Source organism: Microcoleus sp. B3-A4 (genome assembly GCF_036705385.1).
Lineage (GTDB): Bacteria > Cyanobacteriota > Cyanobacteriia > Cyanobacteriales > Microcoleaceae > Microcoleus.
Window position 1 is genome coordinate 1 of the sequence record NZ_JAUBUI010000004.1, and the last position, 57,671, is coordinate 57,671.

At 46.2% G+C, this 57,671-nt stretch carries 45 protein-coding genes and 1 pseudogene (1 of these 46 running past the window's edge); 24 read left to right on the plus strand and 22 right to left on the minus strand.

From position 1 onward, the window contains the following. Window positions 1–319: 319 nt before the first annotated feature. Window positions 320–458: pseudogene (locus QUB33_RS03235) on the plus strand (IS5/IS1182 family transposase); the annotation flags it as partial. Window positions 459–471: 13 nt separating this feature from the next. Here QUB33_RS03235 and QUB33_RS03240 read toward each other — a convergent pair. Continuing rightward, window positions 472–1,923 (minus strand): hypothetical protein, encoded by a 1,452-nt coding sequence (locus QUB33_RS03240; protein WP_333347163.1) that lies wholly within the window; start codon window positions 1,921–1,923, stop codon window positions 472–474. 609 nt (window positions 1,924–2,532) lie between these two features. On the opposite strand from QUB33_RS03240, the gene QUB33_RS03245 reads away from it, so the two are divergent. Both QUB33_RS03245 and QUB33_RS03250 read left to right on the plus strand, forming a co-directional pair. Continuing rightward, complete coding sequence (locus tag QUB33_RS03245; protein WP_333347166.1) at window positions 2,533–4,032, plus strand: GUN4 domain-containing protein; 1,500 nt, start codon at window positions 2,533–2,535, stop codon at window positions 4,030–4,032. Window positions 4,033–4,250: 218 nt separating this feature from the next. Then, entirely contained in the window at window positions 4,251–4,514 is a 264-nt protein-coding gene (locus tag QUB33_RS03250) for a hypothetical protein (RefSeq protein ID WP_333217442.1), read from the plus strand. A gap of 127 nt (window positions 4,515–4,641) precedes the next feature. Here the strand turns inward: QUB33_RS03250 and QUB33_RS03255 are convergent, their stop codons facing one another. Then, entirely contained in the window at window positions 4,642–5,169 is a 528-nt protein-coding gene (locus QUB33_RS03255) for a P-loop NTPase family protein (RefSeq protein WP_190738801.1), read from the minus strand. Window positions 5,170–5,525: 356 nt separating this feature from the next. Here QUB33_RS03255 and QUB33_RS03260 point away from each other — a divergent pair, with 356 nt between their 5' ends. Beyond that, window positions 5,526–6,092: a nucleoside monophosphate kinase gene (locus tag QUB33_RS03260; protein WP_333347169.1), complete on the plus strand. Its 567-nt coding sequence runs from the start codon at window positions 5,526–5,528 to the stop codon at window positions 6,090–6,092. Window positions 6,093–6,216: 124 nt separating this feature from the next. Further along, window positions 6,217–6,936 carry a ribonuclease PH gene (rph, locus tag QUB33_RS03265; RefSeq protein ID WP_333347174.1) on the plus strand — a complete coding sequence of 240 codons (720 nt, stop codon included), beginning with the start codon at window positions 6,217–6,219 and terminating at the stop codon, window positions 6,934–6,936. A gap of 314 nt (window positions 6,937–7,250) precedes the next feature. Here rph and QUB33_RS03270 read toward each other — a convergent pair whose 3' ends face one another. Next, window positions 7,251–12,269, minus strand: a complete 5,019-nt coding sequence (locus tag QUB33_RS03270) for a CHAT domain-containing protein (protein ID WP_333347177.1) — start codon at window positions 12,267–12,269, stop codon at window positions 7,251–7,253. An 81-nt stretch (window positions 12,270–12,350) separates the two neighbouring features. Here QUB33_RS03270 and rnhA point away from each other — a divergent pair, with 81 nt between their 5' ends. The 5 genes from rnhA to blaOXA all read left to right on the plus strand — a co-directional run bounded on the left by rnhA (window position 12,351) and on the right by blaOXA (window position 16,491). Then, on the plus strand, window positions 12,351–13,256 hold the full coding sequence (gene rnhA / locus QUB33_RS03275; RefSeq protein ID WP_190738793.1) for a ribonuclease HI: 906 nt from the start codon (window positions 12,351–12,353) through the stop codon (window positions 13,254–13,256). 247 nt (window positions 13,257–13,503) lie between these two features. After that, a complete protein-coding gene (locus tag QUB33_RS03280) occupies window positions 13,504–14,292 on the plus strand; it encodes a HipA family kinase (protein WP_333347180.1) in 789 nt (262 codons plus the stop codon). Next, window positions 14,270–14,734 (plus strand): DUF3037 domain-containing protein, encoded by a 465-nt coding sequence (locus tag QUB33_RS03285; RefSeq protein WP_333347183.1) that lies wholly within the window; start codon window positions 14,270–14,272, stop codon window positions 14,732–14,734. The genes QUB33_RS03280 and QUB33_RS03285 overlap by 23 nt, the downstream gene beginning before the upstream one ends. 325 nt (window positions 14,735–15,059) lie before the next feature. Then, window positions 15,060–15,473: an MAPEG family protein gene (locus QUB33_RS03290; RefSeq protein ID WP_333347186.1), complete on the plus strand. Its 414-nt coding sequence runs from the start codon at window positions 15,060–15,062 to the stop codon at window positions 15,471–15,473. Window positions 15,474–15,618: 145 nt separating this feature from the next. Beyond that, window positions 15,619–16,491, plus strand: coding sequence for a class D beta-lactamase (blaOXA, locus tag QUB33_RS03295; protein WP_333347189.1), 873 nt, complete (start codon window positions 15,619–15,621; stop codon window positions 16,489–16,491). Window positions 16,492–16,658: 167 nt separating this feature from the next. On the opposite strand, the gene QUB33_RS03300 is transcribed toward blaOXA, so the two are convergent. Next, window positions 16,659–17,204, minus strand: coding sequence for a phosphatase domain-containing putative toxin (locus tag QUB33_RS03300; RefSeq protein WP_333347192.1), 546 nt, complete (start codon window positions 17,202–17,204; stop codon window positions 16,659–16,661). 57 nt (window positions 17,205–17,261) lie between these two features. On the opposite strand from QUB33_RS03300, the gene QUB33_RS03305 reads away from it, so the two are divergent. Then, window positions 17,262–17,900, plus strand: coding sequence for a pentapeptide repeat-containing protein (locus tag QUB33_RS03305; protein ID WP_333347195.1), 639 nt, complete (start codon window positions 17,262–17,264; stop codon window positions 17,898–17,900). Window positions 17,901–18,016: 116 nt separating this feature from the next. Here the strand turns inward: QUB33_RS03305 and QUB33_RS03310 are convergent, their stop codons facing one another. Then, entirely contained in the window at window positions 18,017–21,667 is a 3,651-nt protein-coding gene (locus QUB33_RS03310) for a WD40 domain-containing protein (protein ID WP_333347198.1), read from the minus strand. A gap of 231 nt (window positions 21,668–21,898) precedes the next feature. On the opposite strand from QUB33_RS03310, the gene QUB33_RS03315 reads away from it, so the two are divergent. Further along, window positions 21,899–22,171 carry a hypothetical protein gene (locus QUB33_RS03315; RefSeq protein ID WP_333347202.1) on the plus strand — a complete coding sequence of 91 codons (273 nt, stop codon included), beginning with the start codon at window positions 21,899–21,901 and terminating at the stop codon, window positions 22,169–22,171. Window positions 22,172–22,241: 70 nt separating this feature from the next. Continuing rightward, the gene (locus tag QUB33_RS03320; protein ID WP_333347205.1) at window positions 22,242–23,084 is read left to right on the plus strand and encodes an ADYC domain-containing protein; all 843 of its coding nucleotides are present in this window, start codon (window positions 22,242–22,244) and stop codon (window positions 23,082–23,084) included. A 97-nt stretch (window positions 23,085–23,181) separates the two neighbouring features. On the opposite strand, the gene cruG is transcribed toward QUB33_RS03320, so the two are convergent. The 6 genes from cruG to QUB33_RS03350 form a co-directional block, all read right to left on the minus strand. Continuing rightward, window positions 23,182–24,393, minus strand: coding sequence for a 2'-O-glycosyltransferase CruG (gene cruG / locus QUB33_RS03325; protein WP_333347208.1), 1,212 nt, complete (start codon window positions 24,391–24,393; stop codon window positions 23,182–23,184). A gap of 260 nt (window positions 24,394–24,653) precedes the next feature. After that, entirely contained in the window at window positions 24,654–25,595 is a 942-nt protein-coding gene (gene cruF / locus QUB33_RS03330; RefSeq protein ID WP_333347211.1) for a gamma-carotene 1'-hydroxylase CruF, read from the minus strand. Window positions 25,596–25,814: 219 nt separating this feature from the next. After that, window positions 25,815–28,430 (minus strand): CHAT domain-containing protein, encoded by a 2,616-nt coding sequence (locus tag QUB33_RS03335; RefSeq protein WP_333347214.1) that lies wholly within the window; start codon window positions 28,428–28,430, stop codon window positions 25,815–25,817. A gap of 119 nt (window positions 28,431–28,549) precedes the next feature. After that, a complete protein-coding gene (locus QUB33_RS03340) occupies window positions 28,550–31,456 on the minus strand; it encodes a two-partner secretion domain-containing protein (protein ID WP_333347217.1) in 2,907 nt (968 codons plus the stop codon). 65 nt (window positions 31,457–31,521) lie between these two features. Further along, the gene (locus QUB33_RS03345) at window positions 31,522–34,413 is read right to left on the minus strand and encodes an S-layer family protein (RefSeq protein ID WP_333347220.1); all 2,892 of its coding nucleotides are present in this window, start codon (window positions 34,411–34,413) and stop codon (window positions 31,522–31,524) included. Window positions 34,414–34,478: 65 nt separating this feature from the next. Beyond that, window positions 34,479–37,382, minus strand: coding sequence for a two-partner secretion domain-containing protein (locus tag QUB33_RS03350; protein WP_333347223.1), 2,904 nt, complete (start codon window positions 37,380–37,382; stop codon window positions 34,479–34,481). Window positions 37,383–37,748: 366 nt separating this feature from the next. Here QUB33_RS03350 and QUB33_RS03355 point away from each other — a divergent pair, with 366 nt between their 5' ends. Beyond that, entirely contained in the window at window positions 37,749–38,321 is a 573-nt protein-coding gene (locus QUB33_RS03355) for a hypothetical protein (protein ID WP_333347226.1), read from the plus strand. Window positions 38,322–38,568: 247 nt separating this feature from the next. Further along, on the plus strand, window positions 38,569–39,309 hold the full coding sequence (locus QUB33_RS03360; RefSeq protein ID WP_333347229.1) for an ATP-dependent Clp protease proteolytic subunit: 741 nt from the start codon (window positions 38,569–38,571) through the stop codon (window positions 39,307–39,309). A gap of 6 nt (window positions 39,310–39,315) precedes the next feature. Here QUB33_RS03360 and QUB33_RS29620 read toward each other — a convergent pair whose 3' ends face one another. The 3 genes from QUB33_RS29620 to QUB33_RS03370 form a co-directional block, all read right to left on the minus strand. Next, a complete protein-coding gene (locus QUB33_RS29620; RefSeq protein ID WP_445299500.1) occupies window positions 39,316–39,567 on the minus strand; it encodes a WD40 repeat domain-containing protein in 252 nt (83 codons plus the stop codon). Continuing rightward, window positions 39,568–41,733 carry a ShlB/FhaC/HecB family hemolysin secretion/activation protein gene (locus QUB33_RS03365; RefSeq protein WP_333347232.1) on the minus strand — a complete coding sequence of 722 codons (2,166 nt, stop codon included), beginning with the start codon at window positions 41,731–41,733 and terminating at the stop codon, window positions 39,568–39,570. It abuts the gene before it with no gap. Window positions 41,734–42,461: 728 nt separating this feature from the next. Continuing rightward, window positions 42,462–43,469: a protochlorophyllide reductase gene (locus QUB33_RS03370; RefSeq protein ID WP_333061150.1), complete on the minus strand. Its 1,008-nt coding sequence runs from the start codon at window positions 43,467–43,469 to the stop codon at window positions 42,462–42,464. Window positions 43,470–43,550: 81 nt separating this feature from the next. On the opposite strand from QUB33_RS03370, the gene QUB33_RS03375 reads away from it, so the two are divergent. Continuing rightward, window positions 43,551–43,703, plus strand: a complete 153-nt coding sequence (locus tag QUB33_RS03375) for a hypothetical protein (protein WP_333347235.1) — start codon at window positions 43,551–43,553, stop codon at window positions 43,701–43,703. A 157-nt stretch (window positions 43,704–43,860) separates the two neighbouring features. Here QUB33_RS03375 and QUB33_RS03380 read toward each other — a convergent pair whose 3' ends face one another. Together QUB33_RS03380 and QUB33_RS29625 are read right to left on the minus strand one after the other, a co-directional pair. After that, the gene (locus tag QUB33_RS03380; RefSeq protein ID WP_333347238.1) at window positions 43,861–44,979 is read right to left on the minus strand and encodes an alkene reductase; all 1,119 of its coding nucleotides are present in this window, start codon (window positions 44,977–44,979) and stop codon (window positions 43,861–43,863) included. A gap of 122 nt (window positions 44,980–45,101) precedes the next feature. After that, window positions 45,102–45,362 carry a transposase gene (locus QUB33_RS29625; protein ID WP_445299501.1) on the minus strand — a complete coding sequence of 87 codons (261 nt, stop codon included), beginning with the start codon at window positions 45,360–45,362 and terminating at the stop codon, window positions 45,102–45,104. 152 nt (window positions 45,363–45,514) lie between these two features. Here QUB33_RS29625 and QUB33_RS03385 point away from each other — a divergent pair, with 152 nt between their 5' ends. Beyond that, window positions 45,515–45,736 (plus strand): hypothetical protein, encoded by a 222-nt coding sequence (locus tag QUB33_RS03385; protein ID WP_333347241.1) that lies wholly within the window; start codon window positions 45,515–45,517, stop codon window positions 45,734–45,736. Then, a complete protein-coding gene (locus QUB33_RS03390; protein ID WP_333347244.1) occupies window positions 45,723–45,956 on the plus strand; it encodes a hypothetical protein in 234 nt (77 codons plus the stop codon). The genes QUB33_RS03385 and QUB33_RS03390 overlap by 14 nt, the downstream gene beginning before the upstream one ends. Before the next feature lie 175 nt (window positions 45,957–46,131). On the opposite strand, the gene QUB33_RS03395 is transcribed toward QUB33_RS03390, so the two are convergent. Then, window positions 46,132–46,347, minus strand: coding sequence for a hypothetical protein (locus QUB33_RS03395; protein WP_172188518.1), 216 nt, complete (start codon window positions 46,345–46,347; stop codon window positions 46,132–46,134). 264 nt (window positions 46,348–46,611) lie between these two features. Here QUB33_RS03395 and grxC point away from each other — a divergent pair, with 264 nt between their 5' ends. Further along, window positions 46,612–46,926, plus strand: a complete 315-nt coding sequence (grxC, locus tag QUB33_RS03400) for a glutaredoxin 3 (protein ID WP_015178938.1) — start codon at window positions 46,612–46,614, stop codon at window positions 46,924–46,926. A gap of 44 nt (window positions 46,927–46,970) precedes the next feature. On the opposite strand, the gene menD is transcribed toward grxC, so the two are convergent. Next, window positions 46,971–48,887: a 2-succinyl-5-enolpyruvyl-6-hydroxy-3-cyclohexene-1-carboxylic-acid synthase gene (gene menD / locus QUB33_RS03405; protein ID WP_333347249.1), complete on the minus strand. Its 1,917-nt coding sequence runs from the start codon at window positions 48,885–48,887 to the stop codon at window positions 46,971–46,973. Window positions 48,888–48,960: 73 nt separating this feature from the next. Here menD and QUB33_RS03410 point away from each other — a divergent pair, with 73 nt between their 5' ends. Further along, window positions 48,961–49,260, plus strand: coding sequence for an antibiotic biosynthesis monooxygenase (locus QUB33_RS03410; RefSeq protein WP_333347251.1), 300 nt, complete (start codon window positions 48,961–48,963; stop codon window positions 49,258–49,260). A 52-nt stretch (window positions 49,261–49,312) separates the two neighbouring features. Here the strand turns inward: QUB33_RS03410 and QUB33_RS03415 are convergent, their stop codons facing one another. Beyond that, entirely contained in the window at window positions 49,313–50,746 is a 1,434-nt protein-coding gene (locus QUB33_RS03415) for an isochorismate synthase (protein WP_333347254.1), read from the minus strand. A gap of 427 nt (window positions 50,747–51,173) precedes the next feature. Here QUB33_RS03415 and menA point away from each other — a divergent pair, with 427 nt between their 5' ends. From menA to QUB33_RS03435, 4 genes are all read left to right on the plus strand, one after another. Next, window positions 51,174–52,070 (plus strand): 2-carboxy-1,4-naphthoquinone phytyltransferase, encoded by an 897-nt coding sequence (gene menA, locus QUB33_RS03420; protein WP_333347257.1) that lies wholly within the window; start codon window positions 51,174–51,176, stop codon window positions 52,068–52,070. 133 nt (window positions 52,071–52,203) lie between these two features. After that, a complete protein-coding gene (gene menH, locus QUB33_RS03425; protein ID WP_333347261.1) occupies window positions 52,204–53,004 on the plus strand; it encodes a 2-succinyl-6-hydroxy-2,4-cyclohexadiene-1-carboxylate synthase in 801 nt (266 codons plus the stop codon). Window positions 53,005–53,015: 11 nt separating this feature from the next. Further along, on the plus strand, window positions 53,016–54,131 hold the full coding sequence (locus QUB33_RS03430) for an o-succinylbenzoate synthase (protein WP_333347264.1): 1,116 nt from the start codon (window positions 53,016–53,018) through the stop codon (window positions 54,129–54,131). Between the two features lie 90 nt (window positions 54,132–54,221). Further along, entirely contained in the window at window positions 54,222–55,640 is a 1,419-nt protein-coding gene (locus QUB33_RS03435; protein ID WP_333347267.1) for a 2-succinylbenzoate--CoA ligase, read from the plus strand. Between the two features lie 101 nt (window positions 55,641–55,741). On the opposite strand, the gene QUB33_RS03440 is transcribed toward QUB33_RS03435, so the two are convergent. The 3 genes from QUB33_RS03440 to QUB33_RS03450 form a co-directional block, all read right to left on the minus strand. Then, window positions 55,742–56,713, minus strand: a complete 972-nt coding sequence (locus tag QUB33_RS03440) for a putative 2-dehydropantoate 2-reductase (protein WP_333347270.1) — start codon at window positions 56,711–56,713, stop codon at window positions 55,742–55,744. A 76-nt stretch (window positions 56,714–56,789) separates the two neighbouring features. Then, a complete protein-coding gene (locus QUB33_RS03445; protein WP_333347525.1) occupies window positions 56,790–57,215 on the minus strand; it encodes a thioesterase family protein in 426 nt (141 codons plus the stop codon). 152 nt (window positions 57,216–57,367) lie between these two features. Continuing rightward, window positions 57,368–57,671, minus strand: partial view of a tellurite resistance TerB family protein gene (locus tag QUB33_RS03450; RefSeq protein ID WP_190739853.1) — the 3' portion only. 143 nt of this gene lie beyond the right edge of the window; the window shows 304 of its 447 coding nt (coding positions 144–447); its start codon lies off the right edge, out of view; it ends in the stop codon at window positions 57,368–57,370.

The window sequence follows — 57,671 nt, forward strand, 5'->3', positions numbered from 1 at the left end:
AATGGTTATTAAATGGGATAGAAAAGTCAAAAATAAAGGCAATGCTATTTTATCCGATTTAGCTGCGTAGCAGCTTATGACACAGAAGAGGGTTAGGGCTATTCTTTTAATTCTGGGAAATTACCTAAGCTTAATCGTGAATTTGGTATTAGAGGTAAACACATGGCTGGCAAGGATTTAAAGCTTTTTCAAATCCTAGAGGCTAGGGTTTGTCATCAGTTAATGTAAAGGAAGGTAAAGGAGAAATACAGCCGACTAGAAGGATTCGATCGGCACGACAAGCCGCCGTTATCCCCTACGGGATTAACAGTGGGAAAGGATCAAAGATTTGTTGCGCGGATGTGAAGGTTATGTGGGTGGGACAGTCTGCCTAAAATTGGTTTTTTGTAGAAGCGGTTTTGTACCGCTTCCCGGGCATCCCGTGGCGAGACTTGTCCGAACGGTTTGGAGACTTCCGAGTGATGACACGCCCTAACGCGGGGCTATCCGTTGCAGTTCTTTGGCTTGTTCTAAAATTTTCTCGAAGTCTTCTTCGCTCAACCGCTGAATGTAGTTGATTTTGAACTCTTCTAGGAAGTCGCACAACAGCAGTTGTATTTCTTGCCAGGTTTGCTGCTGTTGCAGTTCGGTTCCTAAAGCTTGCCCGAAATGTTGGACTAGCTGGCTTGAGAGTTTCATGCCTATGGGGTCTTCGGTGGCGATTTTGAAGGCTTCGTAGGCATCTTGGGGGCCGAGGGTGACTAATTTTGAGAGTTCTGCAACTAATTGCTGTGCTAGCTGTTCGGGCAGATTTCCGAGGCCGGGTACTTGCTTCCATCCTTGATAGAGGGGGGATTGTTTGAGGAAGCTTTCAATATTGTACCGGAGGAGGGCTTCTAGGTCTGGCTGGAGTTGGGGAAGGACTTTGTAGACGGTTATTTGCACTAGATGGGTGGCGATCGCTTCTATTTCATTGATATTGTTGATGTCTACATAGCGCTGTTTTTGGGATTTAAAGAGTTGACGAGTTAGTTCGCCTGTGGTAATTGATTGTTGCATCTGGTTGATGAGTTGAATTACTACAACTTCGGTCAATTCTTGGGCGAAGTTGGCGACGAAACCTCGGCTGATTTGGGCGCGTATGGGTTGGAGATCCGGCATTTTGGCTTGGTGGATGCGAATTGTGACGGGTAATACTCGCAACAGGCGCCAGAATGGGAGAAGCATGAAGATGTCGTACCATCGCCAGAGCATGGCTGCTCGCCAAGTGACGCTGCGGTGGCGGCGGGTGATCCAGTAGGTACGGGCTAGAAATTCGATCGCGAATATGGCAATAAATGGCAGGTCGATTAGCCAGAAGTTATCGGTGAATTCGCCGTTTTCTCCGATCTCGCGGTAATAGTTGGTGGCGATTAATGGCTTGATTTTGGAGTCAAACCACTTGATTTCTTTTTGCCAGCCTTGTTTGTTTAAATAGTTTTGGCTCCAGAATGTTTGGAATGATTGTTTAGCGGAGTCTTGCGGATTCGGGGCGCGATCGCGCATCCGGTCTTTTATTTTTTCTAGGGTGCCACTTTTTGATGCTACTCGAAAGGGATCTTCGTCGATCATTTTCGCGCTCAGATTGTTTATTTCCTGCAATTTTGCTGCTACTTGGGGAGAGGGCAACCCTGTTTGCACTACTTGAGTTTTTAATTCTTCTAAGGTTTCCAGATATTGCTGGGTGTCTCGGTGGGGTTTAATACCTTTAAATGGGTCGTATACTTGAGTAAGAGCTGGCAGTTGCCGGAAGTAGAAATCTCGACCGGGGACGTAAGTTATGTCAAATAATACTAGGCTTAAATTTCCTAGGGCGACCAGTGCCATGAACCGCTCGAACCAGGGTACTTTTGGTGATTTTTTGTGGGAGTTTGGAGTGGGAGAGGGCTGTAGTTTTGGTGTCACTGGCGATTCCTAATTAAGTAGACCGATCGAATTAGATGTAACTGGTAATAGCTGAAAAAAGGAAACAGGGAAAACTGGCTAAGTGTCTGGTCTGGCTCGGCTTGCGATCGAGGAAGCTAGTATTGATTTTAACGTGCGTTTGTTGGGGATTTTTGGATTGTTAATTACGCCTGGTTAAGTTAAAAATTATACGGGTAAAATATTAAAGTCGCTCTAACTTGACGGAAGCTGTGGCTCCCGTTAGTGTGCTTCTCTCTGGCAATAAAATTATATCTCAGGCGGAATCCTCAGTTTTTTTGGCGTTGCAGAGCTCACGGGGCTGGTAATAAATTACTATTTCTGTTTGATCTAGGGGCTATTTGACCGCTAAATCAAATGTATTGGACGGCTCGGAGTCTAAGGTTAGATGTGGACTTCGAGTTTGAGGTCAAACCCTTAAGAGAGTTATACTTGCTCAGGGGTAGTCTGGCGAGAGCGCCCCTTCCGATCGCGAGGGTGGCGGCCGCCTCCGTAAGGTTCGAGGTTTCGCCTCTACAAAAACCAGCTCGCGATCGGACTCTTGAATAATATAAAACCCTGAGTATAATTTTATTCGCATTTTTTTAATATATGACATACTGCCTTAATCTCGATTGCCCAAGAGACAAGCGTCAGAACCCACCAGGCACAAAGTATTGTCTTAATTGTGGTTCTAAGCTGCTGCTAAAAGACCTTTATGCAGCAACTGAACCGCTGCGCGATGGGGGATTTGGCAGGACTTTCCGAGCTGTTAATCATGGAAAATTTGAGGAATTGTGCGTGATTAAACAGTTGTCACCTCCTCAAGAGTTTCAGCGGAAGCCCGGTCATTTTAAAAAATATGTTCGGCTGTTTGAACAAGAGGCAAGGCGGTTATACGAACTGAAGCACCCGCAAATTCCTCAGTTAATTTCTTATTTTGAGGAAGATGGGCGGTTGTATTTAGTGCAAGAGTTTATTGATGGCTATAATTTAAAGGATGAGCTAGAAAAGTACGGTGCTTATAGCGAAATTAAAACTTGCGAACTGCTGTTAGATTTGTTGCCTTTATTGAAGTTTGTTCACGACAGAAATGTAATTCACCGCGATATTAAACCTGAGAATGTGATCCGCCGATCTCGCGATCGTAAGTTAGTGCTGATAGATTTTGGGGTTTCTAAACAGGTAGTAGCTGCTGCTCCGACCAAAACAGGAACTAAGTTGGGAACTCCCGGCTACGCGGCTCTAGAACAGCGTCACGGTAGGGCTGTTCCTGCTAGCGACCTTTATAGTTTGGGGGTGACTTGCATTCGCTTGCTGACTTCTGTTATGCCTTATCTGGATATCTACGGGGACATTCACGATGACCTTTACGATCCGCTTGAAGGTCGCTGGCTTTGGAGGGAGGCTTTGCCAAAAGGAACACAAATTAGCGAGGATTTAGGTCAGGTTTTGGATAAGTTGATTCAGGAATATGTTAAAGATCGCTACAAATCGGCTGTCGAAGTTTTGGATGCTTTAAAACCTCCGGTTGTTGTTGTCCCTGTGCTGGAAAAGTCACAGCAGGCAACTGTCCTTAGTCCTTCTGTGCCGACTCAACCGGTGACTGATTCTCCGCTAGTTGCTGTGAATTTAGAGTCCGAAAAAGGTATTGATTATTCTCACTTGGCCAGGCTGCTGGCTGCTAAAAATTGGCGGGGTGCTGATGAAGAAACTTCTGTGAAAATGCTGGAGGTGATGCAGCAAGTTTCACGGGGTTATTTGAGCGAGGAAGATATTAGGAAGTTTCCAGCTAAGGATTTGGAGACTATCGATCAACTTTGGGTGCGGCACAGTCACCGCAGATTTGGTTTTTCTGTGCAAAAGGGTTTGTGGGTAAAGTCGGGGGGAAAGGCTGGTGTTTATGATGCTACAGTTTGGGAGAAGTTTGGCGATCGAGTAGGCTGGCGGGTTAACAGCCAGTGGGTATACTATTCGGAGCTGAATTTTACTTCTAAGGCAAAGCCTGGACATTTGCCGGGGGGGACTGTTTTTGGGTGGGAAGGCGGGGTTTTGTGCGGTGTTTTGGGTTTGGGTGGGATCTGGTTTCTGCTGTCGCGGCGGGATTTGTAGAAGGAAGGTAGAAGGTAGAAGGCAGAATTTATTAGTCAGGCTGCACCCCAAGCGAAGTCGAAGTGTTAGTCATGAAAGAGTTTTGAGTTGAGAATTAAAGAGTTAACAAGTGTTGAGTTTAATCATCTGTTATGTAGAAAATAGCTCTAAAAAAAGCGAAAAATAAGATATAATCCCAAACCCTTTTTTTTGTGCTATGTTCTTAGAGAAGGGCAAGTTTGCAAAGTCAAAAGCCAGTCCTCGGCGGTGGCCAACCATGGGGACTGGCTTTTGCTCCAATTTACCAAGGAGATTTATCTAGTATGTTGCAAGAAAAACGTCTCAAGCCGTGGACTATAGTTCGATCGCTTCCAAATGTGGAAAAGGTGGTTGTGGGTGAGTTTCGCAGTTGGTCTGATGCAGACGGTCACTTGAAAATTCTCAAGCGGATGGTACCGGCGGATCGATTGAGTGTTGTGTTCGATCCGGTAGTTCAAGCGTAACGTCGCTGGTAAATTGATCAGCGTGCGATCGCTCTTTGAGCTAAGCGATCGCCTATTTTTTTACATATTTTTTTTTACATAAAAAATGCGACCGCTAAAAAGGATCTCGCAAATTGAATCATTGTCCTTAACTGCGGCGAATTTCAGTAATTTGGTCGGCTACATCCAAAATTCTTTGCGGCATGGATGGCCCGGTAAAAATCATATCCAAATGATGCGGCTTGTTGTCAATCAATGCCACCACTTCGGCTTCGGGAATCAAGCCCAAATTAACCGCTAAACTCAATTCATCGAGAATAACTAAGGAATAACGACCTTCGCGCACTGCATTTTGAACATACTGCCACAATTGTTGGAGCGATCGCGTTTCCAGCTCATCTAAATCGGCATTCTCAATGCAGCGTGACAAATCGCAGCGCACCCAATCTAAATTTTGCCCCAGCCGCACTGGATGCTGATGCCCTTGATTAATTCCCCCTTTGAGGAACTGCACCGCTAGCACGGGAGCTCCCTGTCCTGCAATTCGGAGGGCCTGAGCCATGACACTGGTAAAAAAGCAGCGGTGCGGGCCTGTAAAAACTTGCACCAGCCCTTGAACTGTGTAGGGCAAGCTGTGGTTTAAATTGAGTTTAGGGGTTTGTAACTGAGCAACCATAGGGCAATATTTAATCAGCAACTAAGTCTTGAGTGCAGCTCCGACCTTGGCGCGGCTGAAGCCTGCTTGACAATATATAGTGTACGGGGCCGAGTGCACATCGGATCGAACACTAGATATACAAGTTGTCAAAAGCTCGCGACAGTGGCATTCGCAGTCGTTTGTTCGATTTTTGAACTCAATTAGCACTTACACAGAAACGGGCTTTTTTACCAAAATACGGCGTGGAGCTTGACATTTATACAGTTATAGGGTGAAAAACCAAGGTGATGAGAGTCTGGCGGCGTCCAGGGCTTTTAAGAAAAGGTACACACATCGCGTAAAATTTGAATGTCGCGGCACTAGGAGCAGAGACTGTGAGAGTGGTGATTCTGGGAGGGCCAGGAGCGGGAAAGGGAACTCAGGCTGAATTACTTTGCAGCAATTTGAGCCTTCCTTTGCTGGCGGTGGGAGACATTCTACGGGAGGCGATCGCAGAAGACACAGATTTAGGCAAGCGGGCGGTGTCTTATGTCGAAAGAGGGGAATTAGTTCCCGACGCAACTATGATTCAATTCTTTCGCCGCCGACTGCTGCTGTGGGATGTCTTTAATGGCTGGGTATTGGAGGGCTATCCGCGAACTGCTTTTCAAGCTGAGGAGTTGGATTTTTTATTAGAGGAGTTGGCGCAGGAGCTAGATTGGGCAGTTTGGCTGAAAGTGCCGATCGAGGTTTTGCTGAGCAGGTCGATCGAGCGAGATCGATCGGATGACCACCCTGAAATTTTACAGCGTCGCCTCGATTTGTTCCACGAACGCACTATTCCTCTTTTAGAGTATTACGAACACCGCAACAAATTGTTAACTATTGATGGCGATCGATCTCCACAACAAGTCCAGCAGGATATTCTCACATTGATCGAGGCTAAAGGTCAATACTCATAGCATTTTAGATTTTTCATTTTAGGTTGAATGACTGCTTATTTAAAAAATCAAAAAAGACCGGAAGATTAATATCCTATTTTCAATCTTTTATATCCAATTACCCATTACCAATCACCTAAATATTATGTCTTTCCAGCGTCCAGACGGCAGACAACCAAATCAAATTCGTCCGATTAGTTTCGATCGACAGTTTACCAAATTTGCTAGCGGTTCCGTACTCGCGAAAAGTGGCGATACTCAGGTACTTTGCAGCGTTACAATCAAGCCGGGAGTGCCTAGATTTCTGGAGAATACCGGACAAGGTTGGCTGACAGCGGAATACCGAATGTTACCTGGTTCTACGCCGCAGCGACAAGAGCGGGAATTTATGAAATTATCGGGACGGACTCAAGAGATTCAGCGGTTGATTGGGCGCAGTTTGCGATCGTGCTTGGATATGCAACTCTTGGGAGAACGCACCATACTTGTGGATGCGGATGTTTTGCAAGCGGACGCGGGGACTCGGACAACTTCCATTACTGGCGGGTTTGTGGCTGTGGCTGACGCTTTGAACAAGTTGGTACAAAAAGGTGATTTAGTGCGATCGCCCATTATTCGTCAAGTGGCGGCCGTGTCTGTCGGACTTTTGGAAGGCGAGCCATTTTTAGATTTGAATTATGTTGAAGATGTGGCGGCTGAAATTGATTGTAATGTGGTAATGAATGGAGATTTGAACATCATCGAAGTTCAGGGAACTGCGGAAGAAGGAAGTTTCAGCCGGAGTCAGTTAAATCAAATTTTGGATTTGGCAGAAACGGGAATTCAAGAATTGTTGGAGGCTCAGCGGCAAGCTTTAGTTCAGTAAGACTTACGCATGGGAGTCAAGAAACCGGGTTTTTACGATCATACTTGGTTTCAGTCAGCAGATTTGGTAAAAACGGGTTTGACGTTAAGTTGACACAAATTGGCACTGCCGTGTCCTCTATATAATACAGCGTATTCCAGGTTGATGAAGTGTAGGGACAAAGGCTTTCGCCGTGTCCCTATCAAGCGATCGTGTGGTGGCGGACTCGGCATAAAAAATAGTAAAAAAGGCGATCGCACTCGGAACTTGCTTGCTTGCGGGCGATCGACTTTTCGCGAAAAATCATTGATATCCAACCAATAACAAATCACCCATCACCAAGGACTCCCAATCATCACAAAAGCCGACCAATAATAAGGATGCGACAACTTTAAATCCGCAAACCCTTGCAGCGAACTAGGCAACTCCACCCCCTCACCCCGACTCAAACCCCGCAATCGACCACCCTCCAAACGCACATCTCCCCGCAACATCGCAATTTGCGCTTGTCGCAGCGCCGCCCCCTTAATTCGCGCTGTCTTCAACTGCTGGTAAAACTCACTCATCAATCCCAAAGTACCTTCATCACTCACGTACCACAAACTTCCCAAAGCCGTTTGCACCCCCGCTTGCAGCGCCAAACCCCCAAAACCCAACTCCGCCTGTGCATCTCCCACCGCAGTCCGACAAGCACTTAAAACTAACAGATTGACCTGCGGATCATTCAATCTCAAATCCCGCAATTGATCCAGTCGCAGCCGACTATTCCAAAACTGAATAAAAGAATTATTCGGTACTCCAGGTCGAAATTCGCCGTGAGTAGCTAAGTGAATAACCCCAAAAGGTCGGCTTTGATGCTGTCGCTTCAAATTATCCACAGTGAAATCCTCATTCAGAAAACTAACTCCCGGCCACTCTCTGGAAATAGCGGCTATTTCCGTAGGAACTGCAGGCAAAGGATTCAACTCTGAAAATTCTGAGGCACCCATTGCTAAAACTTGAGAATTTCTGATATCGACGTAGCGACTATCTGTTAAATTCATGCTGGGCATGAGGCTGAGACTGTACTTTTCCACCAAAAATTGCTGTCCGTCATGCAAAGCAGCAAAGGGCATACCTCTCAAACCTCGATCGACCACAAAGGAAATAGTATCGGTTTCGCACTTTTTCAAACTGTCCTCTAAAGGCGCAATCATCCACTTATAAAGCTGTTGGGAAGATGGTAGATAACTCGTAGTAGTTCGCACTCCCGGTTTGGTAATCTCACCCCTGAACTCATTTACAACTTTCAGCAGTTCTGCCCGGTTCGCAGCCGGCACACTTTTGTGAACCACTTCACCGCAAGAATTTATTAGCATTAAATTTAATTCTTCGGGCTGTGAGAACAGATAAATTAAGCTGGGTTTCGTGCCCGTTGCTGCGCCCACCGATGCTAGCTTTTTTTGGATTTCCTCTGGGGATACCAACTCGTCACTGATGTTGATGCCGAAATATTCTCGGAATTCTTGGCTGAAAGATTTGTCCAGCAGAGACAAAGCTTCCGATATTTTCCCAGCCTCCAAATTCCTGCCGATGTCGCCGCGAAATGCTGACTGAATAACTGAATCTCTGATATTTGAATTGATAAAATTTCTCAGTCCTCTGGGAGATTGCATTCTTTCGGCCGGCATCCTGTCTCCAGGTTTTCCTATATCTCGGGATATTCTGTTTTGGTTCTGCCGCTGTTGGCGACTAAAGGGTTGGTTGGAATCCGGGAAAAGCAATCGCCCTCTATCAAATGGCAATCTATCCCTTGGTGATATGGGGGGCGAATTGGGGTTATTGGGATTATTTGGATTATTTGGATTATTGGGAGTGTCGGGATTATTCGGGTTATTTGGAGTGTCGGGATTATTTGGATTATTTGGATTGTCGGGATTATTTGGGTTATTTGGATTGTCGGGATTATTTGGATTATTTGGATTGTCGGGATTATTTGGATTGTCGGGATTATTTGGATTGTCGGGATTATTTGGATTGTCGGGATTATTTGGATTATTTGGATTGTCGGGATTATTTGGATTATTTGGATTGTCGGGATTAGTTGGTTGATTTGTAGTGACGATCGCACTATTGCCTTGAGTGTAAGAATTGATGAAAGATCGGCCCTGAGTAATCGTACCCACAGGATTACTGGCGATCGCCCCAGCAGTACCGTTAGTCGTCGCATCTCCCACCGCAAAAGGCGTCGGCGGATTGACAGTGCCGCCGCCGTGGCGGATCGTAACTGTACCCGGTTGAATGCTACCAAGAGTCGAGACGCTAAGAGGAGTGCCGTTTTGGTCAAAAGTACCCGTCACTCGAACTAAACCCGGAGTTGTGATCTCAACATTACCGCCCGGAGCATTGATCGATGCAACACTGATATCATTTTGAGCGTTAAGATTTACTGTAGAAGTGCGATCGGCACTAACAACAGGATTAACATTTATTCGCCCAATTGCGATTTCGTTCCCCGCTAAAATTCCGACACTTTCGGCAGCACTTATATTGCCAGTGCTGACTGTTCCCCTGCTGCTAGTGACATCAACTGCAACTCCCTGCAAGTCTCGTGAATTTACATCAAGCGGCGCTGTTAAATTCACATTTCCTGTTGTGGCGTCCGTATTGCCAATATTAATACTTGCCGTATTGCTAGTTACATTAACTCCAACTCCCCGCAAATCTCGGGAATTTGCATTGCCAGAACTGGTCAAATTGACATTTCCTGTTGTGGCGTCGATATTGCCAATATTAATACTTCCCGCATTGCTGTTTACATTAACTCCAACTCCCCCCACATCCCCGGAATTTACATTTAGCAGCGCTCTTAAATTGAGAGTATTTTCTGTTGCTGTAGCGGTTTCAATATTAATACTTCCCGAATTGCTATTTATATTAACTCTTTCTCCCAGCAAATCCCCGGAATTTACATTTCCCGAACCTATTATATTAATATTTCCAAGAGATGTAGTATTACCGATCGCAATATTTCCCTGAGCGCTATTGATTTCAACGGCTCCACCTTGCAAATTCCCTGCATTTAAATCGCTGGACGCTCTCAAATTAATCGTGGCAGTGCCAGCGTTAATCGATGCAACATTCATATTAGTTTGTGCATCCAAATTTACTGTAGGAATGAGGGGATTAACTGGATTTGTGGCAACAGGATTAACAGTTATTGCCCCTGTGTTGATTTCCTGTCCCGCTACAATTCTGACATCTCCAGAAGTAGCGATCGCCCCCGTATTAACACTCCCATTGCTGCTGCTAGCATTGACAGTCGCAGCGGTGAGATTGCCAACCGTTAAGTCCCTAAAAGCTGTCAAATTGATATTCTCAGTTGCTGTGATATTGACTGGTGTAGTATTAGGCACAATGGTATTGGCATCCGTCAAAACCCCCAATGCCCCGGAGTTACTGGTAATATCAACATTAGATCCCTGCAAAGTCCCAAAATTCACATTGCCAAAAGCTCTGAGTGCGATCGCCCCGGAAGTCCCAGTATCGATCGACCCTGTTACTATATTGCCTCGAACAGTATTCAGACTAATACTGCCGTTGATATCAGCACGAGAAATGTCACTTGTCAAGATAATATTGTCATTAGCTTGAATATTAATTGTCGAATTAGACGTTAATCTGCCCCCAACTACCACTGCCCCTTCCCTGCTTTCGAGACTAATTTGACCGCCATTAATATCTCTAGTTGCGATACTTCCCGGCGCTGACAAAATCACCGGCCCGCCGGCCGAAATATTTTCAACAGAAATCAAATTATTCGATAGTAATGAATCTATAAATATTGCATCTTCACCTAAACTGTCCGTAGCAGGATTAGGAGAATTTGCCAAATCTTGCACTCCAGCCCGTAGAATTAAGGCCGGACTGCTGGTTAAAATAGCAATATCTGGATCACCGCTCACATTTTCCCTACCCAATGCACTATCGGGGCCGGTAATTGTAATATCCTCGGCAACAATGCTCCCCTTCGCCTCGACTTTCAGCGAAACTCCGGTATAATCTCCAAAGAAAACATCTCCTTCCGAACTGATAATCGGGTCAAATAAACTGACAAAATTTCCCGGCATTCCCGACAAATTGCGAATCGAAAAATTGCCACCAGAAACAAAGTGGGCATCCCCCGAAATAACGCCGTTGCTAACCAAACTCAAATTGCCGCCGCTTTGGAATTGCGCGGGAAGAGATAAGCCGCCGATCGCATTTTGAGTGAGAATATCAATAGTGCGATCGCCCTGAATGTATAAATTCCCCCCAGCCTGCGCCAAAAAAGGATTCTGGGCGCTGTCCCTGACCCGCACCGCATCCCGACCCAGCAAACTCAAATCCCCCGTAGTTTGCAGCCTAGCGCCCGCTAACGTGAGATTTTCCGCAGCCCATAAATTCGCACCTCCCGCATTCAACTGCGGCAGCCCAGACACATTAGCAGCAATCGCCACATCCCCAGAATTCACCTGCAAACCAGAACCCACAAGCCGCACAGAACCGTCATCAGCAACCGCAACCCCCGCAGCCTGATTTTGCCCAGTACCTGTTAGCAACTGCGGCAAAGAAACAGGATTCAAAGTCTGTTGAGAATTACCAAAATTTCCGCCAGTTGCTATTTCCAAACTCAACAAATGCCCCGGTTGACTAATGCGGAGAACCTGATCTCCCCCAACAGCAGCAACAGTAATTTGCCCGCCCGCAGCCGACAACTGACCCGTACTAACAACCGTACCGCCAAGCAAAGCCAAATTTTGCCCAGGAGTCACCGCTAAATTGCCAGCATTAACAATACTTCCCGGTACACCCGCACTAAAATAAAAAGCATTTGGCGTACCCACCAAGGCGCTAAAATTATTTGTACCCGCAGCATTAAACCAACTTGAACCAAAACCGACACCAGTAGCAGTAGTTGCAGTAAAAGCCGCCGGCACATTCAAACTCGCGTTCGGGCCAAACACAATCCCCGCAGGATTAATTAGAAAAAGATTAGAATTGCCGCCCGTGACAGTAATTAAACCGTTAATTAGCGAAGCGTCCCCGCCAGCAATTCGAGCTAATATATTCTGAATAGCCGGATTAGTCAGAAAATTAGCAATTTGACCTTCATTCAAGCCGAACTGCCCAAAACTGTGAAAAAGATTCGCGCCATCTCCCGACAAACTGCCGCCGTTGATATCATAGCGGTTGCCGCTGGGGGTGACAACAGTACCCGTACCGTCAGCAGCAGGCACTATGGGCTGTGCTTGCGCTAAAGTATTAAAAATTAACAAAGAAAACGGACAAATAAATAGCGCAACCTTTTTAATCTTTAAGTTGGCATTTTTCATAGCAGCAAGTAAAACTATCGCAATTGCCTTAATTATGGCACTTGCAAACAACTTACCTGTAAATAACAAATTAATTCGCTCATGACAACTCCCAAAATCAAAAGCTTGTACACAGACGGCGCTTGTTCCGGCAACCCAGGCCCAGGCGGCTGGGGTGCAGTAGTTTGCTTCGCCGACGGCAACTGTCACGAACTCGGAGGTGGAGACCCCCAAACTACTAACAACCGCATGGAAATGCAGGCGGCCGTCGCTGCGCTGGAATTTTTTGCCAATTCCGGTCAAACCGAACCAGTCACCGTTTACACCGACAGCGAATACGTTAAAAACGGCATCACTAAATGGATTCAAGGCTGGAAAAATAAAGGCTGGAAAACCTCAACGGGCAAAGATGTTGTCAACCAAGACCTCTGGCATCTGCTAGACAAGCTGAATTCCCGGCAAATCAAGTGGGAACACGTCCGCGGCCACTCCGGCGACTTCTACAACGACAGATGCGATGAAATCGCCCGCAGCTTCTCCCACAATCTCACTCCCGAACTGCAACAGCGCAAACCAACGGGAGACGAGGCAGGGGCGGGCACGGGGGCACCGCCCCTACACTTTGACAACACAATTGTTTGGGAAGGAACGGACACAACTGGTAACAAAACGATAGAATCCTATGTCATAACTTCTGACCTTCCGATCTCCAACTCTACCATGATGGATTCAACTGCCGATACCCTGGAGAACTTGCCCCGCGAGGTGAGGGTTCAAGACCTCCGCAATCTGATCGAAACGTTGCACATCGCCGACGAGGTTGCGACGAAAGGCTACTTGATTACCAGTTCTGAACTGGCTGATTTGATGGATGTCAATGCCAGCGCTGTCACCAGTCGTGGAGACAACTGGGTTTGGCGGAATTGGGTAGTTTCGCGGGTGCGGCGCGAAGGCAACCAAATTCTCTGGCAATTAGAGAGAATCGACCACGTTAGTACAACTGATTAGTAATTAGTCATGAGTTATTAGTTGATTAATGACTGATGACTAATGACTGTCTCAAAGCAAGATTTGGCAAAATTCCGTAGGGACACAACATTAGTTGTGTCCTTTTAGTCATCAGTTGACTAAACAGGCTACTTAACATCAGTCCCAGTTAAAATAAAGAATCCAACTGTCTGTAAGTCCCTACTCTAAACCCTCATAAAATCAGTGATTTCCCATCGAAAATCTCAAATCGCAAATCGAAAATAGCATGAGTATCAGCTTGCGAACAGTCACTGCTACCAGATATGTCACTCCCTTACGCGAGGGCGGGTCGCTACCCGCGATCGTCGAAGCAGATGATGATGGTATGTACGTGCTCAAATTTCGCGGTGCGGGCCAGGGAGCCAAATCTCTGATCGCCGAGCTAGTAGCGGGAGAGATTGCTCGCGCCTCCGGGCTGCCAATCCCCGAACTCGTCTTTGTTGAACTCGATCCCGAACTGGCTCGCACTGAGCCTGACCCGGAAATTCAAGATTTGATCCGAGCAAGTGCAGGCCTCAACCTCGCCCTCGACTATCTCCCGGGCTCCATCACTTTTGACCCGATAGCGGGGAAGTCCGAGGCGGATTTGGCCTCAGAAATCGTCTGGTTCGATGCTTTTGTAACCAACATCGATCGCACGTCGCGCAATGCAAATATGCTGGTATGGCACCGCCGGCTTTGGCTGATAGATCACGGTGCAGCCCTCTACTTCCACCACACCTGGAAAGATTATCTCTCCCGCAGCCGCGATCGTTTTCCGCCTATCAAAGACCACGTTTTGCTGCGTTTTGCCAGTACGCTGGAAGCGGCAAATTCAAAGATGACTCAAACGCTAACCCCGGACATCATTCGCAACATTGTTAAACTAATTCCTGATAGTTGGCTGGTAGGAGATTCTCCTTTCAGCGATAGCAACCAACATCGGGATGCTTATATTGAGTACCTGCTAAATCGGCTAGAATCACCACATATTTTTTTGGAGGAAGCGATTAGTGCCCGATCGATTTCTTTATGATTATGCCATTATCCGCGTCGTTCCGAAAGTTGAGCGCGAGGAGTTTATCAACGTGGGGGCGATCGTTTCCTGCGGTACGAAAAAATTCCTCGAAGCCCGTATCGAAATTGATGAACAGCGCTTGATGGCGATCGACTCAACGTTGGATCTGGAAATGATTCGCAATCACCTAGCAGTCATTCCCATCATTTGTGCAGGCGGCTCCGAATCTGGCGCGATCGGTCAACTTCCCCACAGAGAGCGCTTTCACTGGCTCGTAGCACCCCGCAGCACGATCGTTCAGACATCGCGGGTACACACTGGTTTTTGCCAGAATCTACCGGGTGCGATCGAACACTTGCTCGATACAATGGTGCGATCGTCAAGCCGAAAACCCTCTGTAAACGCTCGGTTGCTAGCCGCTGGAATTGACACTCAGGAGATGCGATCGCACTCTACTTAGCGTCAGCTTGTCGGTTAGAGGCTGCTTTGAGCTTGGTGAGCGATCTATCCATTTCGGAAAACACTCAGAATATCCGAATTATTCATATCTCTCTGATCTTCCTCTGCGTGAATCAGCGTCAATCCCTTGTCATCTGCGGTTAATACATTCTCTTTTTTTTACTGCAGATGAGGGCAGATAAACACAGAGTAACGCAGATGAATTAGATCAATTCCGGTTGCATCGTCGGTGATTGTTGACGGTGGGCGAGATTTGGCCAGAACGATGTTAACGGATTTGATCTAACTTTTCTAAAGTCTTAACCACAGTTTCGCAAGGTAGAAAGATGATTCAAATCGAACCGACAAATATGACTTTCCCTCTCTGGGGTTTAACAATTTTCATCCTGTGGACGATCGCAGTCGTTATCTTTTTGCTAGCAGTCAGGATTCGGCATCTATCTGCGGGCGGATCAGTAAAAGATTTCGGCACACAAAACGACGACAGCTTGCTTTGGCGACTATTTCGAGTACAATCCAACTTGATAGAAAACCTGCCTTTGTATTTGGGAGTTGTTTTTCTTCTAACCGTTAGGGGTGTTTCAGGAACAGCAGTAGATTTGCTGATTGTGGTGTACATCCTATTTCGGCTTGTACATTCAGTGATTCACATCGCTGGTCTCGATCCAAAGTTTCGGTTCTTCAGCTTAGTAATTCAGTTAAGCTGCTTGGTCGCCTTAACTATTATGGCAGTTTTATAGTTGGGAAATTACGCGACACATATATAGTAGGATGCGTCAGGGGCAAACCTTAATTGTTTCTTACAAAGCGTAAGTCAGGCGCACCTTACAAGTCGATCGCCCCTGTGACCTTACTGCCTGTGATTTTGCTAACTTATCGAAGTTTATGAACCGAATATCTCGTGCGATCGCTGTTATTTTAATTGTATTAGGCTGTATTATTTCTGTTTTAGTTCAGACACCGCCATCAGCCTTAACCGTGCCACCTCCACTGCAAGAATCTCCGCCTCGCGGAGGAGATGTTGCTCAGACAATTAATTTTGGACGGCACTTTCAAGAGCTAGGAGTTGAAGGCTCGATCGCAATTTATGATTTGAATAGCGAGCGGCTTTATCAACACAACCCGCAGCGTAACGCCACAGCTTTTTTACCTGCATCTACATTTAAGATTCTCAACTCTCTGATTTCCTTAGAAACAGGGGTGATTTCAGATGAGATTGCCGTTCTAACTTGGGATGGAACTCAAAGGCAAATTCCCGCATGGAATCGAGACTTGAATATGAGAGAAGCCATGAAACTTTCCGCCGTTTGGTTTTACCAAGTTCTCGCCCGCCGAGTCGGACACGAGCAAATGCAAAAATGGGTAGCTAAAGTCGGTTATGGCAACCAAAAAATCGGTAACAAAGACGATATTGACAAATTCTGGTTAGAGGGAGAACTGCGAATCACACCCAACGAGCAAATTCAATTTCTCCGCCGTCTCTACAAAAATGACTTACCCTTTTCTGAGCGCTCGCTGTCTCTGGTTAAAGACATCATAGTTGTTGAACAAACTCCCGATTACACAATTAGAGCAAAAACAGGATGGGCAAATTTTGGAGAACAAACAAAGCCTCAAATTGGGTGGTATGTAGGTTATTTAGAAAAGGATAAAAATGTTTACTTTTTTGCTACAAACATTGACATCCGCAACAATAATGACGGAGCTGCAAGAATCGAGTTAACGCGCCGTTGCTTCAAGGATCTTGCGCTGCTTTAAGTGCGTTATTTATTTTCTAATATTCGCAAAAATGCCAGCGGATCGGCTAACGGTGACAGCCAAAACACCCATTTATGCGATGGCTGAGTTCGACGATCCTAGGAAGCCGAGTCTTTTAAATATTTTAGGACTTACGCAATTGGCACATATATATAGTTGCTATAGTGCTATATATCATTTCTCGCAGCAAGGCGACAATCATCTAAGAGAGCATTAAGTTCTTCAACGACTAGCCAGGGGTTTCGACCTTTCAAACAAGCTACCATCGCTGCTTCATAGGGATTTCTGCCAGTTTTTTTTACTGCTGCGATCGCCTGTTTGTTAGACAATCCTCGCCCGCTGACCAACCAAGCAGCCAAAACCTGTCCTGTACGTCCGATCCCCCCAGAACAGTGAACTACCACCCGTTCGCCTTTGCTATTTGCAGATTCCAAAAATGGCAATATTCGATCGATTAAAATATCGCGATCGACCAATTCAAAGTCTGCAATCGGTGCCCAGCAAACTCGATCGCACCCAAATATTTTCCCATATGTTCCCAGTAAATCAGTGTAGCGGATGAGTTGCGTCTGAGCAAGCAAGCAGCAAACTTGCTTGATATTATGCCCCTGCATAAATTCCATCCAGCGAGCAACTTCTGCATCGCGGTATCCTGGTCTGGCTGCACCAAACACAATTAATTCATTATCTGAAGCTGCAGCGAATTTGTGCATACTGTTTTCAATATTTTTACCTATAATTAAGAAAGACGCACAAATCCTGAATCAACAGTGAAAAACAACAGCTCGATCGCTTTAATGAACTGGCTGCAACCCAAACCAGAAACCGTTTTGCTATGCGACTCAAGTGCAGCAGCTTCTGAAATGGCATTCATGCTCAACGGTGAGTGGGATGGGTGCAATAGTTTGGTGCTCTCTAAATGCGACAAAGTAGCAATTGAAGCAGCCGCTAGTTTGCTGGAGACATCGTGGTGCTACCAAAATACTTGCGAACCAGTTTTAATTCGGCTGGAAGTTGACGAATTGCTGCGCCGTTATGCGATTGGAGACAGGTTTTTTATTAATGCTAACTTGCGATGCGCGCAAGTTAGCAAAGTTTGGTTGGAAAACATTGATTTGAGTTATGCTAAATTGAATTTGGCTAACCTCAGCAGCACTAATTTAAGCAAAGCCAACTTAATGGCAGCACAGATGCAATCGGCAAATTTGAGTGGCAGCAATTTGAGTAAATCGCAACTTGTGAGGGCGAATTTATCAGGAGCAAATTTATCGGATGCTAATCTCAGAGGTGCTGATTTGAGTTATGCAGATTTAACCAATGTTTGCTTAACAGGTGCTGACTTAAGAGGTGCAAATTTAGCGAGAACCGACTTAAGAAAAACAAGCTTAGATGGGGCAATAGTTGAGTAAAATTCGGGGCAATATTGAGGACGGGCAGGATGCCTATCCCACAAAGAAACAGCCACAAATCACCCCAGATTTGAGGGCCAGAAGCAGCATCTTTTAAATCGAGCGATCGCGCCCATTCATTCCCTATGAGCGATCGCGCCGAGAGCTTTTAGCGTCGCTTTCTGTGCTTGGGTTAAACCTGTAACCCCAGTGATATTCATGCCTTCGTAGAGTCGGGGTGGTTTCAGTATTTTTAGGCACTCACCCGTATTGACATCCCACAGCCTTGCCGTTTCATCAGCACAGCCACTTGCTACAGTTTGACCATTCGGACTAAAACTGACTGCGTAGATTTCACGGGTATGTCCGGTGAGAGTTCTGATACATCTTCCAGTGCTGACATCCCATAGCCTCACCGTTCCATCACAACTACCACTAACCAAGGTTTTCCCGTCTGGGTTAAAGGCAACTGACCATATCCAATTGGTATGCCCAGTCAATGTTTTGATGCAGTTACCCGTATTGACATCCCACAACTTCAACGTTCGATCGGCACTAGCACTAGCTACGATTTGACCATCCGGACTAAAGGCAACCCAACATACTTCATTTGTATGCCCAGTGAAGGTTTTTAAGCAACTGCCAGTGCTGGCATCCCATAGTTTTACACAGTCAAAACTGCTACTGGCTAGGGTTTTACTGCTGGGACTGAAAGTGACGAAAAATATGGAGAAGAAAAATATGGAATTGCTAGGTTCGGTACAAGTTCGGAAACATTGACCCGTTTGACAATCCCACAACCTGATGCTCCGGTCAACACCGCTACTGGCTAAAGTTTTGCCATCTGGACTAAAGGCAACTCCTGATACCCAATCAGTATGTCCCGCGAACGTTTTTATGCACTTGCCCGTATTGACATTCCATAACTTCAGCGTTTTGTCGGCACCCCCACTAGCGATTGTTTTACCATCAGGACTAAATGCCACTCCTATGACTGGTTTAGTATGTCCCGTGAACGTTCTCACGCAACTGCCAGTAGTGACATCCCACAGCCTCAGTGTAGTGTCAACGTTGCCACTAGCTAAGAGCTTACCGCAGGGACTAAAAGGAACTGCTAATACACAACTGTTATATCCGGTGTGAGTTTTGAAACATTTGCCTGTTTGACAATCCCAAAACCGAATTGTATAGTCAAAACTACCACTCACTACTATTTGACCATCTGGACTGTTGGCGTAGCCTGCGCGTACCGCATAGGTAACGGACTCTACGCGATCACTATGTCCGATTAAGGTTCTTGCACAGCTACCCGTGCTAACATCCCACAACTTCACCGTTTTGTCATAACTACCACTCACTACGGTTTGACCATTGGGACTAAAAGCGACTGATCTGACTGCACTGCTATGTCCCGTGCAAATTTTAACGCACTTACCATCACGGATATCCCAAAGCCTGACTGTGCAGTCAGCACTGCCACTCGCTAGGGTTTGACCATCCGGACTGAAGGCAACTGCATAGACCGAATTCGTATGTCCGTACAACGTCTTAAAGCACTTGCCCTTGCGTACATCCCAAAACTTTACCGTGCTGTCAGCACTAGCACTCGCTAAAATTTGACCATCCCGACTAAAGGCGACTGAATAGATTTCATTCGTATGTCCGGTGAACGTTCTAACGCAACTATCAGTCGTGACATTCCACAAATTTACTGTGTTATCAGCACTACCACTCGCTAAAATTTGACCATCCGGACTGAAGGCGACTGAGTGAACTATATTACTATGTCCGGTATAAGTTTTTAGACAGATGCCAGTACGAACATCCCAAAGCTTCACCGTGTGGTCATAACTACTACTCGCTAGGGTTTGACTATCTGGACTCCAAGCAACTGATTTTACCCAGTGGGTGTGTCCCTGAAAGGTCAAAAGTTGTTTGCCTTTTTGCACGTCCCACAGGTGAATATTATTGTATAGATCGGCCGTCGCCGCACATTTGCCATCTGGTGTCAGTGCTACTGACGTAATAGGACCCAATATGTCAGAAAAAACCGATTGACACAGGTCAGAATTGGCGAAATTGACATTGTGCAAATTTATCCCCTGGAAGTTGGCTTGCCAAACCGTTAGATTTGAAAAGTCATAACCGCTTATATCTACCTGTAATTGGCGAAGTAGATTGATAATATTTCCACTTACATATCCGGTCTTTAGGGGCGGTTTCCCTCGTAGCATCTCAAGAATTTGAGATAGACAACTTTCTAGAGTTTTTGCGTCGCTAAAACTCGTAATTAATCCATCAATCACTGGTTGAAGAATGAGGCGGGTTTGAGTCTCAATTACATATTCTTTTGCTTGAGATTTAACCAGAGCGTAACTTCTAAAAACTTGAAGATTATTAGGTTGAAAATCAGCAAATTTATTAGAACTTTCAACCTTTAAACATTCAACTTTTAACCCAATAATTTCTTTACAAATCTGCTCAATTAATCGAGTAATCACGTACTCCATGACTACAGGTTGTTGGGTAAATCGAGCGTTGTTTTTTTCAATCAATGACCGATGTTGCAATGAGCCTAGTGCCTGTAGAAGTTCGCTAGTTAATATCGGGTAGACAAAATCCTCTTGCAATTCCTCTAACAACACTGGTTCGCGATTGATGGCTAACCAGTACATAATCTCTTGTTCTCGATCGCTCAGTCGCTGAAACTGCCGCTCTAACAAATCGCGGATATCATCAAAAATAAACAAACCTTGCTTTAAAAATTCTAAAAAGCGAGAAATACTGCTATCAAAAAACTCTGTTACCCCTGAAGCTACTATCTTTAAAGCTAAGGGATTCCCGCCATAGCGTGAAATCAGGCTTGTCCATTCATCTTCTGACCCAGTAAAAGACCCCTTCGCAGAGAAAATTTTTCGTCCTTGAACGGAGGGTAAACCTGTTAGTTGCAAGCAGCGAACGGGTAGGGTTCCGCCCTCTAAAGCGGTTATTCCTTGTGGTTTCTCGCGACTGGTTAGTATCAAGCTGCTGTTGTGGTGTGTTTCCCCAACACATTTGAGTAACTCACCGTAACCTTCATATCCTTCTCGAAAGCGTCCCGTGCGTGAATCAAAGCTATGCCGCACTTCATCGCCTGCTTGCAAAACCGATTCAGCATTATCCAAAACTAGCAGACAGCGCGAGGAGCGTAAATAATCGATCGACCGCAAAATTCTGCCGTCCAGGTTGGTTGGCAAGTTTATTTCTTCTTGGTTGGAGAGAAATTGAATCAGTTCTGCCAGTATCTCTTCTACGGGAGGGGCATTGCGGAGACTTCGCCAAATCACAAATTCAAATCCTGATTGTAGTTGTTGGGCTAGCTTGGCAGCCAAAGCTGTTTTACCAATCCCTCCCATCCCCAGCAACACTACCAAACGGCAATTATCCTGCACAATCCATTGTTCTAGAGTTGTCAATTCGTCACTACGACCGTAGAAAACCGAGACATCCGGTGCTTCGCCCCAATCTTGGTGTCTGTTGGCAATTAAGAGGGAGGATTTCACGTCTACAGACTGGGATAGAACCCGATCGCCCAAGTCAGAGATCGATCGCCAATCAATCGCCAATTTTCCACAAATTTCTAAAAAAGTCGCATAATCAACGGTTTTTCCTGTGAGGAACCTGCTGAGAGTGGATAAAGCAAGTCCTAATTCTTCAGCAAAGGCTCTTTGGCTGGGAAAGCCATTGCGCTTGAGGGCTAATTTGGCGATCTGAATGCAGTCACTGCGAACTTTGAGCGATCGTGACATACCCTATTCTCCGAAAGTTATGCAGATTTTAGCAAGTTACTCGAAAGTCGGTAACAAGTCAGTACGTTCTCAGTCTCGATCTCGGTCATCTGCGTGTTTTGATGAATTTGTAGATGGGATTAGAGGGAAAACAACCTCTCTTTAGCTGCAAGCCATCGGTTGCGAAAATTAGTAGCTCAAACATTGCAGCAAATAGGCAACGTCTTGAAAACACAGTTGAGGATTTTCACCATGAAGAAAAGTGTATTAACGATCGCGATCGCTACAGCAGCACTCTCTTTAGCTTTCTCTGGGTCGGCTAACGCAGGGCCAGGAATCGTGCTCCAGGGCATCCAGTGGAACGGCTGGAGTCTGAACGGCTTGCACGTCAACGGCTTGAGATTGAAGGCTGTCGTGCTCCCGGGCACGAGTATGCAAGCCACAAAACTGCAAGGCATGGAATTGCAAAGCCTTAAAGTCGAAGGTGGACAGCTTGTAGGCGTAACGCCAGTTGCTGCTGAATAGTTGCTAAAGATAACTGAAAGCCAGATACCCGACTTCTCAAAGAAGCCGGGTATCTCAACCCCTGGCAGAAATGGAAACTATGAAAAAGACATTTATATACAGTTTTGTTGTTGTTTTTCCGGTGTTGCTTGTTAGCTGTGGAGTGTTTGCAAAGAATCAAAACAGCAGTTATAAAACCGAACTAGACACCAGCGCGACTGCCCCGAAGACTGAAATTGTTAAAGGCAAAGACTTAAAAGGCGCACAGTTTAACGCAGTTGACGAGCAGGGGAGAAAGCTGAACTTTCAAATCAAAGATGTTGAACTAGACCCAAAAGACCCCGAAAAAGAAACCTATCTTTACACAGTTTTTTATCTAGATTCTGCTGATTCTCAATGGAAGAATTTGTGTAATCCTGATGCCGAGAATGTCGCCAAGGCAATTCCGCTAACGGGTTCGTGGGATGAGACAGGAAAGCACACAGAATCGAGCGATCTCATGACATTTGGCTGTACAAGTGGGGTTCTGGCTAAGTGCATTCGCATGGGTTACAAACCTTGGAAGAATGTCAAAGGAAAGTCACTCCGAGACTATCACCAAGCTTGCACGCGCATGACACGTGCCGATTACTGCGGAAACGGCAAAGGTCACACGCGAAAAGGGACTCCCATTGACATCTATGACGAGCTTGGTATTCAAAATAAAACCCCCAACAGCGGGATGGTATTTGAAGCAGCTTGGAATCCAGAGGGTGCGACTTTTATCAATCGACCGAGATGGTATGATACACTATCTGAAATTCGCCAAGAATGTCCTAACAAACTTAAGGATCGCATTAATGAGAGCGGTGGTGGGACAACTGCTGAAAAAGTGAAACAGAATCAATCAGATTCCTTAATGTTCAATGATTCGCTGGTAAGAAAAGGCCCTTAGCGTATCGAAGGATAAAAACTGAGAACCGCTATATTTGTCAAAATTTTGTAGGGAAACAACATTGTTGTGTTCTTATATTATGTCCGGTTGCTGCAGCCTAACTATACTTTCGACCGCGCCACTGAGTAGGCTGATTTAAAGCAGAAATTAGAATTCGCAAAAACGCCAACGGATCGGCCAAAGGTGAAAGCCAAAACAGCCATTTACCCGATGCCCCAGTTGTATCGTAAGAAGGTGCGATCGCAAAACACAAAGCCGATCGCACTGCAACCAAAAATACATTCAATCCCAACAGCCAAAAGTGCGGAAATACACCAACCGGCGGCAGCGAACCAAACAGCAAATAGCACAACACAATCGGCACCGGCAAACCTTGAACCGCCAGCAACAGCCACAAATCGCCCCAAATTTGACCGCCAGAAGCAGCATCTTTCAAATCGAGCGATCGACCCCATTCATTCCAAGTCTCGATCGCCCCCTCATACATCCGCACCTTCAACACCTTAGCCCCATCCAAAAAGCCCACCTTAAAGCCCTTAGCAGCCGCATAGCGAGCCAAAGTCACATCATCGCAAAACGAACCCCTCGCGACCTCATACCCCCCCAATGCCACCAAAACCTCGCGCCTGCACAAAAAACACTGACCGTTCGCCATCACCCGTTCCGGCACATCCCCGCCAGTCCCCGTCGGCCCGAACCGATAAACCAAAGTCATTAACAAAGCAGGTTGCAGCCACAACTCCCCCGGATACTTGAGGATAAACTGCGGCGACAGCGAAATCAAATCATAATTTCCAGCTTTCGCTGTTTTGAGTAAACTCGCAATCAAACCCGGATGCGGCACAGTATCCGCATCTATCCCCAAAATCCACTCGCACTTCTCAGAACTTGCCAAAAAACCCGCATTCAGCGCCCACGGACGCCCTACCCAACCCGCCGGCAGCGGATCGTCGTTAATCAAGCGAAACCGGGGGTCTTTTTGTGCTGCTGCTTTGACTAAATCTCCGGTTCCGTCTACCGAATAGCTGTCAACTACGATCGCTTCTCGGAGTTCGTAACTTTGGCTGCTCAATCCTTCCAAACAAGGCGAAATTCGATCGGCTTCGTTCAAAGTCGGTACTACCGCAGTACAAGCACCCAACAAATCCAGCGTCGGCGAATCCGGTTCCAGGGGCGGAATGCGCGATGGGCCTTTAATCAAGCGCGACATCAGAATGGCTGCAGCGGGCAATTGCAGTAGCAAGAGTGCGACAGCGATGATACTTGTCAGCGGTTGGGAGAACAGGTGAGGGGCGATCGGGAAAACCATACTATTGAAGAATTGAATAATTGAAGAATTGGGAATGACTTACTGGATATGGGTTGGGAGCTTATTTACATATCATTTTTTTGGTAACTGATATCAATTTAAAAAATTTTATTAAATTTTGGCCTCAAACATATTACAGGAATTGGGCATGAAAAAATCACCACTAAAAAACCCGGTTTTTTGTAGAAACCGGGTTTTTAAACTAGCTCAAAATTTAGTGTAAATTTTTGCTAAATCAGCCGGGGTTGCTCGCTAGCAACTCACTTACGCAAAACGCCCACGGGCTGAGGTGGAATTTCAGCCGCGATAACAGATGTCTCCAAAGACGGCATTGTTTCGGTTACGTCACCTGCTGCGGGTTTAGCGATCCAGCTTAACGCGATCGCCGGAACTACGCCCAGAAGCACCGCTAGCGATGTCGGGAACCAGAACCGAGAATCCAACGAAGTTACAGTGATAATTGCTCCGAAAGCAAAGTTTACCAAATAAACAATTAAGGGCAAACCCAATTCCGATCGCTCTAATTTAATCGGTGTTTTTCTCCACAAGAAAGCTGCTACAGACATAAATAGCGCGCCCGTACCCATCCAGCCAGCCAAATTGCGGTAAGGCATCCCAAAGAAAGCCCCAAGTTCCTCAAACTCCCAAAAAGGCACAGAAGTTTGACTCATCGCCGGATCTAGTACAAAATCCCAAGCTGTTAGCAGCAAAGCACCAAGGGCGATCGCCCCTATTTGGCGCACCCAGTTGAGTTCACCTTTACCGCCAGCTACTCCAGCGCGAGCAATTACATAGGAAACCAGTCCCAGATAAAACCACGAGAGGGGAATTGTAAACGGAACCAGCCCTGCAATTTTGTAACCCAAACCGCTCAAATAATGGTAGTGGCCGAAGGGAAAACCCGTACTCGTTCCCAACAACTCGCTACTCAAGGACAAAAACACAGAAGGCAGTAAAAAAGCCAGAGTTGCACCCCAACCCAACGTCCGCAAGGCATAGAGAGCAACTGCTGCTGCACCAAAGATGATATAAACTACTCCGCCCCCAGCCATCCCCCACTGGAATAGCGTTTGCCCTGCTGGTGGCAAACTCATCACCAATTCGGGACGGGGTAAAATCAGCAGCAACCCTGCCAATCCAAAAGCCATTGAGAAGACGTGGGCAATTAGGCAAAAGCGCTCAGCAATCAAAAGTTGCTTCATGGGACTCCTCGAAAAAATATTAGATGCAGAAAGCACTCTTAACAGTTTACAAACTTTAACAAAAAACCAACTGCATTTCTGTCAGTTGTCTGTTGTCTGTTGACTGTTGTCTGTTGTCTGTTGACTGTTGTCCGATGCCCAATTCCCCATGCCCCATGCCCGAGGCCCCCTGCCCGAGGCCCCCTGCCCGATGCCCCATGCCCAATTCCCGATCGAAGATTACTGCCAATTGCCCACAAGCACGAAAGATGCCCAGAAATACGGATTCTGATACTGTGGGTTTTTCAGCAGGGTTAATTGAGCGTTGCGGAGGGCTTCAGCTTTGCTGGTTTGAGAAGAAGCAAGCTGTTTGTAAAACTCAGCCATAAAGATAGCTGTAGATTCGTCGTTGACTTGCCAAAGGGTGGCGGCGGTGCTGCGGGCACCCGATCGAATTGCGGCCCCGGCTAAACCCAAAGCCGCCCGGTTATCGCCCGAAGCAGTTTCGCAAGCACTTAAAACCAAAAGTTCGATCGGCTGTTGTTTCTCCCCAGCGCGGGCTCGCAGCAGTCGATCGAACTCCCTAACATTGACTTTCTGATCCCAAGTCACAATAAAAGTATCCGCTGCATTCGAGCTAAACTGACCGTGAGTTGCCAAATGGACGATCGGGTAAGACAAAGCTTTAATTCGATCGTGCAACCGCCCGCTGACAAAATCTTCATTCAGCAGCGAACTCGCCGGCATCTCGGCTGCAATTTGTTGAACTTCCTCCTTCACCCCAGGCAAAGCCGAGAAGCCTTGACGCGCTTCCGAGAGGGCAGCGGTGAGCACTTTTAACTTGACTTCCCTTAGCGGTTTCGGTGCCAGCAATTGCAATCCCGGCGCCAAAGCAATACTGTATTTTTCTACCAAAAACTTTTCACCGTCGTGCAGCACAGCCATCGGCAGATTCCGCAAATAACCGTCGAGTACAAATACCAGGGTTTTAATCCCGCTAGCCGCCAAATCCGCCTCTGCGGGGCGGATTAACCAGTCATAAACCTGTTCAACGGGTAGCCTCCTGTCGCGGGGAAAAGCAGCAGGCCTGATGACATTTTTGGCTTGTCTGAAAGCAGTTTCCAACTCGGCTTGAGACTTCCTAGTAGTGTAGCGGCGCAGGGGTTTGCCGGGAATTGACAAAATTACCTCCAAACGATCGCTCAAAATAATCGGATAAATCACCGCCGCTGTAGGATCGATTTCCTCGATCGACTTTGGTTTAGCATCAGCGCAAGCATCCCGAAAAAAGTTGTCCAATTCCGCCAACTGCAAAGATTCCACCGTTTGGCGCGCCAGTTTCAATTTAGCTTGGCTGGGAGATTCCTCTTGCAAAAGCAGCCCGACTAATTCCCGATAAACCGGTTCGGCACTTTCCCGAAACGAAAATTGCACTTCGGGATTGACTGTCACCAAATCGCCCCGCAGAGAAGACAGTACATTCACAGCTTGAGTATATTGAACGATCGCCCCTTCTGTATTCCCCTGAGCTTTCTCAATCCGTCCGAGTTGCCAAAACAATTGGTAAGCAATATCGGGAGATTGAAACGTCGGTGCTAAACTCAAAGCCTCAGTTGTGAGATTTTCCGCTTTCTGATACTGCTGTTGGATTTCCGATAGTTTGCCTTTAGCTGCCAGAATATAAGCTTGTATTCGTTTGTCGCCCAAACTATTTGCTGGTTCGACAGAGCGATCGAGCATTGTGTCAATCTCGCTTAAACTCAAAGTTTTCGCAGGCGACTGAGCTAATTTCATCAAGCTTTGAGCTAGATTGATTTGAGCGTAAAGTCCGGCGCGATTCGACCCAAATTGAGCGACTTGAGGTTGGATGGAACGCCACAAAACCTCTGCCTTAGACCAATCTTGGCTATCGACCAACAAACTCAATTGGTTTAACTTTGCCTGAATTTGTAGGAGAGATCGATCCGGCATCGCCTGTGCCGATCGAGCATAATACTCTAAGGCAAAGCGTTCCCAATCACCGCGCTGGTCGGGTGTCAAACCCGGTTTATTGCTTTTAGCCCGTACCGTATTGCCCAGATTGAGATAAATTGCAGCCTCCTCTGGTCGGCTACCTAATTTTTGGGCTGCTTCGAGTCCAGCCAACAGCACATCGTGCGATCGTTCCAGTTGTCCCAAAACCCGCAGCACCCGCCCTAAAGCATGAATTGCCCGGACTTGTTCGAGAGAAACCGACCCATTTTTCAAACTTTCCAAACCCGCTGCCGAAACTTCGCAAGTTTGGTTTTCCAGCTTGAAAGAAGCTAACAGAATTTTGCAAGCTCTGGGGTAAAGTCCGAGAATTTCCCAAGCCCGACTTTGATTAATTTGAACTTGAAAAAGTTGGGGTTTTCTATCAATTTGCTCGAAGATTTTAGCAGCTTGCGTCCAAATCTCGATCGCATCTTGAGTCTGCCCCCGTTCGAGTTGCAACTGTCCTTGAATGTTGAGAGTTTCAGCCAAAATCCGCTGCTGTTCGGGAGTTTTTGCCTGTGTTCGCACCAGCGACAAACTCGAATTTACAGCTTTTTCTGCTTCTTGCCAAAGTGCCAACTGCCCGTAGGTTGCAGCTAAATTGCTCAAAGCTGTGGCGCGATCGAGATTTTCGCCTTTTGCCTCAAACTGCGCCGCCGCTTGCTGCAAAAGCGGTACAGCTTCCGAAAAACGTTCCTCTCGGTACAGACTTCGAGCTTGACGGACAAGCTGCACCGCTGGTGGTGGATTAACCTGAGCAACTCCGGGAGGAATCGCAACGGATAGGAGACAGGAAATCACAAATAACAGAATTACTTGCCGGAGCGATCGACTAAACTTCATATTTTAAAAATAAAATTACCACTGCACACACATACTAATTAACTAAAATCCATCTTATTCTTTATTTGCATTAATCCGCGTTAATCCGCCTACATCTGCGGTTAAAAAAAAACCTAATTTCAACGCGCCACACAACCAGAATTCGGTCGAGGATTGCGAGAGTCAGCAGCATTACCCGGATTATATCCAACAAGCGTCACGTCCCCTTTCGCATTCACCACCCAACCTTGCGCCACAACAACTTCCTCTTGCCCAATGCCTTCTTCCCTCGAACCTCTTCCCCCCTCGAACTCAATCCCTTCTTCTTTATTCCCTCTTCCTGCCTCTTCTACCCAAGGAAACGGCGATGCAGCGCTGCTGAGGGCATCATTAGGACTTGGTGGCACTCCTCCCTTCCCAGTAGCGGTAAACTCACTCTCGCCACCTCGGATGCAGGGATTTGCAGCAATTAACGCAGCCGGACTCACCACATTTTGTGGCAGTTCCACTAAACCTTGAGCGGGATTCACCCCAGAAGCACTAAATGTTACAGTACCTTGCAAAGCCGCGCCGCTACTTTCGGAAATAGCCGCAATATCGCTGCTTGGAATTAGAGAAGTCGGACTTACTTGCAACGCTGCAAATTGAGCATCTGTTAATCCCAAACTCGCTCGAACCTGTTCGCGAGTGACTGCTCTAAACCCGAAAACATTGGGCACATTAATATTAACCCGACCACCTTTAGCCGATCGCGCATTAGCAGTAATATCGCTATTTTCGTTGGGGAGAGTAACCAGAATATCGCTTTTAATGTTGATATTGCCACCATCAGAAATACTTGCATCTGTTGTAATTCTGCTGGCTCGGCGCAACTGGATATCCCGTGCTTCCAGGTTAATATTTGCTCCTGCACCGGATTCAGTTCTACCGTCAATGCTGCTTTGGTTGTCAAGGGAAATTGAATCTGCTTTCACGTTAATGTTACCAGCCCGTGCCGAACCCAATGCTTGGAGATTAAGTGTTCCCCCATTGCGAAGAATCAGTTGCCCGACATTCAGATTCAACGAACCTCCGTTAGCGGTAGCATTGGGATTTCTAACGCGAGAGGCAATGCCAACGGAAGTCTGAATTTGACTGTTAAATTCACCTTGACCCCCATTCCCAATAACTTCTACACGATCCGCATCGATCGTGATGCTTCCGGCATCTCCTTTGCCTAAAGATGCAGTAGAAATAATTCCCCCATCCCGGAGAGTCAGTAGGGGTGTAGAAATATTTATACTCCCTCCCCGATTACCTGCGTTGGCATCAGCAGAGATGAAACTGGGATTCCGACTTCCGTTCGCCAAAACTTCAGAAATACCCTCTATTGTTACTGACTCACTGGCCCTAACTGTCAAATTACCTCCGCGCCCGCCCGTTGTATTCAACGGTTGGTTGCCCACAACTGAGCCGCTAGATAAACCAATTCCGCCTCCTTCAGAGATAATCAACCGCTTCGTGTCGATATTAATGTCTCCAGCTTGCCCATTTACACCATTCGCTGTTGAGCCGATTATGGTTGCTACGGGACTTCCAGCGGGAGTCTGCAGCACTTCTACTGATTCATTCGCTTTAATGTTGATATTCCCCGATGCTCCTCGATCGCGGGTAACGCTAATAAAAGCAGAATTATCGCGCACGGTTAAACGTTCTCCCTCAAAGGTGATATTTCCTCCCCTACCCGTACTCCCCAAAAGTGTGCCGCTGTTGATTCCAGAAGCGACCAGATCGAGAATCCCGGCACGGATGCTAATATTTCCGGCGTTGCCAGCACCTAACGTGGCGCTAGTCAATGCGGTTCCGTTTTCTATCAGCAGTTTTCCCGTATCGATCGTGATGTTTCCGGCATTTCCCATGCCAATAGTGCCAGAGATCAGAACAATTTGTGGGTCAAAAGGCTTGAACGAGCCAGATACCACATACCTACCACCAAACACTCTATAAGTCTCTAATCCAAGGCCGATCGTTTGTACGGAGTCGGTAGCGCGGATGTCGATCGCGCCTCCCGCGCCACTCCCTGCTGTCAGCGTGGAGATTTGCGTTCCACCTTGGGCTAGAAAATTTTGGGCGTTAATGTCGAGCCCCCTACCATCAATATTTCCCAAAGTCAGTGCATAAATTCGCCCATTATTGAGGTTGACATTTCCACCTCGAATCTCGACTTTGCCGCCACCGACTCCACTGGTATTGAGCAGTGAGCCGTTGGTGATTTCAATATTACCAAAGTTGGAAATATTGTCATAGTTTAAACTTAATCCCAATGGCGTTGCCTCAAATCCAACAATCCCCGGACTAGCAACGCTACCCAGCAAAATTTGTCCGGTAGATGCAGTGAGTGTTCCCTGATTTAATTCAATATCTCCGCCCACTAGGGCGAGAGTTTTTCCGGACCCAACTGCTAAGCCCATGTTATTGAAAATCTGCGGGATTCCCGGAGGTAATTGTGGTAAAGCCAAGGCTGGCGCTGCGGAATTGTTAATGATTTTACCCGGATTTTGTCGAAAATTTAAACCGATAGGTATATTGACATTTAACAGGGGTAAGGGTTGCAAATTGCTGCTAAATTGATAGCCCTTCTCGAAAACTAAGCTATCAGCAGAACTTGCTAAAAATGAACCACGCAAATCTAACCGCGCATTGGGGCCAAAGACAATTCCTTTGGGATTCAGTAAGAATAAGTTAGCATTTCCCTGCACTCCCAACACACCTAGAATATTAGAAGGATTGCCACCTGTAACGCGGGTAAAAATATTCGCAATCCCGTTAGGATTGGCAAAATATGCTCCTCTGCCTTCACCCACGTTAAATTGTTGTAAACTGTGAAATAAATTTATTCCGCGAGTTGCACCGCCTTCTATTCTGTCCGATGGTAAGTTATTAATCGTGTCGGGAACAGTGCGCGAACTTTCTGCACCCAAGCTATTATCGGGGATGATTTGGGCGATCGCGGGGAAAGGACACAGCAGCAAGAATGCAAAAAATAAGGCGGAAGATTGGTGGCGCATCTTTGAAGTCTGGTTAATTTAATATTAGGAAAATAGGGAGGGGTTAGCTAAAACCTGAAGAGTACCTATTGAGGTACGCAAACACCCGTCGGTTTCGGATTGCGAAGAGGTGCACCACCACCTGAATTATAGGCTACCAGCCTTACTTGTCCTCGATCGCCCATTACCCAACTTTGAGCGGGAATAATTTCTGTTGGCCGAACTTCTATGGATGCTAGGGGGCCTTCTACTTGCTGACTTTCACCTACCGCTGGTTCCACCCACGGAAACGGCGATGCAGCGCTGCTGAGGGCATCATTAGGACTTGCTGGCACTCCTCCTTTCCCAGTAGCAGTAAACTCGCTTGCTTGCCCTCGGATGCAGGGATTTGCAGCAATTAACGCAGCCGGATTCACCACATTTTGCGGCAGTTCCACTAAACCTTGAGCAGGATTCACCCCAGAAGCACTAAATGTTACACTACCTTGCAAAGCCGGGCCGCTACTTTGGGAAATAGCCGCAATATCGCTGCTTGGAATTAGAGAAGTCGGACTTACTTGCAACGCTGCAAATTCAGCATCAGTCAGTCCTAAACTACTCCTAGCTTGTTCGCGGTTAAGGCTTGTAAAGCCAAAGATATTTGGTACATTGACCGTAACTTGTCCGCCCCTAGCTGTGCGAGCATTAGCTGTAATATCACTATTTTCTCGCGGTAAAGCTACCAAAATATCGCTATTAATTCTGATATTACCGCCCTCAGAAATACCTGCATCGGTGGTAATTCGGCTACCGCGCCGTAACTGAATATCTTGCGCTTTCAGGTTAATATTAGCACCGGAACCAGTGACCGTTGTGCCATCAATTATGCTTTTATTGTCCAGGGAAATGGAGTTAGCTACAACATTAATATTGCCAGCCCTACCTGTTCCTAAAGACTGAACGTTAACCACTGCGCTATCCCGAAGAATCAATTGATTCGCATTCAAATTCAACGACCCGGCATTTCCGCTAGCATTGGAATTGACAGCATTAAACGCCCTACCAGCCGAGGCCTCAATTCCACTCCTCAACCGACTGTTGCTCCCAATACCTTGCACTTCTAAGCGGTCGGCATTAATTGTAATATCTCCTGCATCTGCTATACCCAAAGAAGCCGCAGAAATAACCCCGCCATTCTGCACAGTTAGTTGAGGTGTTGAGAGGCGGATATCTCCACCTCTACCAGAACTTGCAGTTTGAGTAACAAAAGAACTTGCTACATAGCCCGCATTCGCCAAAAATCTTGACTCGCCGCTGACTTCTATAGACTCGGAGGCTCTCACAGTTAAATTTCCTCCCGTCCCCCCACTTGTAGAAAACACGACTTCGCCAAAAATCGCACCCGTCGTTAAACTAATTGTGGCTCCATTAGAAACACTCAGCCGCTTAGTCTCGATCGTAATATCCCCACCTTTTCCATTACTATCAAAAGTATTCGTGCCGAGCCGAGTTTGCCCTAGACCTACAGGAAGACTACCCGACAATTCCACAGATTCACTCGCTTTAATCGCGATATTCCCCGATGCTCCATCACTAAGGCTGAAGCTGGCAAACGCACCGCCATCGCGCAGTATTAACCGTTGCGCTTCCACAGTGATGTTTCCGCCTTGACCAGTGCTTTCGTTGGTTGTTCCGTTATAGAGCGTTGAACTGACGAGTTCGACCGTGTTGGCGCGGATAGCCAGATTTCCGCCATTCCCAGCACCAAAGGTGGGGGCGCCGCCCACTACCCCATTGCTCATCAACAGCCGTCCGGCTTCAAGGTTAATGTCTCCGGCGGCTCCACTGCCAATAGCGCTAGTAAACAGAACAATTTGCGAAATAAAGGGGTTGCCTGTTCCAGATGTCTGAAAATTTTCTGTAAGCTGCTGATAGCCCTCAATTCCCAACCCAATCATTTCTAGTGAGTCAGTAGCGCGGATGTTGATATCGCTTCCTCTCCCTTCTCCCAGTGTGGAGGCGAAAATTTGCGACCCCCCCTCCACTCGCAAGTTTTGGGAATTGATATTAATGCCTCTACCATCGATATTTCCGAGTGTCAGTCCATAAATTCCTGAACCATTAAGATTAATATTTCCACCTCGAATATCGACTTCCCCACCTCCTAACCCGCTGGTATTTATAAATGCACCGTTCATTTCAATATTGCCGAAATTCTGAATATTGCCATAGTTTAAATTCAGACCTAAAGCTGTTGGTTCAAATTGCACTAAACCTGGACTCTTGACACTACCTAGAAGAATTTGTCCGGTATAAGCAGTTAGATTTCCTCCTTGGAGTTGAATGTCACCGCCAATTAATGCTAAAGTTTGACCGGGGTCTACTGCTAAACCGAGTTTTTCAAAAGCCGGAATTTCTATGGGTAGTGGCGGTAAGGCTGATTTGGGGGCCATTGTTTGGGAAGAGTTAACAATTGTGCCGGGATTTTCTCTAAATCTTAAACCCACAGGAATATTAATTGCTAACAATGGCACTGAATTAGAATTAGCTGCACTAAATTCAAAGCCATTATCAAAAAGAATTCCGCTACCAGTTGAACCGATAAAGGAGCCGCGCAGATCTAACCGAGCATTGGGGCCAAAGATAATCCCTTTTGGGTTAATTAAAAACAAGTTACTGTTTCCCAAAACTCCCAGAGTTCCTAAAATATTAGAAGGATTGCCACCAGTAACGCGGGTGAAGATGTTGGCAATTCCGCTGGGATTGGCAAAATATGCTCCCCGCCCTTCACGGATGTTAAATTCGCGTAAACTGTGAAAGAGGTTAACGCCGCGAGTTGCACCGCCTTCTATTCGATCCGAGGGTAAGTTGTTGATAGTATCGGGAACTGTGCGCGAACTTTCTGCACCCAAGCTATTATCGGGGATGATTTGGGCGATCGCAGGAAAAGGACACAGCAGTAAGAATGCAAAAAATAGGGCGGAAGATTGGCGGCGCATCTTTGAACTCTGGTTAATTTAATATTAGGAAAATAGGGAGGGGTTAGCTAAAACCTGAAGAGTACCTATTGAGGTACGCAAACACCCGTCGGTTTCGGACTGCGAAGAGATGCACCACCACCAGAATTATACGCTACCAGCCTTACTTGTCCTCGATCGTCCATTACCCAACCTTGAGCGGGAATAATTTCTGTTGGCCGAACTTCTATGGATGCTAGGCGGCCTTCTACTTGCTGGCTCCTACCTACCCCTGGTTCCACCCACGGAAACGAGCTAGAATTGCTGCTGAGAACCTCGTGAGGACTCGGTGGCAATCCCCCCCGACCAGTCACGGTAAACTCGTTCTCGGCCCCTTGGATGCAGGGATTTGCAGCAATTAACGCAGCCGGATTCACCACATTTTGCGGCAGTTCCACTAAACCTTGAGCGGGGTTCACTCCAAAAGAACTAAATGTTACTGCCCCTTGCAAAGCCGCGCCCCCACTTTGGGAAATAGCCGCGATGTCGCTGCTGGGAAGCAGAGATGTAGGACTTACTTGCAACGCTGCAAATTCGCCGTCACTGAGCCCCAACCTGTTTCTGACTTGTTCGCGACTCGCTGCTGTAAAGCCAAAAACATTGGGGACATTGATATTCACGCGGCCGCCGCCTGCTGTGCGGGCGTTGGCTGTAATGTCGCTGTTTTCTTGCGGGAGGGCGACAAGAATGTCGCTGTTGATGTTGATATTGCCTCCGTCAGAAGTGCCTGCATCGGTGGTAATTCGGCTGTTGCGACGCAACTGGATATCTCGCGCTTGCAGGTTAATATTTGCTCCTGTACCGGATACAGTCGTACCGTCAATCATCGCTTTGTTGTCAAGAGCGATCGAATTTGCGACAACATTGATATTACCAGCGCGTCCGGTTCCCGTAGCCTGCACCGTCACTGTAGCTCCATCTCTGACAATTAGTCGATCGGCATTCAGATTCAACGAACCCGCATTTGCCGTCGCCTGGGAGTTAGTACCAAATATCTTGCCCACCGAAGCATCAATTGTAGTGACAAACAGACCATTATTTCCGCTGCCGCTGACCTCAATGCGATCGGCATTAACAGTAATATTCCCCACATCTCCCACCCCCAAAGAACTCGTAGAAATTACCCCCCCATCGCGCACGGTTAGGCTTGGCGTATCAATGCGAATATCCCCGCCCGGACTAGAGCTCAAAGTTCCAGAGCTCAGCGCACTAGCACTCTGAATTCCGCTGGTCAAAAGTTGAGAAATACCTGAAATTTCTACTGATTCAGTAGCCGTAACTGTTAAATTTCCAGCAGTTCCGCCCTCCTGAGAGAACAAAAACCTGCCAATTAACACACCCGATCCTACTGTAAACGCAGAACCCCCAGAGAGAGTTAACCGCTTGGTATCGACGTTAATATTCCCCGCCCTGCCGTTTGAGCCGATACTCAGGGTGCTAATTCCGCTTGACACAACTGTTGTCGGGCCGCTGTTAGACAATTCTACTGATTCAGCAGCATTAATGTTGATATTCCCCGACGGGCCACTGCTGTAACTCGTCGTACCGAGAATAGAACCATCGCGCATAATTAATCTGGCAACATCAACACTAATGCTTCCTCCTGCACCGCTACTTTCTTTAGCTGTTCCGTTGTTAATTCCAGAACCCACCATCTCAAAAGTATTGGCGCGAATAATTAAATTTCCGCCATTTCCACCGCTAAAAGTGATGCCGCTACCTACTACCCCATTGTTGAAGAGCAGGCGGCCGGTGTCGATCGTAATATCGCCCCCCGAACCAGCACCAGCACTAGCATTAAACAGCATCATTAGCGGATCAAAGGGGTCGGTAGTTCCTGATACCAAATATTTAATTGCAACCTCTTGATAGCCCTCAACTCCCAGCCCGCTCATTTCTACTGAATCAGCAGCACGCAAGTTGATATTTCCTCCTGCACCATCTCCCAGAGTCAGGGTAGAAAATTGCGTGCCGTTTTCCACTCGCAACTTTTGAGCGCTGATATCGATACCTCTACCATCAATATTTCCCAGTGTCAGCGCATAAATTCGTGCATTGCTGAGGGCGACATTTCCACCTTTTAACTCTACTCTGCCACCACCAATTCCGCTGGTGTTGATAAGCGTTCCCTCGGATATTTGAATATTGCCGAAATTTTGAATATTGTCATAATTTAAAGCTAAATTCCCCTGCTGAGCAACAGGAGGAGCCAGTGCAAAATTAACTAATCCGGGACTGGCGACGCTACCGAGTAAAATTTGTCCACCGCTGGCGGTTAAATTGCCACCTTGCAGTTGGATGTCGCCACCAATCAGTGCTAAAGTTTGACCGTGATCTACTGCTAAACCAACTCGATCGCTAATCGGAATTGGCACAGCCGAGGCTGGCAGGTTTACCTTTCCTACAGCCGTTGATTGATTGACAATTGCACCCGGATTCTCTCGAAATCTTAAACCAACGGGAATATTAACGGTTAAGAGCGAAGATGTTTGCGGGTTGGTGCTGCTGAATTCAACGCCGTTATTAAACACAATACTGTCAGCACTTGAACCGATAAAGGAACCGCGCAAATCTAACCGAGCGTTCGGCCCGAATATAATTCCTTTCGGATTAATTAAAAATAAGTTGCCGTTGCCTAAAACTCCCAGAGTTCCTAAAATATTTGAGGAGTTTGGGCCAGTAACGCGGGTGAATATGTTGGTAATTCCGCTCGGATTTTCAAAATAAGCTCCCCGCCCTTCACGGATGTTAAATTCGCGCAAGCTGTGAAATAGGTTAACGCCACGAGTTGCGCCGCCAGTGATTCTATCTGAGGGTATGTTATTGATAGTATCGGGAACTGTCCGCGAACTTTCCGGGCCCAGGGTATTATCGGGGATGATTTGGGCGAAGGTTTTCGAGGGAAATAGTAATAAGAAAACAAAAAGTAGACCGGAAGAGAGGCGAGACATAGCTTAAATCCAGTTATATAAACAATATCGTTTCCGGTTACATCAGAATTATATATTTGGATTATATCAGTCCGATCGCCCCAGTGTTCGATCGACTCTCTTTCACCGATCAAGTTGACTTTTCACTACTATAATAAAGATAGCTTTTTTCAGTGCGACGGCTTAAGTAATTGAGTCGAATCGTGCGGCGAACTAAATCGAGGAAAGGAGATTCTGATGGGGAGCAAGAAGGGGTTGAGATACATCATCGATATGCGGTACTTTTAGACTATATACAGTATTGTACCGCAACCGCGATACAATTATAAGTTGTGCCGTCGCGCCTGCAACAGAACGCGCTGAGCATTTTGAAGGTACAATTACTTTATGAGCGAAGAAGATATTTTTACTGAGGCATTAGTAGATCGTTTATCTCTCAATCTTACGTCTGCTCACGTAGCAAGGAAAATGAGCTTGCTCTACGACTTGTCGGTAGATGAGCGTGGAGCCGTTCAGATGGGCGTTGATATAGATACAGGGGAGCCGGTTCGAGGCAAAGGAAAAGGTTTCGAGCAAGACATCTTAATTTATGAGAAAGTGAATGAGGCACATACTTCTATTGTGCCCCGAATAGTCGTAGAGGTGAAGTACAATCATGTCACAACGCACGATGTCATCGTTTATTCAGAGAAGGCCAATCGTATTCGCAGAATTTATCCGTATGTGCGCTACGGCCTGTTGTTAGGTAAATTCAAAACTGTTCCGGGGCGAGTGCTGAGACTTGGGCAAGAGTTCGATTTTATCTGCACATTACAGCATCCGTTCGTTGATGCACAAATTCAGGATTTGCGGCAACTCTTGATGGATGAGGTTCAAGTGTCCATCTCACTGGGTAAGTTGTTGACCGGCAACATTAAGACCTCAATGGTTCATAGAAAGCTGTTGCTCAAGGGCAGCTAAGCGCATCTTATCAAAAGACAACGGCACAACAAGGCGCTGCACACCGACACCCGGAAGCGCCGCCGTTCGTGCCTCACTCTGGCGCTTCCGGGCGCGGGTGAGCTTGGGCGTTAGGCTGCATTATTCCAATGAATTAGCAGGCACAAGAGATTCCAAAAACTGCAAGAATACACAAAATAGTCAACTGTTATGGCTAAAAAATGACTGGGATGGACTCAACGTTGATAATTTCAAAAGGTTTTGCACTATGAGCAGCTTAATTAAGAAGAAGCATTTTAGATACTTTCTTTTATTTTCCTCTCCCATTTTTACAGGTATTGTTATTGTTTTCAATCCTGATAGAGCTATGGGTGATATTTTAAAGCGGGGTGAAATAAGTTTAGAACTAGCTCAGGCTCCAAATACTTCTACTACAAACAGAGCTATCTGTAATTCGGATAAGAAAACTATTGAGGGACTACTTAAGAAAAGGATTGTAATCATTAGTCAACCTATAAATGATGATTTGGCAAGGACGGTTGTAGCTCAATTGCTTTACCTAGATTCTCAAGCACCAGGAAAAGATATTTATTTATACATAAATTCCCCTGGGGGTTCAGTAGCATCGGGTATGGCTATATATGATACTATGCAATCCCTTCGCTCCGATGTTGTAACAGTCGGTATGGGTCTGTCGGCTTCTATGGGAAGTCTACTGTTGGCTGGAGGTACAAAGGGAAAACGTTTTGCCTTACGTCACTCGCGAGTTATGATTCATCAACCTTTTGCCGATCCTCAGGGGCAGGCAAGAGATATTAAAAATCAGACCCAAGAAATTGTCCGTTTGAAAAGACAACTCAATCAGTTATTAGCAAATCTTACTGGTCAACCCTTGAAGCGAATCCTAGACGATACCGCTCAGGATTTTTTCATGTCTGCCCAGGAAGCTAAGGCGTATGGGATTATTGATAAAGTAGTGGATAAACTACCTTTAAGCTGTCAAATATAGTCTCACTCAGATCAAAGCCCCTAACACTTTCAATGTAGCTTTTTGAGCGTTTGTCAATCCCGTTGCCCCTCGAATATTCGTACCTTCATACAGCCGATCGCCCATCAACGTCCTAATACAACATCCGGTTGCGATATCCCACAGTTTAATCGTGCGATCGAGGCCGCCACTTAATAAAATTTGACCGTCAGCGCTAAAGATGAAAGTATTGGGCGAAGCGAAGGGTAGGGTTCGATCGCACTCAACCCAACCTACAATTTAAAACGGAAAATAATTGATTCTAAAGTAGATGCCTTTTTCCTGCAAAGTTCGATCGCCCGATCGAGCATTTATCAAAGGAATACCGTAGTCTAAACGCAGATTCAACCGATCGCCCATCTGCCAAACCAGCCCCAAACCCGCACCCAGCAGTTTATCCGAGTCAGGATTCGGGTTTTCCTCCGACTGGTTCCACCCTACCCCAAAATCGATAAACGGAGCGACTTGCAACAATCCTTCGACTTCCGGGACACGCCAAACCGGGATTCGCACTTCTGCAGACGCGATCGCACCGCTATCAGTTAACAGCAAATCTTGGCGGTATCCGCGCACGCTTTGAACGCCACCGATCCCAATTTGTTCGAGGGAAAGCAGGGGGCGATCGGCTAATTGAATGTCGGAACGTACTATCAGCAAGGTTTCGGGCGCTAAAAGCCTCACGTACTGCGCTTGTCCGCGCCACGCCAGAAAGCGGCTGTCACGCCCGCTATCGTTCGCAGTCGCGCCGAACACATTAGTACCGAGGGAGAATTGCGATCGCGCCGCGAACACTTGGTTGGAACTCCGCTGCACGTATTCTTGAAAAAAGCGCACAGCCGAAACCCGGGTTTCGCCGCGATCGTTTGCTCCCGCCGAAAGCGCAAATCGTTCCCCCAACAGGAATGTATCGCTTTCTTGCCGGGAAAAACTCAGTCCCAAAGCCAAAGTGCGATCGGGCTTTTCGACAATCGGTTGGCGGTAAGTTAATTCGTAAGTCCGCGATTTCCCCTCAATTTCAGCAGCATCAAAGGGTTCCTCGATGATATTGGTGCTAGCAGCACTCGCAGCGAACCCTATCGTGCCGTTGCGCGCGTTGACGGGGACTGTGTAGCTGCCGTTAAATTCATTGCTGCCGTCGGTGTTAGCATAAGATACCTCTAATCCGTCGCCCAAACCCAGTAAATTAGCTTGATTGATGCGAACACCGCGCCGAAAACTGCCGACACTGGGCGATCGGTTGTTGTCTGCGAACACTTCAGCGCTAAAGCTGTCTGCTTCTTTTACCCGCACTTCTAAGCGACTGTTTTCCGGGCGGCTTCCGGCTTGCAATTCGGCGGAAATATTGGCAATTAAGGGGTCTAGTTGCAGCAGTTGCAAGGCTTCCAGCAGCCGAGATCGATTGAGGGGCCTTCTGGTAGCGCGCTCTAGGCGCGATCGCACGTAATTTGAATTTAAGCGCCTGTTTCCAGTAATCACAATTTCATCTAATCCGCCTTCTACAATCTGAATTTTCACCACACCTCCTTCTCTCGGAAAGGTTTGGTTGGCGGGAATTACAGCGCCGGAATTGATGTATCCTGCCGCTACATATTTTTGAGTAACGGCTGCTTCTGCTGCGATCAGTTCAGCAAAGGTGATTTCGCGTCCCGCAAACTGTTGCGTAACTTCTGCGAGTTCGCGATCGCTAAAAGCTGTGTTGCCCTCAAATTCAAAGCCAGCGACCTTAATTGTACCCAGAATCCCCGGTCTAATTTCGCTGTCAACGGGTGTTGGCTGGGTGGGTTGGAGGGGAGACGGAGCAGGGGGTTGCGGCGGCTCAGGAGCGGGTAATTCGGGTTCTCGCGGCAAAATTGGGTTGGGCAGTTGACTGAGTTGCGAGGCTCGATCGATACCCAAATCAATTTTTTGTAGGTCAATATTTTCTTCTAGCTTTTGATCTGAGTTAAAAAGCTCGGTTTCTTGAGTTTTTGTGCTGAATGTGCGATCGGCCTGAGATGTTGCACCATTGTCAATAAGCCTTTTACGGGCGGGCAGGATGCCCACCCCACAAGAAAACCCATTCCTTGTGGAACAGGCATCTTGCCTGTTCTTGAGAATGGTGTAAGATGTCACATCGACTGAATTTGCCGCAGACGGCGGTAAGTCGGGAGTTTCCGCCCCCACCGATCGTTCTGACTCTGTGGGTAACTGTGTTTCCTCGTCTTTTATCGGCAAGTCTTCGCGTTTGTCAAAAGTGGTATCGTTGGGGGCTAAAGCTCGATCGCCTCCGCTGCTGACTGCTGCCAAATCCTCAACATTTGAGGTCAAAAATTCAACTGTGCTAGCGGATGTTTTCGCTGGTTTTCCCAACACAACTAACCCAAAAATACCAGCGAATAAAAATAGTTTTTGCGATCGACAAGCCATAGAATATAATTATTATCTCGCTTAAGTGGGGGAAAATATTTTCAGGAACTTAGCACGCTCAAGTAAAAATCAATCTTAACAGCAAAAAAGGAAACAGCCGTCGCAGCCAACAGTTTCGGCGACGCTACAAACCAAAAGGTCGATAGACGGCTGTTCATTTCCCAACACTTACGCACCAACCGGGTTCTTATCCGAAAAAATCTCGTGTAAGTCGATCGTAAACGCTAAAAAAAAGCCGATATTTTGGGTTGCAAAACCTACGATTTCATGCTAAGGCAGCGACCAGAACATTCCTGGGCGCCAGGGTAAACCAGAAACCGGGTTGTTTCCGAAAAGACGGGTTACAACTGAGATCTTGCACCATTCTCAATAATCTTTTTAAGAACAGGCAAGATGCCTGTTCTTAAGAATAGTGCAAGATGTGAGTTACAACGCGCAGAGCCACTAAAAAACCCGGTTTCTTTGATTTTGGTGCATCATATCGTTTCCGGTTGCATGGGAATAATAAAATCGAGTCAACAGTTAACACTCAACCATTCAGTTGTTCGACCCGCCCGTCAACAGTCCACAGTCAACAGTCAACAATTCCGGAGGAGTGTAACCGGAATTGATATCATACCAAATCCGACTTTAAGACCCCCTTTATTATTGAGTTGCGTCTACCCACCTCCTGTGCGTAGACGCCGTTTCAACCGCCAAGCCTGATAAAGGGGATTTGTAACTTTGAATTATGCAGAGCGGCCCGCACTAGCCGCAGCACCCATTTGAGCCCCGTCAGTCAATCCCACCAACTTAGCGCTCAACTCCCACATCCGCTCGCCTTTTTCATCATCGCGGGCCTGGGGAGAAACCTTCTGTACAAAAGACTTACCATCTTTTTTCTGGCGGTTCCCCCAACTCCAATAAGCCCCAGATTGCTTGTATTCGGGATCTGCAACCACCATCGCCAGCCTTTCCCCCGCCAACTCCTGCGACACGTAACCCCCGGTGATATTCTTCTGAAACAGCGGGAACAGCTTCTGGAACAAAGGATAGTGGTTGCGGAACAGCGGCGTATCCGCAACGCATCCCGGATACAGCGAAGTGAAAGTAATCCCCGTGGATTCATGAAAGCGACGGTGCAATTCCCGCATCGTCAGCACGTTGCAAACTTTGCTATCTTTGTAAGCCTTGACCGGTTCAAACTTCTTGCCGTCAGCCATCGAAATCGGGTCTTTGAAACCCGCTTCAAAACCCTCAAAATTGCCCAAATCCGGGCGCGGCGGAATCTTCCCGCCCAACTCGTCTGGATTGTGAGTCACGGTTCCCAAAATCACGATTCTCGCATCGGAATAATAGGAAGGCTTCATATTTTCCATCATCAGGTTGCACAGGAGGAAATGACCCAGGTGATTGGTAGTCATCGTCAACTCGTAACCCTCCGGGCTCCGCAGCGGTTCCTTAATCAAAGGCATATAAATGGCGGCGTTGCACACCAAAGCGTCCAGAGGCCTGCCGCTGGCCTTAAATGCCCGAGCAAACCTACGCACGCTCTCCAAATCGCCCAAGTCAATCTCCATGATGGAGAAACTGCCTTCAGGTATGCCCAACTCTCGGGCGGCGTCTCCGGCTTTCCGCACGTCCCGACAGGCCATGACTACGTGCCATCCCTTGTCTGCGAGAGCTTTCGCGCCGTACAAACCGACGCCGGAGGAAGCGCCGGTAATGATAACCGTTGATTTGTGATTTTGTGCCATCTTGTTAAAAGCGCTTCCGCTATTGATTTTTTTCAGGCACTCAAACGCTGAGCTAGCAGCTTGGATGTTTTGAAGTACCCTATGGTTATTAGGATATGGGGAAACGTTCTCGATCTCAACCGGGATGCTCTCACTTTTGCAGCCAAGCTAGAAATTCGAGGCAGGGGACAGGAGGCAGGGGGCAGGAGGCAGGAGACAGGAGGCAGCAGGCAGAAGAAGTGTTTTTACAAATAATAAATACTCGCTTTCAACGGGCGATTAAAATTAAATATGAGTCCAACTCCGACTCTTATTTTGAGAAATTAACCATACATCTTTTAGGGGCGGGTTCACCATTATCTATGATGCACATACTGGGTATTTATTGATAAACCCGCCCCAACCAACTCAACTAAGAAATAGCTGCTGGTTCCTGATAGGTAGGGAAATCGATATAACCTTCAGGCCCAAAAGAATACCAGACGCCGACTTCAGCAGGCGGATTGAGCGGCCAACCATTAGTAAAACGCTCTACCAAGTCAGGATTGCTGATAAAATCCCGACCAAAAGCTATTAAATCTGCAACTTTGCTGCTCAGGGCCGTTTCAGCCTGTTCTTGAGTATATCCGCAGTTGCCGACGAGCGGCCCTGCAAACACATCGCGAAACTCTCCTATCATCATCGGCGTTCCCAATTCATGAAAGCCAAATGCCAGACCGTCCACCAAGTGAAGGTAAGCTAAATCATAGGCATTTAACTGCCCTGCGAAATACAGAAAATCTTCGCGATATTCGGGAGAACCCATATCATTGTAAAAACCGTTGGGAGAAAGTCTAACTCCCACTCTATTTGCCGGAAATACTGTGATAATCGCCTCGACAATTTCCTTAAGAAAACGGTAGCGATTTTCAACTGTGCCGCCATAGGAATCTGTGCGGTGATTGGTTTTTGTTTGCAGGAACGTGTCAATGAGATAGCCGTTTGCAGCGTGAATTTCTACACCGTCAAAACCTGCCATTTTTGCCCGTTCGGCTGCCTTGCGATAATCTTCTACAACCAGGGAGATTTCATCGGTTTCTAGAGCGCGGGGGGTTTCGTAGGGTTGTTTGCCTAGAGGGGTATGAATGCCTTCTCCGTTTATTTTGATGGCAGAGGCTGCAACGGGCAATTGATTGTTTTCATGAAAACTGCTGTGGGAAGCTCGTCCGCAGTGCCAAAGCTGCATGAAAATCGGCGTTTCGTGGGCATGAACCGCAGTCACAACTTGTTTCCAAGCTTCGCCTTGCTCGTCTGAATAAATACCGGGCGTATTGAGCCAACCATTAGCTTGAGTAGAAACCACTGTGGCTTCTGTAATGATTAAACCAGCGGAGGCTCGCTGAGTGTAATACTCTGCCATCAAGGCGTTGGGCATCCGCGCTTCACCGGCTCTGGCTCTCGTCATGGGTGCCATGACTACCCGATTTTTTAAGGATAAATCTCCGATTTTGAAGGGACTGAGTAGGAGTGGAGAAGTTGTTTGATCGGTCATAATTTTGAGGTTTTATCAACTGAATAATCTGGCAAATCACATATAGCAACCGCCCGTGTTAGGACGCAAGGCAAGACATCCAAGGGTGGCAAAAAAGTAAGCAATCAAACTCATCAAGCTGTTTACGAACTTGACTTTTTAGCCAAGACTCTTCTTTGTTCAATTTTGTTAAACTCTGGAGAGTATGGCGGTAAATATAATAGTCTACACCCTGCTGTTTGAATCAATTCCTGAATCCGACCACTTTTATCAAATGTGAGATTATCCATCACCACCACCTGTGCTGTGACAAGTGTTGAAAGTAAACTTGTTTCTAGCCAAATGTCAAAAACTGTTCGATTACACGCTCCCATGACTGTAAAAGGAGCGAAGGGGCGATTAATTTTTGGTTACACAGGGCACGAGCGATCGTATTTACCCTAACCTCGCGTCTCCCTAATTTAAGTGGATGAAAGCGTTGCCTCCGTTGGTTTCAAGGGTAATCATACTGGTTTCGATTATCTATGCCAGACTCATCGGCTAAAACACCCTGTCAGTGAGCTATGCGGAGATTTCCTTTGAAGAAAAGCGCTTTTACTTTGAAATCTGGTGGGAAGAGACTAAGGAGCTCAACAATCGTGACTATCCCGAACTTGTTCACAATCGGTGTTTGCGGTTCGATCGCATCAAGGCTATTGAGCCAATGGACGGACAGTGGCGCGAGCAAGGCTTAGATTTCTTAAAAGTGTACTTACACTTTTATCGTGGCATGGTATAAAGCTTACGAACGCAAGCAAAAAGATATCAGTGAGGAAGGTCAAGTCATCGCAGATGTCCGCCAAGTCGTGCGGAATGTCTCTAATCCTTTTTGGCTGATGCGAGAGGTATCGCGGTATTGGGAAGATTGCGTCATTGTCTCTCCAGACAGCGTGCGCGATCGCTTCCAACAAAAATTGATCGCCCTCTGTCGCCAGTACAACCTGGAAATCCGCGATTAAATCAAAAAAAAAGCAGCCGGTAAAGGCTGCTTTGACAAAAAAACCGTTGTTGAGTTAGAGGAGAAAACTTTTAAATCGAATTCAAATTACCGCTGTTTCCACTCCTGCCTGAGTTTCCACTATTTTCATCTACCGCTGACTCACCTTGCCTTCAGAACAAAACTTCAAATCCCGATTAGAATGCTGCTGAAAGTTCGTTGACTACTTGGACTCGGCCTCGGAGCACCGCCCGCAGCAAGCGGTTGACACAGCCTCTGTCTTCGTCATTCAGAGAGTCGTCGAAGGTGGCGGCCATCAAACCGTAGCGATCCGCCAGAGTCAAAACGCCTGTATCGGTTACAGAAGCGAGGATTTCAGAGATAGCGCCGGGGAGGAGTTGTACGGGGTGCATGGCAGTGCGGTTGAATTCGATATATTTATCATCTTCTGGTTTCCTCAAAAGAGCGGTGATATTAATGAGGCCGCGAAGGTGATTGTCAGGGGTGAAAGCAAGTGATCCGAGTAGAGTAAAGTTGTGACTTGGGTCACAGGGCCATAGATTGCCACGGGCAATTCCATCCCGCGCCGATTTTTGGGTAGGACGTGGGGCTGAAGGCATTTCGCTAAAATGATCGTTAATCCCCCAACCAGTTCAATTTTTACCCCAGTACCGAAAATGCTTGATTTTCTCAATCCCATCTTGGGCCGCAAGCCCGATCGCATCAAAGCCAATGTGGAAATCTATACTTGGCAAACCTGTCCCTACTGCATCCGCGCCAAAACTTTGCTGTGGTGGAAAGGCGTAAATTTCACGGAATACAAAATTGATGGCGACGAAGCAGCTAGAAAGGCAATGGCCGATCGCGCTAACGGACGCCGCAGCGTGCCCCAAATTTTCATTAATAACCAACACGTAGGCGGCTGCGATGACATTCACAAACTTGATGCAGAAGGACAGTTAGATCCGCTGCTAGCTCAACCAGCGGTTTAAATTAGTGTAGGTTGGGTTTCGTTCCACCTGCTCAACCTACAAATTTACAAATCTTTGGCAAATTTACTTAGATTATCTTGCCGCCATTTAGCATCGGCGCGCCTGTCTGTTTGCAATTCTAAGACGCGAATCCCGCTATTTGGCAAAAAACTTAATTTTTGTTTGAACTGTTCCCAATCGTCTATTATCTCGTGTTCCACGCCGTAAGTTGCACACAACTGAGCAAAATTGATATGCTGCGGCGTGGCAAAAAACTCTTCAAAGGGCGGGTCAAATTTGGCAACGGGCAACATTTCAAAAATTCCGCCACCGTTATTATTAATTAATATGATTGTCAGATGACCGACAAATTTATTTTTAATTAAAAAACCGTTCGTATCGTGCAAAAGTGTTAAATCGCCTGTTAGCATGATGCTGCTTTGATTGCGGTGAGCAACTCCCAAAGCTGTTGATAATGTGCCGTCTATACCGTTAGCGCCGCGATTGACAAAAGTTTTTATTTCTAAGTTGTTTGGCTTCCAGAAAAACTCGACATCTCGGACGGGCATACTGTTGGCAATAAATATCGGTGTTCCAGGCGGCAAAATCTGGGAAAGCAGCCAGGAAACTTTGGGCTCGATTATGTTGTTAATTGTGGATAGTTTTTGGTCTATTGTTTGTCTGACTTGGATTTCGGTGTTGCGCCAAAGTTGGAGGTATTCGTTTGAGGGAGAGGTTAGAACCCCCCCTAACCCCCCCTTATTAAGGGGGGGGACTGGAGTTGATTCGTCCTTGTTTAGGGGGGGGATTTGAGGGGAAATAGCAGTGGTAGCAGGGGAGCGATCCCCCCCTAACCCCCCCTTAATAAGGGGGGGGACAAGAGTTAATAGAGTGGCGAGATTAGTTGCGAGATTTTCAGGGGAGGTTCGCAGGTGAATTGTTCGGCCGTGTAGGGGATCGAAATTGTGGTGGCTGGGGTCGATTATGTAGCGTTTTGGTTGGGTTTTGTCTAGCCAGTTTCGCAGTTCTTTGCTTGTGGGTAAGTCTCCGATTTGAAGGGCGATTTTTGGGGTTAATTTATCTGCTAGTTCGCGGTTTCGCAGGATTAAATCGTAGGTGGAAATTAGATGGGGGTTTAGTTGGGCGTAGTTTCTGACTGGGGATAGTCCTTCTGCTAAAACGGGCCAGTTTAATAATTGGGAAATTTGGGCGATCGCACTACAGTATTTTTCGGTAAATTGAGGCTGTGCAACGCCTGCAATAATAATCCCTTTGCTGCACTTTTGCCACTGTTGCAGTGTACTTTCTTCTCCCCCCCTTAACAAGGGGGGGCTGGGGGGGGTAGAGCTTTCTCCTCCGAAAATGGGTTCTAATCCTGCAAAGAAATCTTCGGGATTAAATTCTGTTTCTAAAGCTTCTACGGCTATGTCTGGAACGGGTACAAGCGGGTCGCGAAAGGGGATGTTGAGGTGGACGGGGCCTGGTGTTGGAAATTGCGATCGCTCCCAAGCATACACGATCGTCTGTCGCAGATAGTCTAGCATTCCTCTGGACGCAGAAGGTATCGCTAATTCGGCTTGCCAGTTGGGATAATTGCTGTATATTTTAACTTGGTCGATCGCTTGTCCGGCGTGACAGTCCCGCAGTTCGGGAGGTCGATCTGCGGTGAATATTAGCAGCGGAATTCGACTTTCTCTGGCTTCTATTATAGCAGGATAAAAGTTGGCTGCGGCGGTTCCCGATGTGCAAATTAGTGCTGTTGGCAAATAGGATTTTTTGGCAATTCCTAATGCAAAAAAGCTGGCTGAACGTTCGTCGAGTATGGGAATAGTTTCTATTTTTTTGTTTTGAGCAAAGGCTATTGTTAGCGGTGCCGATCGCGAACCGGGACAAATCACGGCGGTAGTTAATCCCAACCGCTGCAAAGTTTCTGCTAATACGGAAGCCCAGACGGTATTTGTGTTGCGAAAATCTATTGGCATTGCTAAACCTGAGTAGCTCAACTCTGTATTGTGCTACGATATTATACTCAAATAATTGTCAGGATACATTTTTATGATTCTTGAGGCGGTTGTGCTTAATGTCAAATCTGGCTTTGAGGGTGATTTTGAGATAGCTTTTATAGAAGCCTCCAGTCTGATAGCGTCTATAGATGGATATTTATCTCACGAACTTCATCGCTGCACAGAAGTTCAAGGAAAATATCTATTATTGGTTAGATGGGAAAATTTAGAAGCTCATACCATTAGATTTAGGAATTCCGCTCAATATCAAGAGTGGAAAAGAATGCTTCACCATTTTTACGATCCTTTTCCTATAGTAGAACATTTTGAGGAGGTAAAAATTAAACCTTAACGCAGACTCAATCAATTAACCAGACAACTCTACATTCGGCAAATTAGCTGAATTAAACTAAAGCATTTAAAAGTGCCTGCAATTTGAGCTGAATTTCTGCTAGTTCTTTCTCTGGTTCCGATCCCGCCACAATACCAGCACCAGCATAAAGTATAGCCCGATCGCCATCGATTAAAGCCGATCGAATGCCCACGGCAAATTCGCCGTTGCCGGTGCGATCGATCCAGCCGAGGGGTGCTGCATATAAAGAGCGATCGCAGCTTTCGCAGCCGCGAATTTGCTGTAGGGCAATATCTCTCGGTACGCCAGCCACCGCTGGCGTTGGATGCAGTTGGGATAAAATCTTTAATAAATGAATATCACGCGGAATTCTAGCCCTTATGGGTGTCCACAAATGCTGAATGTTTGACAGTTGCAGCAGCCTGGGAACCGGGGAAAATTCGGGATTGATACCGAGACTCGACAGGCGATCAACTATAAAATCAATTACAACTCGATGTTCTCGAATATCCTTTTCGCTGTTGAGTAAACCTTTGCCTAAATTCGCATCTTCCGCTTCATTTTTCCCCCTCGGTGCCGAACCAGCTAAGGCATCTGTTACTAATTCATTTTTGTGAATGCTGATTAAGCGTTCTGGACTGGCACCGATAAAATTTTGACCTTGGCCGTTACTGGTGGAAAATACGTAGCAACCGGGATAAGTAAGGCGCAAGTTATTTAAGGAGTCTATTAAACTAAAAGGGGTTTGGGAAATGACATTTATGGCTTGGGATAAAACAATTTTACTGAAATATTGAGACTTGATAAATTCTAAAGCGGACTTGACAGATGTTTTGAATTGAATTGCATCATTCACAGGAATTTGTTTTAAAAGGATCGAACTGTTTCTAAGAGAAGTTATTTTTTGGTAAGGGCGAGACGCAATTTTATCAAAATTTTGCCAAATATTATCCGTAATAATCTTAATATTTATGTCGCGATTTATGATAGCATTTGCAACAATTGTGCAGCTATCTTTTAGGCGAGTAATCTGCCATTTTGGTAAAAATACGGTGCCAGGGGGGAAGTAAGAATTGGTGGCGACATTCTCATCAAAAAAAGCAAAGCTACAAAAAAAGTGCGGCCCGCTGAAAGGCAAGCGTTCTGTACCGATAGTAATTGTTCGGGCAAGACAAGATTGAATAAAATTTTGAGCTAGGGCAAATCGATCGCTTCCGGCTACTGTTAGATGGATGGCCGAATCTAGGGCGGCGATCGCAAAACAGTTGCCTGCAATCGGGTCTCTTTTTTCAAAGTAAAAGTGTCGCTGGCAAGGTTCGGAAATCTCTTGAAGTACAACTAGCGGATCGACGGGGGCAATCTCCTGAGAAATACTAACTATCTTTGTTTGATCTTTTTCCGTTAAAGACTGCTGGCAATCTAACAGAAACTGATGCAGTTGATTGCGGTCTTGTAAAAGATTAGCGCGGTGCGGTATTACTGTCATGAAAGCGAGAATAGCAGATTTGTCAGAAAGAGTGCGGTTTTGTCCCGCTAGAACCCCTATTTCGATCTAAGCACGGGAGGGCGATCGCAAAACATGACCTTTGGAGTTTCCCGGAAAGTTTGGGCTCGCTTGGGGCAAAAAACAGACGATCCTCTTCCAGGGCTTTCCTTCGGATCGCTTCGCTAACGCCAACGCGCGATCGATCGAAACATTTAGACATAAAACTTTAAGATTGAGCGAATCAATCTCGGCTCTCATGCGATCGACCCCGCAGAGGTTTGCAGACGGGCATTACCGGGCGTGCGATCGCCCAGCATTGCCTCTCAAGGGATGCCCCCCACGCACTCAACCCGATACAGAGTAGACTTTCTTCACCAATTAAATTGTAAAATTACTACGCTGCTATCAATTGAATCAAGTTTGTGTAATGACAACAAAGTTAATTGAACGTTCAAATAGTAAATTGTGGCTGGCGGCAATCAAGCCGCCCATGTACAGCGTTGCGGTGATTCCTATTTCAGTAGGAACTGCAATTGCTTTTGCCGAAACTCAAACGATTAATTCGTCAATTTTTTCGACATTTTTAATGTCAGCCATTTTGATTATAGCATGGCTGAATCTCAGCAATGATGTATTTGACTCAGAAACAGGCATCGATAAGAACAAAGCGCATTCTCTAGTTAACTTAACCGGAAATAAAACTTTAATTTTCGGGCTAGCCAATCTGTTTTTAGCACTTGGAGTGTCGGGAATTTGCGCCATAAGCTGGTGGCAAAAAGACCCAACAGTAATTTTGCTGGTAGTTTTGTGCTGTGCTCTCGGCTACACTTATCAAGGGCCTCCGTTTCGTTTTGGCTATCAAGGTTTGGGAGAAATTATTTGCTTTTTTACCTTCGGGCCGCTAGCCTTTGCCGCTGCTTATTACAGTCAAACTCAAACTTGGTCTGCAACTAATTTAGCGGCTTCTGCCATCGTGGGAATTACAACGAGTATCATTTTATTTTGTTCCCATTTTCACCAAGTTGAGGACGATTTGGCGGCGGGTAAAAAATCCCCAATTGTTCGACTCGGTACGAAAAAAGGTGCCGAGTTGTTGCAGTGGTTGTGCGGCAGCATTTATGTTTTGACTGTGGTATTTGTGGCTTTGGGAATGTTCCCAATTTGGACGCTGTTGATTTTTGGGAGTTTGCCCTTTGCGATCGACCTTTGCCACCATGTCACAGACTATCACGACCAACCGGGAAGGGTCAGCAACTCTAAGTTTATCGCAGTTACGCTGCATTTTGCGAGCGGATTGCTGCTGGCGTTGGGGTTTGCTTTGTAGGTCGGGCGATCGATAATTCCGGTAAAATGGAGGTATGGTTTGCTAAGTTGAGAGAGTGGGTGGAGTTGGGTTACTTCTCAAAATCTTGTTTAATTTAGCAATCCGTACCTCATATTGAATCGTATAATTGTATATGGACAAATTTAATAATTATAACTTTCACTATTCCTTAACTGGCAACAAGAATCAGCCGACAATTTTATTTTTGCATGGATTCACGGGCAGCAATCAAGACTTTAGCAGGGTGATTTCCTTACTTTCTAAGAGTTATTGCTGCTTAGCAGTTGACCTTCCCGGTCACGGAAAAACTGAAGTCAACAACGACGAAAGTTGCTACACTATGTCAAATACTGCCCAAGCATTAATCGAGTTATTAGATGATTTACAAATAGACAAATGTTTGTTGTTGGGCTATTCAATGGGCGGGCGATTGGCACTTTACATGACATTACATTTTCCAGAAAGATTCGAGAAAGTAGTGTTAGAGTCAGCTTCGCCAGGATTGAAAACAGAAAAAGAGCGATCGCACCGCCTGGAAGCAGATTTGCAGCTAGCACAAAAGCTGGAAAATAGCAACATTAAAGATTTTTTATTCAACTGGTACGATCGCCCTTTATTCAAATCTTTAAAAAATTCTCCCCACTTCGACAAACTCATAGAAACCCGCTTAGCAAACAATCCCTTAGAATTAGCCAAATCCCTCCGCAACATGGGAACTGGCAACCAGCCCTCTCTCTGGGAAAAACTCGCACAAAATCAAATTCCCATCCTCTTGCTAGCGGGAGCTTATGATGATAAATTTACAACTATAAATACCGAAATTGCCAGCTTGTGTCCAGCCGCCCTTCTGGAAATTGTACCAAAAGCTGGTCATAATATCCATTTTGAAAATATTGATAATTTTGTCGCAGTTGTGAGAGAATTTTATGATTAACTAAAAAACTAATGCTTTATCAATTCGAGTTTCGCACTTATCAGCGAAAATTTAAGCGTCCACTGCAAACAAGTCACGGCATCTGGGATATTCGCTCAGGAATTATCCTGCGACTTGTGGACGAAAATAATCAAATTGGTTGGGGAGAGATTGCCCCTTTGAGTTGGTTTTGTTCCGAAAGTTTTGAGCAAGCTTTAGATTTTTGTAAATCGCTGGCGACTAATATTTCAGAAGAGACGATTTTCTCTATTTCGGCTGAATTGCCTGCTTGTCAATTTGGCTTTGAGTCGGCACTATCAAACTCTAGATCCCCCCTAACCCCCCTTAATAAGGGGGGGACAAGAAATATTCTCAAAGTCCCCCTTATTAAGGGGGATTTAGGGGGATCTAGACTTCGCCTAAAATCGAGATTGATTGCGGGTTCAGTCTTAAGCAGTCACCAATGGAGAGAGGTTGGGAATGAGGAAGAAAAAAATCGGTTCAGCGGTTTATTGCCAGCAGGAGAAACAGCTTTGCAGGCTTTGCAAGTGCTTTGGTTAGAGGGATATCGGACGTTTAAATGGAAAATTGGTGTTGCTGCAATTGAACAAGAATTAAATATTTTTCAGCAGCTAATCCAAGCAATGCACAATTTGTGCGATCGCGAAAAACCATTTTTGCGCTTAGATGCCAACGGGGGACTCAGTTACTCGCAGGCTAAAACATGGCTGGAAGCTTGCGACAAGGTAAAAGCAACTCCCGATTTTTCCGCAGACATTGAATTTTTGGAACAGCCGCTGCCCGTAACACAGTTTCAGGAAATGGTAGAATTAAATGCTATTTATGCAACTCCGATCGCCCTTGATGAATCTGCCGCCAACCTCGATCGCATCCAAGAGTGCTACAGCCAAGGCTGGCGGGGAATTTTCGTCATTAAACCTGCGATTGCTGGTTCCCCATCCCAACTGCGAAAATTTTGTCAAACTCACAATATAGACGCTGTTTTCTCATCAGTATTTGAAACCGAAATCGGCAGACAAGCAGCATTAAATTTAGCAACACAATTGTCTTTGAATAAGAGAGCACTCGGCTTCGGCACCGATTGCTGGTTCGATGACAATCCTTCGATTTTAGATTTTAGATTTTAGATTTTAGATTTTAGATTTTAGATTACTCCCACGACTAAATCAAGCGGGTTAGGTAATTGTTTTGAATCGAGAAACTTGGTGAAAGCATCTATGGCAACAAATCTAACAGTAAATATCCTGGATATCGCATCTGGCTTGCCCGATAACTGGCTTATCGGTTGTGACAGTCGCGAATTTGCCCGAATTGTCGATCGGGTATTTCTTGAAATCACCCAAAACTCCGCACAAAAAACACCCCCAAAAATTTGCCTCGCCGAACCAGAACCAGTGCAATTTCTTGCCAGTTTCACCGCCGCCCGCGCCGCCAAATGCCCCATTTTTCTCTGCAATCCCACCTGGATAAAACCAGAATGGGAACAAGTCTTTGATTTAGTCCAACCAGACATATTTTTAGGACAATACCCGCTTCCCAAAAATCCCCATATCCCCGTCCGCGAAGGCGGACTTCGTTTGTATAGCCGCGAATTCCATTCGCCCGGTAAAAGCGGTTTTGATACGATCATGATTCCCACCGGCGGTTCTTCAGGAAAAATCCGTTTTGCCATCCACACTTGGGAAACACTAACGGCATCAGTACAAGGTTTTCAACAATATTTTCAAGCTGACAAAATCAACTCATTTTGCGTTTTGCCATTATACCACGTCAGCGGTTTAATGCAATTTATGCGTTCCTTTACTACCGGAGGAAAACTGGCAATTCAGCCATTTAAAGAATTAGAAAATGGTAAAAAAAGCGACATCGAACCAGAAAAGTTTTTCATTTCTTTAGTTCCAACTCAATTGCAACGGCTGCTGCAAAACCCAGATACAGCTAATTGGCTGGGACGGTTTCGGGCCGTACTTTTGGGTGGTGCTCCCGCTTGGCCGGAACTTTTAGAAACAGCTAGAAACTATCACATCAAATTAGCGCCCAGTTATGGCATGACCGAAACCGCCTCGCAAATTGCTACACTAAAACCCGAAGATTTTCTCGCGGGTAATAACAGTTCCGGTCAAATTTTACCGCACGCTAAAATAACTATTCGCAGTGCCAAGGGCGATATTTTGTGCGATAATCAAATCGGAAATATTGTGGTAAATGCTAAATCTTTGGCGTTGGGTTATTATCCTAAAAATTTTGGCGATCGCCAATACTTCCAATTAGACGATTTGGGATTTTTTGATAAAAATAACTACTTAAATATCGTCGGACGCAGCAGCGACAAAATTATCACAGGCGGAGAAAATGTATTTCCGGCGGAGGTTGAAGCCGTTGTGCGATCGACTAATTTAGTTGCGGATATTGCTGTAATTGGCTTGCCCGACAAAGATTGGGGTCAAGTCGTTACGGCTATCTACGTTCCCGCTAATTCCGAAGTTACTGTCAAAAATCTGCAAGTGGCAATAGAAGATAAGTTGAGCAAGTTTAAGCGACCGAAATATTGGGTAATCGTCCAACAATTGCCGCGCAATTCTCAAGGCAAAGTCAATCGAGAACAATTGCAAGAAATTGCGATAAAATATCAATAATTATTAGGCGATCGCAATCAATGCAGAAGGCAGAATTTCTCCTGCTTATTTCCACCTCCTGACAACAGTCAACAGTCAACAGTCAACAGTCAACTGACTAATTACGACAAACCTAATAGCCTTCTCGTCCTCTCTGCTTCTTGTCTTTGAAAATCCACAAACTTCAACATTCGGTAAACTACCTCTATTTGGGGCAACTTAATACCTGCTTGCTGCGCCACCCGTATCGGATTACCAAAAATCGCCTCCACTTCCAGGGGCCGCGATTCATCATAATCGATTTTCATGCTCGTGCGGTAAGGCTTCATTTTCTGAGTGTATTCAAGCATCTGTGGGATAAAGTCATCGGGAATAATGCGATCGCAACTTTTGGCGCCCGCTATCACTTCCCCCATCATTTCCTTGACTAAAATCAGAGTATCGGGATTAGCCATCAGTTCGTCAGTTCTCGCATCCAACACTACAGACAGCCCGTTATAAGGAATATTCCAAACCAGCTTTTTCCACCTTGACAATAGCAAATCTTCGCTCATTTTAATAGGAATATGAGCACGTTTAAAATCCTTAGCAATTTGGTGCAATCTATCAGTAATACCAATTGCTTTGTAGTCCTGGGCATATTCTCCCAGGGTGATAGTGCCGTAATCTAGGTGGCAGATGTGACCGGGCCCAACTTTATAAGAGCAGAGAAAACACAGCCCGCCAACCACTCGTTCTGCACCAACAATTTTAGCTACTTCCGGTTCGGCACTCAATCCGTTTTGCAATACTAAAACCGTCCCGTTATCCTTTAATAAAGGAGGCAAAATTTGGGGCAAAAAGTGATTTTGAGTTGTTTTCAGCGCTACAATTACTACGTCGCACTTAGGCATTTTATGCGTGTTGTGGTAGGCGCGGACGTGGGGGAGGGTGAAGTCGCCTTCGGGAGACTCGACAATCAAACCGTGTTTTCTGACCTGATCGTAATCGCTGCGTAGCAAAAAATTGACTTCTAAACCTGCTTGTTGCAGTCTAGCACCGTAGAATCCGCCTAAAGCTCCCGTGCCCACAATGGCATAATTGCGATTTGACATAATATCAAAAAGTCAGAAATAATATCAACAAAACAGAAATTTGACTGTCATACCCTGCTATTATTTAAAGATAAAACTAATCTGAAATCTCAATCTCAAATTTCCTCATCCACTGCATCAAGTTTTCAGATAGCTGTTTTCGCTCTCGGCTAACTGCATCAATGCAGACGTGCTTAGTAAGAGCTTTAGCAGCGCTTCTCCCTGCAAATTCCTCAGAAAATACTTGATAGGCAATTTCAAATTCATCGCCAGTAACTTGTTTGGGCGTCAATTGAATCGTCAGCCGATCGCCCGCAAACATTGGGCGATAAAAATCTACACTGGCATGAATTATGGGAAAGGCAACCTCGGGATTGCTGAAAAATGCTTTGAGATTGATTCCCGAGGCTGCTAGAGATGCCTCGTAAGCTTCGTGGCACATCGCCAAAACGTTAGCAAAGTAAACGACTCCAGCAGCATCGGTATCTTGAAAGCGAACAGTGCGGGTGTAAGTGAAAGGCATTTGAGGTAGTAACGGCGATCGCAAATTCGATCGCAATTTTACCAACCATCATATCGGTAAAACCGCACTTTTGGAGAAGTTGTCAGCTAAGTAAGTAGGCGGTAATTTTTTATATTGTAAAATTCGCCCTCCTCACTCCTCCCCCTTCTTTCTTAACCTTTGTTCTTAATCAACATCACGTCTATAATCTTGAGGGCAATATCTTCGGAAAGCCCCAATGCACTGTAAAGATCGTTCAAAAGTTGTTCTTCTTCTTCTGAAACCTCGCCATCTGCTAAAGCGATATCAGTTGTGACAGCAAAAACAGTTTCTTTAAGTTCGTCGGGAAGCGTTGCCAAAGCAGCATTAAACAGTACCTCAACTCCTTGCCGTTGCAGAATCATCAGCAGGCGATCGAGCATTTTTCTCATCACGTCATCCGGATAGCTGCGGAACAGTTGCATCCGAGATAGTGTC

Coding starts and splice junctions, on each gene's coding strand:
- QUB33_RS03415 (WP_333347254.1), bottom strand. CDS start 50,746: ATGACAGTAATACCGCACCGCGCTAATCTTTTACAAGACCGCAATCAA.
- QUB33_RS03430 (WP_333347264.1), top strand. CDS start 53,016: ATGCTTTATCAATTCGAGTTTCGCACTTATCAGCGAAAATTTAAGCGT.
- QUB33_RS03410 (WP_333347251.1), top strand. CDS start 48,961: ATGATTCTTGAGGCGGTTGTGCTTAATGTCAAATCTGGCTTTGAGGGT.
- blaOXA (WP_333347189.1), top strand. CDS start 15,619: ATGAACCGAATATCTCGTGCGATCGCTGTTATTTTAATTGTATTAGGC.
- QUB33_RS03370 (WP_333061150.1), bottom strand. CDS start 43,469: ATGGCACAAAATCACAAATCAACGGTTATCATTACCGGCGCTTCCTCC.
- QUB33_RS03315 (WP_333347202.1), top strand. CDS start 21,899: ATGAAGAAAAGTGTATTAACGATCGCGATCGCTACAGCAGCACTCTCT.
- QUB33_RS03375 (WP_333347235.1), top strand. CDS start 43,551: ATGGTTATTAGGATATGGGGAAACGTTCTCGATCTCAACCGGGATGCT.
- grxC (WP_015178938.1), top strand. CDS start 46,612: ATGCTTGATTTTCTCAATCCCATCTTGGGCCGCAAGCCCGATCGCATC.
- rnhA (WP_190738793.1), top strand. CDS start 12,351: ATGACAACTCCCAAAATCAAAAGCTTGTACACAGACGGCGCTTGTTCC.
- QUB33_RS03310 (WP_333347198.1), bottom strand. CDS start 21,667: ATGTCACGATCGCTCAAAGTTCGCAGTGACTGCATTCAGATCGCCAAA.
- QUB33_RS03340 (WP_333347217.1), bottom strand. CDS start 31,456: ATGCGCCACCAATCTTCCGCCTTATTTTTTGCATTCTTGCTGCTGTGT.
- cruF (WP_333347211.1), bottom strand. CDS start 25,595: ATGAAGCAACTTTTGATTGCTGAGCGCTTTTGCCTAATTGCCCACGTC.
- QUB33_RS03440 (WP_333347270.1), bottom strand. CDS start 56,713: ATGTCAAATCGCAATTATGCCATTGTGGGCACGGGAGCTTTAGGCGGA.
- rph (WP_333347174.1), top strand. CDS start 6,217: ATGTCTTTCCAGCGTCCAGACGGCAGACAACCAAATCAAATTCGTCCG.
- menH (WP_333347261.1), top strand. CDS start 52,204: ATGGACAAATTTAATAATTATAACTTTCACTATTCCTTAACTGGCAAC.
- QUB33_RS03350 (WP_333347223.1), bottom strand. CDS start 37,382: ATGTCTCGCCTCTCTTCCGGTCTACTTTTTGTTTTCTTATTACTATTT.
- QUB33_RS03270 (WP_333347177.1), bottom strand. CDS start 12,269: ATGAAAAATGCCAACTTAAAGATTAAAAAGGTTGCGCTATTTATTTGT.
- QUB33_RS03290 (WP_333347186.1), top strand. CDS start 15,060: ATGATTCAAATCGAACCGACAAATATGACTTTCCCTCTCTGGGGTTTA.
- QUB33_RS03360 (WP_333347229.1), top strand. CDS start 38,569: ATGAGCAGCTTAATTAAGAAGAAGCATTTTAGATACTTTCTTTTATTT.
- QUB33_RS03365 (WP_333347232.1), bottom strand. CDS start 41,733: ATGGCTTGTCGATCGCAAAAACTATTTTTATTCGCTGGTATTTTTGGG.
- QUB33_RS03355 (WP_333347226.1), top strand. CDS start 37,749: ATGAGCGAAGAAGATATTTTTACTGAGGCATTAGTAGATCGTTTATCT.
- QUB33_RS03395 (WP_172188518.1), bottom strand. CDS start 46,347: ATGCACCCCGTACAACTCCTCCCCGGCGCTATCTCTGAAATCCTCGCT.
- QUB33_RS03320 (WP_333347205.1), top strand. CDS start 22,242: ATGGAAACTATGAAAAAGACATTTATATACAGTTTTGTTGTTGTTTTT.
- QUB33_RS03380 (WP_333347238.1), bottom strand. CDS start 44,979: ATGACCGATCAAACAACTTCTCCACTCCTACTCAGTCCCTTCAAAATC.
- QUB33_RS03245 (WP_333347166.1), top strand. CDS start 2,533: ATGACATACTGCCTTAATCTCGATTGCCCAAGAGACAAGCGTCAGAAC.
- QUB33_RS03335 (WP_333347214.1), bottom strand. CDS start 28,430: ATGAAGTTTAGTCGATCGCTCCGGCAAGTAATTCTGTTATTTGTGATT.
- QUB33_RS03435 (WP_333347267.1), top strand. CDS start 54,222: ATGGCAACAAATCTAACAGTAAATATCCTGGATATCGCATCTGGCTTG.
- cruG (WP_333347208.1), bottom strand. CDS start 24,393: ATGGTTTTCCCGATCGCCCCTCACCTGTTCTCCCAACCGCTGACAAGT.
- menA (WP_333347257.1), top strand. CDS start 51,174: ATGACAACAAAGTTAATTGAACGTTCAAATAGTAAATTGTGGCTGGCG.
- QUB33_RS03255 (WP_190738801.1), bottom strand. CDS start 5,169: ATGGTTGCTCAGTTACAAACCCCTAAACTCAATTTAAACCACAGCTTG.
- QUB33_RS03280 (WP_333347180.1), top strand. CDS start 13,504: ATGAGTATCAGCTTGCGAACAGTCACTGCTACCAGATATGTCACTCCC.
- QUB33_RS03445 (WP_333347525.1), bottom strand. CDS start 57,215: ATGCCTTTCACTTACACCCGCACTGTTCGCTTTCAAGATACCGATGCT.
- QUB33_RS03345 (WP_333347220.1), bottom strand. CDS start 34,413: ATGCGCCGCCAATCTTCCGCCCTATTTTTTGCATTCTTACTGCTGTGT.
- menD (WP_333347249.1), bottom strand. CDS start 48,887: ATGCCAATAGATTTTCGCAACACAAATACCGTCTGGGCTTCCGTATTA.
- QUB33_RS03300 (WP_333347192.1), bottom strand. CDS start 17,204: ATGCACAAATTCGCTGCAGCTTCAGATAATGAATTAATTGTGTTTGGT.